Annotated in this window: 45 protein-coding genes; 1 reads left to right on the top strand and 44 read right to left on the bottom strand. The window is 52.8% G+C overall.

The window, feature by feature from the left end; translation table 11 throughout:
- Positions 1-559: 559 nt before the first annotated feature.
- From nadA to glmU, 39 genes are all read right to left on the bottom strand, one after another.
- Positions 560-1,504, bottom strand: coding sequence for a quinolinate synthase NadA (gene nadA, locus EDM54_RS21650; RefSeq protein ID WP_003390269.1), 945 nt, complete (start codon positions 1,502-1,504; stop codon positions 560-562).
- A 96-nt stretch (positions 1,505-1,600) separates the two neighbouring features.
- Positions 1,601-2,464, bottom strand: a complete 864-nt coding sequence (locus tag EDM54_RS21655; protein WP_327926355.1) for an HAD family hydrolase — start codon at positions 2,462-2,464, stop codon at positions 1,601-1,603.
- Between the two features lie 154 nt (positions 2,465-2,618).
- Positions 2,619-3,584, bottom strand: coding sequence for an ABC transporter ATP-binding protein (locus tag EDM54_RS21660; RefSeq protein WP_122958771.1), 966 nt, complete (start codon positions 3,582-3,584; stop codon positions 2,619-2,621).
- On the bottom strand, positions 3,577-4,563 hold the full coding sequence (locus EDM54_RS21665) for an ABC transporter ATP-binding protein (RefSeq protein WP_003390263.1): 987 nt from the start codon (positions 4,561-4,563) through the stop codon (positions 3,577-3,579). The genes EDM54_RS21660 and EDM54_RS21665 overlap by 8 nt, the downstream gene beginning before the upstream one ends.
- A gap of 11 nt (positions 4,564-4,574) precedes the next feature.
- Positions 4,575-5,501: an oligopeptide ABC transporter permease gene (gene opp4C / locus EDM54_RS21670; RefSeq protein WP_024983357.1), complete on the bottom strand. Its 927-nt coding sequence runs from the start codon at positions 5,499-5,501 to the stop codon at positions 4,575-4,577.
- 12 nt (positions 5,502-5,513) lie between these two features.
- Positions 5,514-6,470 carry an ABC transporter permease gene (locus tag EDM54_RS21675; RefSeq protein WP_003390261.1) on the bottom strand — a complete coding sequence of 319 codons (957 nt, stop codon included), beginning with the start codon at positions 6,468-6,470 and terminating at the stop codon, positions 5,514-5,516.
- 54 nt (positions 6,471-6,524) lie between these two features.
- A complete protein-coding gene (locus EDM54_RS21680; RefSeq protein ID WP_024983359.1) occupies positions 6,525-8,258 on the bottom strand; it encodes an ABC transporter substrate-binding protein in 1,734 nt (577 codons plus the stop codon).
- 211 nt (positions 8,259-8,469) lie between these two features.
- Positions 8,470-8,799: a hypothetical protein gene (locus tag EDM54_RS21685; RefSeq protein ID WP_024983360.1), complete on the bottom strand. Its 330-nt coding sequence runs from the start codon at positions 8,797-8,799 to the stop codon at positions 8,470-8,472.
- Positions 8,800-8,880: 81 nt separating this feature from the next.
- Entirely contained in the window at positions 8,881-9,522 is a 642-nt protein-coding gene (locus tag EDM54_RS21690; RefSeq protein WP_141334247.1) for a hypothetical protein, read from the bottom strand.
- Between the two features lie 337 nt (positions 9,523-9,859).
- The gene (ftsH, locus tag EDM54_RS21695; protein WP_122958773.1) at positions 9,860-11,896 is read right to left on the bottom strand and encodes an ATP-dependent zinc metalloprotease FtsH; all 2,037 of its coding nucleotides are present in this window, start codon (positions 11,894-11,896) and stop codon (positions 9,860-9,862) included.
- A 69-nt stretch (positions 11,897-11,965) separates the two neighbouring features.
- On the bottom strand, positions 11,966-12,505 hold the full coding sequence (hpt, locus tag EDM54_RS21700; protein WP_003390258.1) for a hypoxanthine phosphoribosyltransferase: 540 nt from the start codon (positions 12,503-12,505) through the stop codon (positions 11,966-11,968).
- Positions 12,502-13,929 carry a tRNA lysidine(34) synthetase TilS gene (gene tilS, locus EDM54_RS21705; protein WP_024983363.1) on the bottom strand — a complete coding sequence of 476 codons (1,428 nt, stop codon included), beginning with the start codon at positions 13,927-13,929 and terminating at the stop codon, positions 12,502-12,504. Before tilS ends, hpt begins: the two co-directional genes overlap by 4 nt.
- Positions 13,907-14,356: a threonine/serine exporter family protein gene (locus EDM54_RS21710; RefSeq protein ID WP_122958774.1), complete on the bottom strand. Its 450-nt coding sequence runs from the start codon at positions 14,354-14,356 to the stop codon at positions 13,907-13,909. The genes tilS and EDM54_RS21710 overlap by 23 nt, the downstream gene beginning before the upstream one ends.
- Positions 14,357-14,363: 7 nt before the next feature.
- Positions 14,364-15,113: a threonine/serine exporter family protein gene (locus tag EDM54_RS21715; protein WP_003390255.1), complete on the bottom strand. Its 750-nt coding sequence runs from the start codon at positions 15,111-15,113 to the stop codon at positions 14,364-14,366.
- A gap of 15 nt (positions 15,114-15,128) precedes the next feature.
- Positions 15,129-16,061, bottom strand: coding sequence for a serine/threonine protein kinase PrkT (gene prkT, locus EDM54_RS21720; protein WP_122958775.1), 933 nt, complete (start codon positions 16,059-16,061; stop codon positions 15,129-15,131).
- Positions 16,051-16,812, bottom strand: a complete 762-nt coding sequence (locus EDM54_RS21725) for a VWA domain-containing protein (protein WP_024983364.1) — start codon at positions 16,810-16,812, stop codon at positions 16,051-16,053. Before EDM54_RS21725 ends, prkT begins: the two co-directional genes overlap by 11 nt.
- Positions 16,813-16,961: 149 nt before the next feature.
- Entirely contained in the window at positions 16,962-18,686 is a 1,725-nt protein-coding gene (ptsP, locus tag EDM54_RS21730) for a phosphoenolpyruvate--protein phosphotransferase (RefSeq protein WP_024983365.1), read from the bottom strand.
- A 15-nt stretch (positions 18,687-18,701) separates the two neighbouring features.
- Entirely contained in the window at positions 18,702-18,962 is a 261-nt protein-coding gene (locus EDM54_RS21735; protein ID WP_003390251.1) for an HPr family phosphocarrier protein, read from the bottom strand.
- A 21-nt stretch (positions 18,963-18,983) separates the two neighbouring features.
- Positions 18,984-21,002 (bottom strand): PTS fructose transporter subunit IIABC, encoded by a 2,019-nt coding sequence (locus EDM54_RS21740; RefSeq protein ID WP_024983366.1) that lies wholly within the window; start codon positions 21,000-21,002, stop codon positions 18,984-18,986.
- Between the two features lie 15 nt (positions 21,003-21,017).
- On the bottom strand, positions 21,018-21,932 hold the full coding sequence (pfkB, locus tag EDM54_RS21745; RefSeq protein ID WP_003390248.1) for a 1-phosphofructokinase: 915 nt from the start codon (positions 21,930-21,932) through the stop codon (positions 21,018-21,020).
- On the bottom strand, positions 21,929-22,684 hold the full coding sequence (locus EDM54_RS21750) for a DeoR/GlpR family DNA-binding transcription regulator (RefSeq protein ID WP_024983368.1): 756 nt from the start codon (positions 22,682-22,684) through the stop codon (positions 21,929-21,931). The genes pfkB and EDM54_RS21750 overlap by 4 nt, the downstream gene beginning before the upstream one ends.
- Positions 22,685-22,889: 205 nt before the next feature.
- Entirely contained in the window at positions 22,890-25,367 is a 2,478-nt protein-coding gene (spoIIE, locus tag EDM54_RS21755) for a stage II sporulation protein E (RefSeq protein WP_122958776.1), read from the bottom strand.
- A 361-nt stretch (positions 25,368-25,728) separates the two neighbouring features.
- Positions 25,729-26,094, bottom strand: coding sequence for a S1 RNA-binding domain-containing protein (locus tag EDM54_RS21760; protein ID WP_003390245.1), 366 nt, complete (start codon positions 26,092-26,094; stop codon positions 25,729-25,731).
- A 42-nt stretch (positions 26,095-26,136) separates the two neighbouring features.
- Entirely contained in the window at positions 26,137-26,448 is a 312-nt protein-coding gene (locus EDM54_RS21765; protein WP_024983369.1) for an FtsB family cell division protein, read from the bottom strand.
- A 20-nt stretch (positions 26,449-26,468) separates the two neighbouring features.
- Positions 26,469-27,038 (bottom strand): spore cortex biosynthesis protein YabQ, encoded by a 570-nt coding sequence (gene yabQ, locus EDM54_RS21770; protein WP_003390243.1) that lies wholly within the window; start codon positions 27,036-27,038, stop codon positions 26,469-26,471.
- Positions 27,035-27,319, bottom strand: a complete 285-nt coding sequence (gene yabP, locus EDM54_RS21775; RefSeq protein WP_003390242.1) for a sporulation protein YabP — start codon at positions 27,317-27,319, stop codon at positions 27,035-27,037. The genes yabQ and yabP overlap by 4 nt, the downstream gene beginning before the upstream one ends.
- A 222-nt stretch (positions 27,320-27,541) precedes the next feature.
- Positions 27,542-29,605 (bottom strand): copper amine oxidase N-terminal domain-containing protein, encoded by a 2,064-nt coding sequence (locus EDM54_RS21780; protein ID WP_024983370.1) that lies wholly within the window; start codon positions 29,603-29,605, stop codon positions 27,542-27,544.
- Positions 29,606-29,869: 264 nt separating this feature from the next.
- Entirely contained in the window at positions 29,870-30,544 is a 675-nt protein-coding gene (locus EDM54_RS21785) for a tetratricopeptide repeat protein (RefSeq protein WP_003390240.1), read from the bottom strand.
- A 147-nt stretch (positions 30,545-30,691) separates the two neighbouring features.
- Entirely contained in the window at positions 30,692-30,985 is a 294-nt protein-coding gene (locus EDM54_RS21790) for an RNA-binding S4 domain-containing protein (protein ID WP_003390239.1), read from the bottom strand.
- Between the two features lie 2 nt (positions 30,986-30,987).
- Positions 30,988-32,469 (bottom strand): bifunctional methyltransferase/pyrophosphohydrolase YabN, encoded by a 1,482-nt coding sequence (gene yabN, locus EDM54_RS21795; protein ID WP_024983372.1) that lies wholly within the window; start codon positions 32,467-32,469, stop codon positions 30,988-30,990.
- A 31-nt stretch (positions 32,470-32,500) separates the two neighbouring features.
- The gene (locus EDM54_RS21800; RefSeq protein ID WP_039070466.1) at positions 32,501-34,135 is read right to left on the bottom strand and encodes a putative polysaccharide biosynthesis protein; all 1,635 of its coding nucleotides are present in this window, start codon (positions 34,133-34,135) and stop codon (positions 32,501-32,503) included.
- Between the two features lie 188 nt (positions 34,136-34,323).
- On the bottom strand, positions 34,324-34,866 hold the full coding sequence (spoVT, locus tag EDM54_RS21805) for a stage V sporulation protein T (RefSeq protein WP_003390235.1): 543 nt from the start codon (positions 34,864-34,866) through the stop codon (positions 34,324-34,326).
- A gap of 228 nt (positions 34,867-35,094) precedes the next feature.
- The gene (locus EDM54_RS21810) at positions 35,095-36,168 is read right to left on the bottom strand and encodes a peptidylprolyl isomerase (RefSeq protein WP_003390234.1); all 1,074 of its coding nucleotides are present in this window, start codon (positions 36,166-36,168) and stop codon (positions 35,095-35,097) included.
- Positions 36,169-36,202: 34 nt separating this feature from the next.
- Complete coding sequence (gene mfd / locus EDM54_RS21815; protein WP_024983374.1) at positions 36,203-39,751, bottom strand: transcription-repair coupling factor; 3,549 nt, start codon at positions 39,749-39,751, stop codon at positions 36,203-36,205.
- 200 nt (positions 39,752-39,951) lie between these two features.
- Complete coding sequence (locus tag EDM54_RS21820) at positions 39,952-40,182, bottom strand: anti-sigma-F factor Fin (protein ID WP_003390232.1); 231 nt, start codon at positions 40,180-40,182, stop codon at positions 39,952-39,954.
- A gap of 101 nt (positions 40,183-40,283) precedes the next feature.
- The gene (pth, locus tag EDM54_RS21825) at positions 40,284-40,859 is read right to left on the bottom strand and encodes an aminoacyl-tRNA hydrolase (RefSeq protein WP_031933419.1); all 576 of its coding nucleotides are present in this window, start codon (positions 40,857-40,859) and stop codon (positions 40,284-40,286) included.
- A gap of 478 nt (positions 40,860-41,337) precedes the next feature.
- Positions 41,338-41,964 carry a 50S ribosomal protein L25 gene (locus EDM54_RS21835; RefSeq protein WP_122958777.1) on the bottom strand — a complete coding sequence of 209 codons (627 nt, stop codon included), beginning with the start codon at positions 41,962-41,964 and terminating at the stop codon, positions 41,338-41,340.
- A 109-nt stretch (positions 41,965-42,073) separates the two neighbouring features.
- Positions 42,074-43,024: a ribose-phosphate diphosphokinase gene (locus EDM54_RS21840; protein ID WP_003390228.1), complete on the bottom strand. Its 951-nt coding sequence runs from the start codon at positions 43,022-43,024 to the stop codon at positions 42,074-42,076.
- Between the two features lie 23 nt (positions 43,025-43,047).
- Positions 43,048-44,430: a bifunctional UDP-N-acetylglucosamine diphosphorylase/glucosamine-1-phosphate N-acetyltransferase GlmU gene (gene glmU / locus EDM54_RS21845; RefSeq protein WP_024983378.1), complete on the bottom strand. Its 1,383-nt coding sequence runs from the start codon at positions 44,428-44,430 to the stop codon at positions 43,048-43,050.
- A 197-nt stretch (positions 44,431-44,627) separates the two neighbouring features.
- On the opposite strand from glmU, the gene EDM54_RS21850 reads away from it, so the two are divergent.
- On the top strand, positions 44,628-45,650 hold the full coding sequence (locus EDM54_RS21850) for a CobW family GTP-binding protein (RefSeq protein WP_039070471.1): 1,023 nt from the start codon (positions 44,628-44,630) through the stop codon (positions 45,648-45,650).
- Positions 45,651-45,694: 44 nt separating this feature from the next.
- On the opposite strand, the gene spoVG is transcribed toward EDM54_RS21850, so the two are convergent.
- From spoVG to EDM54_RS21875, 5 genes are all read right to left on the bottom strand, one after another.
- Positions 45,695-45,982, bottom strand: a complete 288-nt coding sequence (gene spoVG, locus EDM54_RS21855) for a septation regulator SpoVG (RefSeq protein WP_003390224.1) — start codon at positions 45,980-45,982, stop codon at positions 45,695-45,697.
- Positions 45,983-46,176: 194 nt separating this feature from the next.
- Positions 46,177-46,560, bottom strand: coding sequence for a RidA family protein (locus tag EDM54_RS21860; protein ID WP_003390223.1), 384 nt, complete (start codon positions 46,558-46,560; stop codon positions 46,177-46,179).
- A gap of 16 nt (positions 46,561-46,576) precedes the next feature.
- Positions 46,577-47,398, bottom strand: a complete 822-nt coding sequence (gene purR / locus EDM54_RS21865; protein ID WP_003390221.1) for a pur operon repressor — start codon at positions 47,396-47,398, stop codon at positions 46,577-46,579.
- A gap of 25 nt (positions 47,399-47,423) precedes the next feature.
- Positions 47,424-48,335 carry a 4-(cytidine 5'-diphospho)-2-C-methyl-D-erythritol kinase gene (gene ispE / locus EDM54_RS21870; protein ID WP_024983380.1) on the bottom strand — a complete coding sequence of 304 codons (912 nt, stop codon included), beginning with the start codon at positions 48,333-48,335 and terminating at the stop codon, positions 47,424-47,426.
- 184 nt (positions 48,336-48,519) lie between these two features.
- The gene (locus tag EDM54_RS21875) at positions 48,520-48,711 is read right to left on the bottom strand and encodes a small, acid-soluble spore protein, alpha/beta type (protein ID WP_003390219.1); all 192 of its coding nucleotides are present in this window, start codon (positions 48,709-48,711) and stop codon (positions 48,520-48,522) included.
- Between the last annotated feature and the right edge of the window lie 284 nt (positions 48,712-48,995).

Raw genomic sequence — 48,995 nt, forward strand, 5'->3', positions numbered from 1 at the left:
TCGGTACTATGAACCCCTCCGACTCCCTCTCTGCCATCCACCACTTCCCTTACGGTTATAGGTTTCCGTTTTACGCTCCTGACGGGGCGTGCAGAGTAGGGTCTCCCCAGTTCCGTTAACTACTTTCTCAACATACCGCTCCCCATACCCCGAGGGATTCATAGGTGCTGTATTCCAAGTTCTCCACACCGTCCTTGGCCTTCGCCCATATGAAACAAGCTCGGCTTCCCTTTGTCCACCTCTCGGTGGTCTTTCTTAACGAGGCTGCAGGATTCACTTTATGTTACGGCCTGCTGATTTGCTCGCACTCTTTCGAGTTACTTTGTCACAGGGCTTCAACCTTAGGATTTCTCCACCAGTTGCCTGTCAGCTACGAGGTGACTTGGCTCCTGCCTCGGTTGGACTTTCACCAACTAGCAATTAACGGCTTGCTGGGCACGCTTCACAATAAAAACCTGCCCCTTTTTGACAAAAGAGGTGCAGGTTTTTGCTTGTATCTCGGGTTTTTACTTGTTTCTCACGTTCTCACCAGATTCCTGAAAAACAGGCCGCTCCAGCATTACGCTGGCGCCACGGCCAGCATGCGCTCCAGGGAAGCACGTGCTTTGTCCGCGATATCCTCCGGCACGTAAATCTCCGGCTTCATGTTCTCCAGCGCTTCCACGCATTTTTTCAGGTTGTTGACCTTCATGTTCGGGCAGACCAGATACTTGGAAGCAAAGATAAACGTCTTGTCCGGGCTGTCCTTCTCCAGCATGTAGCGGGTGCCGTCTTCCGTACCGATGATGAACTCTTTATGGGAGGATTCACGGCAGTATTTGAGAATGCCTGTCGTAGAACCGACGTAATCGGCCAGCGCCACTACTTCCGGACGGCACTCGGGGTGGACGACGACGAGCGCATTTGGATGCTGCGCTTTCAGCGACATGATGTCCTGGACGGAAAGCTGGTCATGCGTATTGCAGTACCCTTCCCAGATGATCATCTTCTTGTCGGTAAACTGGGAAACGTAGTGACCCAGGTTTTTATCCGGGACCCAGATGATCTCGTCGGAATCGATCGACTCGATGACCCGTTTCGCGTTGGAGGACGTACAGCAAATGTATGTTTCCGCTTTCACATCGGCGGACGTGTTGATGTACGCAACCACCTTTGCATTCGGATGCTGCGCCTTCAGCTTGCGCAAGCCTTCCACGTTGACCATGTCGGCCATCGGACAGCCGGCGCGTTCATCCGGGATGATGACGGTCTTTTGGGGATTGAGAATTTTTGCACTTTCCCCCATAAAGTGTACGCCGCAAAACAGGATGACGTCCGCGTCGGTTTCCTTGGCTTTTTGCGCCAAACCGAACGAATCTCCAATATAGTCAGCCACTTCCTGAATCTCCGGCCGCTGATAAAAATGGGCCAGAATGATGGCATTGCGTTCTTTTTTCAATTGCATCAGCCGTTCGCGCAACTCAGCGTTTCGCTGGGCCTTTTTTTCTAACGCCAAGGCTTCCATGAATATTATCCCCCTACGTAGGTGTCATAATTTAGGGCCATTGTAATCCCAACCCACTTGCTTGTCAATGCATATCCGCTGGGGAGACTGCTGTATTTACCCATCCGCCAGCACGCGCTCGCGAATAAAGCGCGCCACTCCGTCCTCGTCGTGATGCGGAGCGATAAAACGGGCCAACTCTTTTATCGCCGGACTGGCGTTTTCCATGACGACAGGAAACCCTACGTTGGACAATGCTTCCCGGTCATTTTCCGCATCGCCAAACGCCATGACTTGTTCGGGCGCAATTCCCCATTTCCGACAAAAATAAGTGAGCCCCTCCCATTTGGAGACGCCTTTCGGGATCACCTCCACATTGTGCTTCCCTGAAGATGTGATGTCAGCCTGATCACTCCAACGCTCAAGCTGTTCCCGGACAGGCACGAGCGCTTCCGGGACGGGGTGCCAGACGAACAGCTTGACGATCTTCGACTCGCCGGTGGCGATCCGCTGCATCATTTCTGCCAAGGGAACGACCCGTGACCACTCGTAAAAGGAAAAGCGGCGCAGCGACACTCCTTCGACCGAAGCATCTTCTTCAATCAATGTTTCTATCCGTTCCCTGTCTTCCTGAACCATCCAGCGATTGCTTTCGGTGTCGTGCAGCTCATAGTAGATTGGTTCCTGCCTTAGTGTATGCACAGCCTGTTGGATCATTTCCAGCGGCAAAGCAGCATGCTGAACCAATGTTCCGTCCGCCTCCAGAACTGTCGCGCCGTTGCTGCATACATATCCGTCAAACGCGAATCCGCCGATCGGCAGCTGCGCGGATGCATAGGTGCGGCCGGTCGACAACACCAGCTTGCAGCCGCTGGCTTGCAGCAGCCTACAGGCTTCCTTCGTTGCCTCTGTCATCTGTGACTGTTCATTCAGCAGGGTCCCATCCATATCAAAAGCTGCCAGACGGAGCCTAGAAAACAAGGCGATCTCCTCCTTTGATGAAAAGAAAAGCGCAGGCGCCACATCCTGCACTTTATTTCCAAATCACTATGAATTCTTCCACCTTCAATGTACCCTATTCGCCCAGGTTATTCAATACGGGGCCAGACATTCCGCCTGCATAATCGAAAGTCCGCTATACGAGATGGCAAGCTACCTGATGATCGCTGTCCGCCAATCGTAAAACGGGTACTTCCTCCTTGCATCGGTCAGTCGCGAGCGGGCATCTCGTATGGAATTTGCAGCCCTTCGGCGGATTCGCCGGACTCGGAATGTCTCCGCGCAGAACGATCCTCTCCCGCTTGAGCCGCGGATCGGGGATAGGCACCGCCGACAACAGCGCCCGCGTATACGGGTGCAAGGGACGGGCAAACAGTTCATCCCGCGGCGCAATTTCCACCAGAGAGCCCAAATACATCACGCCGATGCGGGTGCAGAGGTGCTCCACCACACTCAAATCATGCGAGATGAACAGGTACGTAAGCTCTTTTTTCTCCTGCAGGTCGCTAAACAAATTGATGATTTGCGCCTGTATGGAGACATCCAGCGCAGAAACAGGCTCATCGGCCACAATAAACTCCGGCTGCAGGATAATCGAGCGGGCAATACCGATCCGCTGCCGCTGACCGCCGGAGAATTCATGCGGAAACCGGTCGATGTGATACGGAGCCAACCCGCAGAGAGAGAGCACCTCCTGCACCCTTTCCCGTATCTCCGACTTGTCGGCCAGCCCGTGGTCCATGAGGGCTTCTCCGATCGCATCCCCTACCCGAAGCCGGGGATTGAGCGAGCTGTACGGGTCTTGAAAAATGAACTGCATGCTGGGCCGAAGCCGACGAAGCTCTTGCTTGCTTACTGCATGCAAATCCACTCCCTTGTACTTGACCTCGCCCGCCGTTTTATCGGTAAGGCGCAAAATCGTGCGTCCCGTCGTGCTTTTGCCGCTCCCGGACTCGCCGACCAGACCGAAGGCTTCTCCCTTCCGGATGGCAAAGCTGACGTCATCGACTGCCTTGACGTGACCAATGGTCCTGCCAAAAATGCCCCCGGTAATCGGGTAGTACTTTTTCAACTGCTTGACTTCCACCAATGCCTCACGCAAGCCCGCTCTCCTCCTCGTATAACCAGCACGCCACCCTGTGCCCGTCGTCGATTTGCTTCAATTCCGGCTGCTTCAGTCGGCAAACCGACATGCAGCTCTCGCAGCGGTCATGGAAGTAGCAGGAATCAGCCAGACCAATCAGATTCGGTACTTGGCCCGGGATGGAGTTCAGCCGTTTTTTCCGCTGGCCGATCACCGGCTTTGCTTGCAAAAGCCCGCGGGTATACGGGTGCCGGGGATTGCTGAAAAGCTCCAGGACAGGCCCTTCTTCAATCACCTTGCCCGCGTACATGACGACCACATAGTCGGCCATTTCGGCAACGACGCCCAGATCATGGGTGATGAGCAATATCGCCGTGTTGTACGTTTCCTTGATCTCGCGCAAAAGATCGAGAATTTGCGCCTGAATCGTCACATCCAGAGCTGTCGTCGGTTCATCGGCGATCAGCAGTCTCGGATTGCAGCTGATCGCGATGGCGATCATGATCCGCTGCAGCATGCCTCCGCTTAGCTGATGCGGGTACGCGTTCATGATCTCCTCGGGACGGGGGATGCCTACCAGCGAAATCAGTTCAATCGCTTTCGCCCTGGCTTCCTTTTTGGAGAGAAGAAGATGCTCCCACAGAGGCTCCATGATCTGTTCGCCTATGGTCAAGACCGGATTGAGCGAAGACATCGGCTCCTGGAAAATCATCGCGATGTCATTGCCGCGCAGCTGCTGCTTCTCCAGTGGGCTGAGCTGCAGCAGGTCTACGCCATCGAACCGGATGTCTCCCCCAACCACTTTTCCTTGCGGCTCCGCTACAAGCCCCAGCACGGACATGGCCGTTACGCTTTTACCGCAGCCCGATTCCCCGACGATGCAGACCGTCTCGCCCTCCCGTACGCGAAGACTGATGTCGTTTACCGCTTTGACGACTCCCGACGGGGTGAAAAAATGGGTCTGCAGATGATCGATTGTAAGCAAAGCGTTTGTCATAACCGTCTCTCCTACCTCTTCATTTTCGGATCAAGCGCATCACGGAGGCCGTCACCGAGCAGATTGATCGAAATTACGGTGGCAAATATGGCAAAGCCGGGTGGAATCCAGAGCCACGGCCGTTTCTGAAAATCGATCAGCGTATTCGCGGCATCGATCATATTGCCCCACGTCGGCGTCGGGGGAACGACCCCCAGGCCCAGGTAGCTGAGTACAGACTCGCTCAGAATCGCTCCCCCGACCCGCAGCGTAGCTACCACGATCAGGATCGGGATTGTATTGGGCAACAGGTGAAAAAACAGCTTGCGGTGATCGCGCAGCCCCAGAGACTCGGTGGCCTGCATGAACTCCCGCTCGCGCAGACTCAAAATCTGGCTTCGCACCAGTCTCGCCAGCTCCGGCCAGCCGATCAGGCTGAGCATCAGCATGACGATGTAGATCCGGTAATCTGTGGGCACCTTCCACTCGGACAGGATCGCCCCGATAATAAACAGCAGCGGAAGTCCCGGAATCGTCATCAGAATGTCTGCAAAGCGCATCACGATTTGATCGACAACCCCTCTGTAATAGCCAGCTACTACTCCCAGAACCGAGCCGATAAAGACAGACAGCAGCATGGCGGCCAGTCCCACCGTCAGCGAGATGCGGCCGGCCTGCATCAGCCGGGTCAATATGTCCCGCCCCAGGTTGTCCGTACCCAGCCAATGAGCCATGCTGGGGGGCTTGTTGATCATCACCGTATTGACCTTTCCGGATGCGTAGGGCGAAAAAAACGGCCCGATGAAGCAGAACAAAAACATAATGACCAGAAACACCAGTCCGCACATGGCGACCTTGTTCTTTTTCAGCTTGGCAAACGTATCTCTCCAGAGCGAAGACCGCCGGGCACCGGTCCGCGTGCCTGCCAGTCCCGCTGTCTCCGTGACGATGGATGACAATGTCGACTCCTCCTATTTCAATCTCACTCGCGGATCAGCCACGCCGTACAAAAGGTCGGCAAGCAGATTGCTGACGACGGTCAAAATGGCCAAAAACATCGTAAATCCCATCAACAGCGGGTAGTCGCGCAGGCTGAACGCCTGCATATACAGCTGCCCAACCCCTGGCCAGTTGAAAATCTTCTCCGTGATGATCGCGCCTCCAAACAAGGCCGGAAGCTCAAAGCCAAGCAGGGTGATCGCGGGAAGCAAAGCGTTTCGCAGGGCGTGCTTGTAGACGACTGTTTTTTCCTTCAAGCCTTTGGCCCTTGCTGTGCGAATGAAATCCTGCCGGATGATTTCCAGCATGTTTGTACGAAAATAGCGGGTCAGGGAGCCGACCCCGAGCATTGTGAGCACAAGCACCGGCAAAAACATATGGTCGATAACCTCCCACACGTATGCAAGTCCGGTCGCATTGCTGCCGGTCGTGATCATCCCCCCGGGCGGGAACCAGCCAAGGTCCACCGCAAAAAACTTGATGATCAACAGCCCGGCGAAGAACGAGGGAAACGACATCGCGGCAAATGCCCCGATCGTCACTGCTGAGTCAAAGAATGAGTACTGTCTGGTCGCCGAGATGACCCCGATCACAATCGCGATCAGCCAAGTAAACAAGGTAGAGGCGGACGCAATCAAAAAGGAATTCCAGATGTACTGACTGAGCAGCGAGGTGACCGGCTGCTGATACTGAAGGGAATATCCAAAATCGCCCCGGACGGCATTGCCGAGCCAGACGAAATAGCGCTCCACGACCGGTTTATCCAGACCGTACATCTGTTTTAGCTCCGCTTTTCGCTCGTCAGTCAGCTTCGGATTGTTATCGACAAAATCACCCGGTGTCAGGGCGTACAGGCCAAAAATCAAAACGGATGCCCCAAACAGAGTCAGGACCATGTACAGCAGTCTGCGGATGATATAGGCTTTCATCTTGTGCCTCCCAAGGAATATGCCCAGCCCGGAGGCTGAGCATCTTCGTTCGATCTATTGAATCGGTTCAATCTTCAGATCGGGCAAATTGCCGGAAATGCCGGTATATCCGTTCGGATCAAATCCGGACACTCTCGCGTTGTGGGCGGTCAGCAGCTTCCGATAGGTGAGGAAAATGTACGGCGGATCGTCGCTCAGCTCGTTGTACAGCTCTTTGTAAATTTCTTTCCGCTTTTCAATATCGAGCGTGCTGATCCCCTTTTCCAGCAATTCGTCTACCTTTGGATTGGAGTATCCGTTCGTGCCGGTAAAGCTGCTTGAACGGTTCGACCCAAATTGAATCACGCCGTCGGACGGATCGGTCAGCATCGTCGTGGAGAAGGAGGCGAGGTCATGGTCCCCTTTTGCTGTGCGGGCCAGCAATGCATTGTAGTCCATCAGCTCCGCTTCCAGTTGTACGCCCAGTTCCTTGTAGTTTTCTTTTGCGATCGGGATGAGCACATCGCTCAGCGGTCCTTTGGTCGTCAAGTAGTACAGCTTCAGCTTTTGGCCGTCCTTCTCGCGGATGCCGTCCGCCCCGACCTTCCAGCCTGCTTCATCCAGCAGCGCTTTCGCTTTTTCCAGATCGTAGTGATACGGATTGACCTCCTCTGTATATGCCCAGGAGACAGGCGAGACCGGGACATTGGCTACTTGGCCGTAGCCTTGGTAAGCCGTGTCGACAATTTTTTGCCGATCCAGACCGTATATCAGCGCTTGTCTCACCCGCTTGTCCTTGAAGTACGGCTTGCTGTGGTTGAATTTGATGTAGCTGTAAGCTGTCGACGTGTACACGTTGATGTTTGCGTAGCCCAAGCTCTTCAGCAGCTCCAGATTGTCCTCGTTGGCTGTAAAGGAGTTGTAATCAGTCTCCCCTGTCTGGAAAAACTGCAGGGCATCTCCTTCTGTCGTCTTGTAGATGAAGTGCTCAACCGCCGGCTTGCCAGCGTAGTAGTGTTCGTTGGCCAGATAGCGGACCTCTTGGCCGGTGATGTATTTCTCCAGCTTATACGGGCCTGCTCCAAGCGGCTTTCCGTGCAGCGTCCGCAGATACTCCAGGTTGCCCGGTTTATAGCCTTTGCCATAGTAAGCTTTGGATAGCACCGGTCCGCCGAGGATGAGAAGCGAACGGGCATTCACTTTCTCCGTCGTGATTTGGATCGTTTGCGGGTCGATGACTTTGATCCCCTCGACGGTATCTGCCTTGCCCTCTTTGTAAGCCCGACCGCCTTTGATCTGCGTTTCAAAGATGTCTTCGTCTCCGTCGTACGCCTTGTCGTGGAGAATCGTCAGGGTAAAGGCGACGTCTTCCGCTGTCAGTGGCGAGCCGTCGCTGAATTTGAGGTTTGGCCGCAGGTGGAAGGTGTAGGTTAGCTGATCGTCCGAGATGTCCCATTTTTCCGCCAGACGGGGAATGGGTTTGCCGTTTTTGTCGACGCTCACCAGCGGCGCAAAAATGGCCGCGCTCACGTTTCCGTCGTAGCCGTTTTTGTAAAAGTACGGGTTAAATACTCCGCCCGGCTCCGTAAGCGTAGCCACAACCGTATCCGTCCGCTTTTTTGCCGCTTCCGGCGATTTAGATTTATCCGTCGCAGGAAAGAACGAATCCGGAATGCTCTGGACCGTTCTCGTCTCTTGCGGTGCAGCAGGCGTCTGATTGTCGCTTGCGCTTTCCTGGGTGGAGCAGCCGGAGACGGATACAGCTCCGACCAGGATCAGCAGCAACGCGCTAATCAATCCTTTTTTCATTCGTACATCCTCCTCAAAACGTCATGTTAAAAAAGCAACATCTGGAAATGATTATATACATATAATTCCGATGTGTAAAGTAGGTTTTATGAGGATTAAAAAAGCCGTTTTCATTCCAGGCACAAATAGAAAACGGCTCTTTGGTAAAAACAGTATCATCTTCTTTACACTACACGTATAGACAGCCGGGAAATAGGGACTGGAAGAAGAATCACCTCCCATAATAAAGAATGATCCACGTCACGAATGACGGAAGCCCTGCCAATAAAACATAGAGTGCCCATCGTTGCTCCAGTTTTCTTTCTTTTCTCATTGCCTCGTTGTTATCATCCACTACAAAATCCCTTTTCACATCTGGTGTCGCCAAATTAATCCTGTCTACTCCTAATGTTGATCCCAGCATAAGAAGTGCAAGTACGATCAATCCAAAGCCAGCATAACCTGATAACCTTATCCATACACCAATCAGATCTCCCTGATAAAGAGCGTACCCGAAAAATAACAAGACAAGAACAATCCCGATTGATAAAGATTTAATCAAGTAAGCCCCCCCTTAATAACCCAATTAGAAAACGAACACCAATTTTATGACAATATTGGTGTTCGCTTTACTTTTTCAGAGCTAATTGGTCTTATAATTATCCAGTTTTAACGTCCAAGTTTCAGTTCCCAATTTTAGCGTTGCCTTTGTGTTGACGCCAATTGTACTAGCCCAATCAGAAACTGGCTTCCAGTTTTTGGGGGCATCGTATGAGAAAGAATTTGATGATGGGTATAAAGGTCCACTATCTTGGATCACAGACCCTCCGTGTGTTCCATCATCACGCAAAGCTCCTCCTGAAGCGCCGTATCTCACTTCTCTGCTTGTTATCGACACTTTATTATCACTAATCGTCCAGCCACCAGTTACTTTGGTCAATTTCTTAAATCCATCGCCGTTAGTAGATTTGTACTTATCCCAGTAGTATGTAGAATATGCTTTGACCGAATAACTTGAATCCCAATCTTCATCAGAAGTTGACCCTAAAATGGATATTGATTTATTATCCAGTACTTCTTTAGGAATACCATAGAAGTAATAAGTTACGTAGCTCTCTTTCTGTTCACTTGTAGCAATATTTCTTTCGGTTTTTAAACGTTGTGTCGTATGATAAACTTTCAAATTTTTCTCAACACCCCCATCAGTTTGCAACTTAGCCTCAGCACTTGGAGTACTTTTATAATCTGTGATATTATTTTTCGCCCTTATAAACAATGTACTCAAATCATTAATTTCTTCCGCTTGAAAAGTCACTTCATATGAAGTTTTTGATTCTTTCGCTACAACTCCACTGACCAGAGATGGTTAAGAGGATCGCTGAGATAACACTGCTAATAATCTTTCTCACCCTAATACCTCCTATAAATTGTATTTATATACAATAATAAAATATTGAGATTTATTTGTCAAACTATACTAACTATTCGTTATTTTTACTGGTATTAATTTTGACTGCCTCACTTTTATACGCTAATTCCAAATAAAATACGGTGATCTCTCCTTGGTAGCACCCAGAAGCGATCACCGTATTCAAACTCGACTTGATCAACCTATAATCATTTTATTGTTTCTTCTCGTCCTGTTCGGACCCACTGTTCGGCGTCTCCGCAGTGTTTTCCGCTTTGTTGTCAGTGTTGCCTTCCGTCGTGCTTTCCGCGTTTTCAACGGTTTCCTTTTTGGCTTCCGTCGCTTCGCTGATGGTCGGCTCGTCTTTCTTTGGCTGGATATTCACAACCACGTCTTTGTTTTCGAGTGGATGCGGATCCAGCTTTCCGTGCTCGATCAACTGCTTGATTTGATCAGCGTCAAGCGTCTCGACTTCTAGCAGTGTGGTAGCTACAAGCTCCAGCTGATCACGGTGCTTCGTGAGCAGCTCTTTACACTTGTCGTAGCACTCATTGATAATGCTTTGCATCTCCTGGTCGATTTCGTAAGCGATCTGTTCGGAGTAGTTTCGCTCGTGGCCAATATCGCGGCCCAGGAATACTTGACCCTGATTGCGGCCAAATTGCATTGGCCCCAGTCGGCTCATCCCGTATTCCGTAATCATGCTGCGCGCAATCGCCGTTGCACGCTGGAAGTCGTTGTGAGCGCCGGTACTGATATCGCCCAGCACCAGCTCTTCTGCAACGCGTCCACCCAAGAGACCGGTAATCTTGTCGAGCAAGTCGGTCTTCGTTGCAAAGAAACGGTCTTCTTTCGGCAGCATCACTGTGTATCCACCAGCTTGGCCGCGCGGAATGATGGTTACCTTATGTACCATTTCTGCATTTCTGAGGTAGTATCCGATAATCGTATGGCCCGCTTCGTGGTAAGCCACGAGACGTCTTTCGTCTTCGCTCACTACGCGGGATTTTTTCGCCGGACCGGCGATGACGCGGTCGATGGCTTCATCGACTTCAGCCATGTTGATTTGCTTCTTGTTTTTCCGTGCTGTCAGAAGAGCTGCCTCATTCAGCAGGTTCTCCAGATCGGCACCGGTGAAGCCCGACGTGCCGCGTGCGATGACATCCAGCTTCACGTCTTCGCCAAGCGGTTTGTTGCGGGCATGGACCTTCAGTACAGCTTCGCGGCCCTTGATGTCCGGGCGGTCTACCGTAATTTGACGGTCAAAACGTCCTGGACGCAGCAGCGCAGGGTCCAGAATGTCCGGGCGGTTCGTCGCAGCGACGATGATAATGCCTTCGTTGCCGCCGAAGCCGTCCATTTCAACAAGCAATTGGTTCAGCGTTTGCTCGCGCTCGTCATGGCCGCCGCCAAGACCTGCTCCACGCTGACGACCGACTGCGTCAATCTCGTCGATAAAGATAATGCAAGGCGCGTTTTTCTTTGCGTTTTCAAACAAATCACGCACGCGGGACGCACCCACCCCGACGAACATCTCTACAAAGTCAGAACCGGAGATGCTGAAGAACGGCACACCCGCTTCACCGGCAACAGCACGGGCAAGCAAGGTTTTACCGGTACCAGGAGGACCCACGAGCAGCACGCCTTTTGGAATGCGCGCGCCAACTGCGTCAAACTTGCGCGGGTCTTTGAGGAACTCGACCACTTCCTCCAGCTCCGCCTTTTCTTCGTCTGCTCCTGCAACATCGTTGAATGTAACGCGCTTTTTCTCTTCGTTGTATAGCTTCGCACGGCTCTTCCCGAAGTTCATCACTCGGCTGCCGCCGCCCTGAGCCTGGTTTAACAGGAAGAAGAACAGGATAAAGATGATGATGAAAGGAATGATCGATGTCAGGAACGTCAGCCAGATGCTGTTGCCTTCCTGCGGAGCGACCTCAACCCTTTTCACTTTTTGCTCATCGATCTTCGCGTTAACCAGCTTGATGATATCCGAATCGTAAAGCGGTACATTTGTTACAAACTTGGTTTCCTGTCCCGGATTCGCTGCTTTCAGGATACCGTCTACCCGATACGTTCCTCCCTCAGGACGAAGCGTAAGCTCGGAGACGTTATCGGTTAACAGCTGTACCCGGAATTCCTGATATGTAAGTTTCCCAACCTTATCAGAACCGGAGAGGATAAAATTCACGATCCCGACCGTGACAAGAAAGATTAGTAGGTAGAACCCGGTATTACGAAAAAAGCGATTCATTCCTTACCTCCTCTCACGAACAGACACTTTTCACATTTTACCATATGGAGTCAGTTCTTCACAACAAAGCTAGTTCGTGTAAACTTCCGGTTTTAGTACGCCAATAAATGGCAGGTTTCGATATTTCTCGGCAAAATCCAGACCGTAGCCGACTACGAATTCGTCTGGAATCGTAAATCCGCTGTAATCTGGCGAGATGTCTACTTTGCGGCGATCCGGCTTGTTGAGAAGCGTCACGACCTTTACGGAAGCCGCCTGGCGGTGGCGCAGAAGCTCCATCAGCCTGCTCAGCGTCAAACCGCTGTCCATGATGTCCTCGACAACGAGGACGTGACGGCCTTCGGCGGAAGTGTCGAGGTCCTTCAGGATTTTCACCATCCCGGAAGACTCGGTTCCGCTTCCATAGCTGGATACGGCCATAAAGTCCATTTCGCAGGGAATGTCCATATGGCGAAGCAAATCGGCCATAAATACGACAGCGCCCTTCAAAACGCAGATGACCAACGGGTTTTTGTCCCGGTATTCTTCGCTCAAGATAGAGCCCAGCTCTTTAACCTTGCTGGCAATTTGTTCTTCGGTGAGCAAAATCTCCTTGATGTCTTGGTTCACGTTAATACCTCCCGCCACTCTTCTCCAAACTCCACTTCCACATACAATACCCGCTTGGTCCGTTCACTTACAGGCGCAATGGCGGATCGGCGGATGCCCGGAACCCAGATCACCTGGTCGCCCGCAGTCAGGATCGGCAGTCTGTCCCGCCACTTCTGCGGCACCTTGGCGTCGATCAGCAGTTCCTTCAGCTTTTTGCTCCCCGCTGTTCCCCATAGAGGCATGCGGTCACCTTGCTTTCGATTGCGAACGCATAAAGGCCCAGGAAGGCGATCGGCATCAAAAGCCGCCGCGTGATCGGGAACTCGTGCCCAATCGATGGGGCCATCACGATAAAACGTATGTACCGCTGCTCCACTTTCCGTAATCAGTGTTGTTCCCGGAACAGCAAGCTGGTAGCAGAAAATCTGACGATATAATTTCTGGCCATTCGTCTGAAAGCGAACCTGCCGATATGCCCTGGCCACTGTCACGGCACCGGGCAAATCCAGTTCAGCAGACGGACGATTTCCCTCTATCATGCGCAAAACGGCCTCCACATGTTGCGAAGACCATTCGATTTGGCTTGAGAGATAACTTAATATTAGAGTAATCATTCTCCTTTGTAAAGCAACGTCACAACTTTGAAACTTGTCGGCGTCGATCGTCACGTCGCCTTTTTTCTGCTTGATCACAACCGCTTTTAACTGATCGCGACTCTGCTTTTGCAGGTAAGCTTCATCCTCCTGAACGGCCTTTGACAGGGAAAGGATGTGCTCGCGGTAGCGCTCGTTTACCTGCTCCAACAGCGGCATTACTTCCAGCCGGATCAGGTTGCGGGCGTACTTGCGCGAGCGGTTGCTGCTGTCCTCTCGCGGGAATAGCGCGTTTTCCTCACAGTAGCGCTCCAGCTCCGCTCTGCTCACATGCAGAAGCGGCCGGATCAGCTCGACCTGGCCCTCCACCAGCCAGCGCCTGGCTGGCATCCCGGTCAGACCGGAGAGGCGCGTTCCCCTCAACAGCCGAAACAAGACCGTCTCCACCTGGTCGTCGGCATGATGCGCCACGGCTACTTTGGCAGCGCCTGTACGAAGCGCGACCTGCTTGTAGAGATCATAGCGCACAGCGCGGCTCGCTTCCTGAGCCCCCATGCCGGTCTCCTTCATGACATCTGGAATGCTCCGTTCAAACAAGTGAAAAGAAACCCCGAGGGATTGGCACAGCTCTCCGGCATAGTCCGCGTCCCTGCCCGCTTCCTCCCCGCGGAAACCGTGATTCAGGTGTACAGCGTGCAATTTCCAGCCGTACTGATAGTGTGAATTGAGAGCCCACAAGATATGCAAAAGGGCAGTCGAGTCATTTCCGCCAGAGATGCCGACCACGACTGTCTCGCCCGGCTCCAGGAGCCTGCTGCGCTCGATGTTATTGCGCACGCTTTCTAGCATGGCGCGCTCCCCTCCAGATGGCAAATAAAGAAATTCCCAGGATCAGACCGGACGCGATCGCTCCTGCCACCATCGCAGTCTGCATGGCCAGCATGATTCCTTCCATATATTGTCCATTTACGAAGGCAAGCATCGCTTTGTAAGCAAGAGATCCCGGCACCAGAGGGATGATGCCGGCAACACTGAAGTTGGTGGAGGGGACCCTCAGCCAGACGGACAAAACTTGACTTAATATGGAAACGGTTGTCGCTGCCGCAAACGTGCATAAAATAACCTCAGCCCCAAAATATGGGAGAATGGAGAAAACAAGCCATCCGGTCAAACCGGCGAAGCCGCATGCCAGCAAGGTGCGCACCGGAACATTAAACAGCAATCCCCACGCCATCGAAGACAACAGACTGAGGCCCAATCCTTTCAACAATACCATTCGTCTCTCACCTCACGAACCACAGGGTAATAGCCGTCGCTACCGCAACGGAAAGTGCTGTCAAAAGCGCTTCTGCCCCGCGTGAGACTCCCGCGACGAGATCTCCGGCCATCAGATCCCTGAGCGAGTTGGTGATGGCGATCCCCGGGAAGAGAGGAAGCATGGCACCGATGATCAGGATGCTGAGGTGCAGCTCCGTAAAAAAGGTAGCGCACAGGAGCGCAAACAATCCGCCCAGCAAAGCTGATACAAATTCAGTAAAAAATTTGATCCGTAGAAACTTTTCAAAAAATTGCAGACTGAGGTTGACCGTCAGTCCCGCCAATGCGGAGGGCAGCAGATCATACCAAGTACCGCCCGCAAGCATGGCAAAAGAGCCGCTGGCAACGCCAGCCGCCGTATGCAGCATCCATTTGGGGTAAACCGGTTTTCCCTGATCGATTTGCTGAAACAGGTTGTAGGCTTCATAGATGGTAATATCTCCCGAAACAAACCGGCGCGAGACGTCGTTGGCCAAGGTGACCTTGCTCAAATTGATCGTCCGGCTGGGTGTGCGGATCATGCGTGTATGATCTTGTCCATTCGCACGAAATGACAAGATGATGCTGGTCGGGGTCGCGGAGCTGTTAACCGAATCCATGCCGGCCGCCTTGGCAATCCACGACATCGTCTCTTCCGTACGATACGTTTCCCCGCCGTTCTTCAACATAATTTCGCCTGCCAACAAGCAGGTATCCATAACAAGATCTGGGGACACCTATTGTCACACCCCTTACATCATCCATGCATAATACAATGTTCCGGCCAATAGCAGCATGGATGCGACAAACAACCCGCCTATCCAGATGCCTGATGAACCGGACCCTGACGCCTTTTTTTGCTGAACTGCAGTCGTACGGCCTTGCACGATCGCCAGCATATCGCTTTTCATTTCTTCCGCTCCCGCGTACTGTCCGTGGAAAGCCTTGATGAGCGGAACCCGAAATGGGTAAAGGCTGTCGTTGTTCCGTATTATATCACAGAGCAGACTGGTTTGACGCGGCTCCGTTCGAGAACTCTTCCAAACTTCCGGGCTGCTTGCCAGACGGACGGTCATCACGGCCAGCGAGAAGAGATCATAGGCCGGCTCTGCGCGTCTGTCACCCGCATGCCAGGCAGCCCGGTCATACTCCTCCGTAAATTGCCTGACCGCACAGCCATGTTTCGTAACCCCTCCAAAATCGATCAGCCTCACTTGACTGTCTGCACGGGTTACAATCACGTTTTCCGGCTTCAAGTCGCCGAAAACCCATCCTCTTTGATGGAGGACGACCAGTCTGGCCAAAAGCTGGATGATCAAAACCGGCACCCAATCCGTTCCCGTGCGCTGGACGAACTGATCCAGCTGCTCGCCATCGAGGTATTCCATCGCGTAAAAGGTGCATGACCGCCCGTCAATATAGAGGTCATCCACGTCGCAGAGGAGCGGAGCGACGGTTACCCGCGCATCCCGCCCCTGCTGAACGCTTTTTAGCGCATGAACTTCCATGAGAATATCCATGCCTTCCGCTCCGATTTTCACGGCTCGCCGAACCCCGTCCTGGGACACCAGATAGACCGCCCCGTTGGCACCACGCCCCAGCTCCCGCAGGACATGGTACGTTTTCTGATTCCATTTGCCGCGAAATTGGGGAGGCAGCTTGGGAATGGCGCGATTAAAAGACATGGTCTCTCAAACTGCCTTGGTCACCGTCTTCGAGCTCATTATGCCCGTAGCGATCGCGCAAGCCGGTTGGGAGCTTGACATGCTCAAACAGTGCAATCGCTTCGATAATCGCCGGTCCAGTCGGTGTAATCCCGCTCATCGTCAGTCCGGAAGTCAACTGATGAGCCTGATCCACCTCCTCAGTCCACGGGATGCGGACATCGAGGTGATTTTGTTTCCCAGGAAATGAACAAACAGCCATCCGGCTTTGTCCGCTTCTCGAACGAAGGCTGATGCTGAAGTCGTGGATGGCTTGCTGGACAGCAGCCAGCTTCGGCTTCATGCTTCCGGAGGAATCGACCAGCATCACTACATCGAGACGACTGCGTTCGCCCAGCTCGTCCACCATCCCGGCGACCTGGACTCTTTTCTCGGGAACCAATCCCTCCATGGCGGAATCGCCCAAAATCTCTTTCAATTCCTTGCTTACTACCTGGTGGATCGTCCGCGTCATAGCCTTGCGTGTCAACATCTGTACGGTTTGGGCCAACTGCTGGGGGTACACGATGTCAAACAGACCGCCGCCCGCTTCTGCTATTTCGCGAATTTCCTTCTCTCCCTGCTCGCCCATATCGCCTTTTTCAACCACGCCGATGACGTTTACCGTGATCCCCTGCTCCCTCGCCAGGGTCGCAGCCGCAACCGGACTAATGCCGGAGTTGGAGCAGCCGTCCGTCACCACCAAAATTTGTCGTAAGGTTGCTTCTTTCACTAGTCATCTCCCCATTCTGTCTTGCCTGTATTGGTAACCAGTATCGACAGTGCAAAGGGGAAACATACCAGAAGGATTGCCGCAGGCTTGTCAGAAGCCCGCTGCAACCCTTCTTTTATCCATCATTTTATCTATCGTTCACTTCATCGTCACAGCTTGCTGATCACATGCTCCTGGATATACGCCCGGATATCCTCTCCGCTCTCCAGTGCCAGCGCTTGCTCGGCGACGGCTACCATCTCAGATGCGTCCAATTGCTTCAGAAGATGGCGGGTGCGCAGAATGGAGGTCGCGCTCATGCTGAACTCGTCCAGACCCAGGCCCAGCAGGATCGGTACCGCAAGCTCTTCTCCGGCCATTTCACCGCACATGCCTACCCATTTCCCTTCTTGATGAGCCGCTTTGATCACCTGGCGGATCAGTCTCAGGACAGCGGGATGAAAAGGATCGTACAAGTAGGAGACCTGCTCGTTCATCCGGTCGGCGGCCATCGTATACTGGATCAGATCGTTCGTGCCGATACTGAAGAAGTCGACCTCCTTGGCCAACTGGTCGGCGATCATGGCAGCCGCCGGAACCTCAATCATGATTCCCACTTCGAGATTCTCGTTAAACGGAATGTGGTTATTGCGCAAATCCGTTTTCACTTCGTCCAGCAACTGGTTTGCCCTGCGCAGTTCTCGCAGCGTCGCGATCATGGGGTACATGATTTTAATGCCCCCGTACGCACTCGCTCTGAGCAAGGCACGCAGCTGTGTCTTGAACAGCTCGGGACGATCCAGACAAAGGCGGATGGCCCGATAGCCGAGAAACGGATTCAGCTCCTTTGGCATCTCCAAATAGGAAAGCTCCTTGTCCCCGCCAATATCCAGCGTCCTGATCACCACAGGCTTTTCTCCCATCGCCTGCGCAGCAGCTTTGTAAGCCTCAAACTGCTCCTCTTCTGTCGGAAACTGTGCTTTTCCCATGTACAAAAACTCGGTGCGGAACAACCCGATCGCCTCGGCTCCGTTTTGAAGCGCTTGCACGGCGTCCTGCGGATTGCCGATATTGGCAGCCAGTTCTACCCGCTTGCCGTCTTTCGTTATCGTCGCTTCCTTGACCAGACGGGCCCACATCTCTTTTTGCTCAGCGTAGGCCTTTTGCTTTTCCTCATACGTACGGATGACTGTCTCATCCGGCTGGATAAACACTTTTCCCTCCAGCCCGTCGACGATCACCGTATCCCCGGTCTGAACCTGCTCCGTGATCGCAGACAGCCCGACTACGGCCGGGATTTCCATCGTGCGAGCCATAATTGCCGAGTGAGACGTACGGCCTCCGATATTGGTCAAAAAGCCTTTCACCTTGTCGCGGTCAAGCTGTGCCGTATCGGATGGGGTCAGATCATGCACGACGAGAACGATCGGGCCGTCCAGGCTTGTATCCAACTGTTCAGAGATGCCTAGCAGCTTTCTCAGTACACGCTGGCTTACATCGCGAAGATCGGCTGCCCGCTCCCGCATGTACTCGTTATCCATGCTTTCGAATAACACGACAAAGCTGTCGCGAACGTCTTCCACAGCGGCTTCCGCATTCAGCCCCTCGCTCGCAATTTTCGCCTCAATTGCACTGATGAAGTCGGGGTCCTGCAAAAACATCTGGTGGGCTTCAAAAATGGCCGCTTCTTTCTCCCCGATGTCCTTGCGCGTCTTTTCCTTGATCAGCTCTAATTCTTGATGAGCCTCCTGTATGCTCCGTTGAAACCGTTCCACTTCTGCAGCTCTCTGTTCTTCACCGATGGTCCGGCGTTCATAGCGGATTTCTTCGCTGCCTTTGACCACCGCACGTCCGATGACGATTCCCGGAGCTGCCGCAATGCCCTGGATAACCATGTGATCGCCCCTTACTTATTCATGGACCGCTTCGAGCAGGCCTCCCAATTCCTCCATGGCTTGCTGCTCCCCTTCGCCATTGATTTCGAGCGTAATCTCGTCGCCTTTTGCCGCACCAAGCGTCATCAGACCCATAATGCTTTTTCCGTTTACCTTTTTCGTCCCTTTGATCACATTGATCTCGCAGGCGTAGGCTGTCGCCTTTTGGACGAACAGGGACGCAGGACGGGCATGCAGCCCGGTCGGATTTTTAATAGTAAAAGTTTGAGTCAACATCGTGATTCACTCCTTGTCCAGTTATTTGACTGCTTCTTTTTTCAAAAGATTGATCATCAGTGCCGTTACAATCGTACCGACCACAATCGACACTACGTACATTCCGGCATTGCCGATAACGGGGAGAACGAATATGCCCCCATGCGGTGCCGGCAGCGTGCACCCGAAGAACATCGACAGACCGCCAGCCACAGCCGAACCGGCCATCGTCGACGGAATGACGCGCGTCGGATCAGCCGCGGCAAACGGGATCGCTCCTTCGGTAATGAAGGATGCCCCCAAAACGTATGCGGTTTTCCCTGCTTGTCGTTCTTCGGCAGTAAATTTCTTCTTAAACAGCGTGGTTGCCAACGCCAATCCAAGTGGCGGTGTCATCCCTGCTGCCATGATCGCCGCATGCGGACCGAAGTTTCCTTCGGCAATCATGGCGATCCCGAACGTAAACGCCGCTTTGTTAAACGGCCCGCCCATATCGAAGGCCATCATCGCTCCGAGGATAACCCCGAGGATAACCGCATTTCCCTGGTTCATGTTCTTCAGCCAGTCGCTAAGACCCGTATTGATTGCCGCCAAAGGCTCGGAGATGACGTAGACCATGACCAGACCCGTCAGCAGTATCCCGAGCAGCGGATAAATCAGCATCGGCTTTAGCCCTTCCAAGGACTGAGGAAGTCCTGCAAACAGCTTTTTCAATCCGAGCACGATATACCCGGCAAGAAAACCGGCGATCAGTCCGCCCAAAAATCCGGCGCCGCTGGCAGCCGCCAGCATCCCGCCTACCATACCCGGCGCAAAGCCCGGACGGTCGGCGATGCTCTTGGCGATAAATCCGGCCAGGACGGGAATCATCAGTGCAAACGCCGTCCCGCTGCCGATGTCCATCAAAGCCTTGGCGAATGGATGGAAGGTAGGATCGTTCGGGTCAGACGCCTTGATTCCAAACATGAAGCTCAGCGCGATAATGATCCCGCCACCCACGACAAATGGCAGCATGTTGGACACGCCATTCATCAGGTGCTTGTAAAATGCGAATTGCTTTGCTCCCTTTTCTTCAGTGGATTCGGCGGATTCGCCATTCTGACCGCTGTTGCCCTCGAAGGTCCTTCCTTCTTGTTTGACTGCCCGATTCAACAGGGCTTCCGGTTGCCGGATCCCTTCGGCTACCGGCACTTCAATCACCACTTTGCCTTTGAACCGTTCCATCTCGACTTGCTTGTCGGCCGCGACGATAACGGCAGCGGCGTCCCGAATATCCTCCGGTGTGAGCTTGTTTTTAACTCCACCCGAGCCATTCGTCTCGACTTTGATGGGTATCCCCAATTCTCCGGCCTTTTTCTTCAGGGCATCGGCAGCCATATACGTATGCGCGATTCCGGTCGGACACGCTGTCACTGCGACCACCTTTGGCCGTGCCGGGAGCGAATCCCCGGTTTCGCCAGCGGGGATAGCATCTGGCGAAGCCCCCGCTTCGGCGCTGTGCACCGCAGCGTTTTCTGCTCCGGCTTGCCCTGTTGTCTGGCTGCCCGTTGATTCGTCCGCTGTTGTTCCGTCTGACCCCTGCGCGCTGTTGATCTCCCGCTCCTTGACGGCGATGATCTCCAGCACCTCTTCCTTTGAACCGGCCGCCATCAGCCGCTTGCGGAGGTCTTCATCCATCAGCATCTGGGAGAGCAGAGCCAGCGTTTCCAGGTGGGCCTGGTTGGCATTCTCCGTTGCCGCAATCATGAAAAACAGATGGGCTTTGGTTCCATCAAATGACTGAAAGTCGATTCCCTGTTTGGAAAAGCCAAACGCGATGCTGGGCGTCTTCACAGCCGCTGTCTTTGCATGCGGTATGGCAATGCCTTCGCCGATACCTGTCGAGCTGAGCGCTTCTCGGGCGAGAATAGCTTCTTTCATCCCGTCCCTGCTGTTCAATCGCCCCGCCTCATCCAGCTTGGCGATCAACTCGTCCAGGACTTCTTCTTTTGTTGAAGCCGCAAGCGATAGGATAATGGTATCTTCTTTGAGCAAATCCCCAATGCGAATCTGATCAGACATATGTGACCCCCCTTATCATTCCACTCTGCTGATGGTTATCTTCGGAGAAAACGCTTTGATTTTCTCGTGTGTGCAAAATCCTTCCGACAAGGCTGTGGCGCTCCCCGCCGCCACGGCGAAGCGGAATGCGTCTTCCAGCTCCATGCCCTTTTCGTATGCGTACAAAAAGCCGGCTACCACAGAATCTCCGGCACCGATGGAATTAACCGGGTCCTGCTTCGGGATACGGGCCGCAAAAGCCGCCTTGCTGTTGACAAAGACAGCGCCCTGTTCCGCCATCGAGACGATGACGTTCCGGGCTCCCGCCTCAAGCGCCTTTTTTCCGTAAAAAATGGCGTCAGCCGGCGACAAAATGTTCACCCCGAACAATTCGCCCAGCTCGTGATGATTTGGCTTGATCAAAAATGGCCGCTCCGCCAAGCCGTCTGCCAGCGCTTTTCCGCTCGCGTCCAGAAAAATGCGGACACCCTTTGGTACCAGACGCTTCATGATGGCTTGATAGATGTCATTCGGAACCCCGCGTGGCACGCTGCCGGCCAGAACCAGGCAGTCTTCATCCGTCAGTTGGTCAAGCCGGCCGTGCAGCTTGGCCAGCGCTTCTGCAGGAATTTCCGGCGGAACTCCGCTAATATCGGTCTCGACATGGGCCTTGATTTTGATGTTTAGCCGAGATTCCTGTTCGATTTTGATCAACTCGTGCCGGATACCGTCCCGCTCCAGTTGATCAGCGATAAACGCTCCTGCGAAGCCTCCTACAAACCCCAGGGCCGTACTGTCCATTTCCAGATTGCGAAGCACCTTGGACACGTTGATGCCCTTGCCTCCCGCAACCTTCCTGTCCTTTTGTGCCTTGTGAATCTGTCCCTCTTCCCAAGAGTCAATCCAGACGTGATAGTCGATCGAAGGATTCAAGGTCACTGTATAAATCATGCTTTCACCACTTTTAGTTGTGTCAGTTTTGCGTATTCCCGCTGTTCCTCATCGGGCAAACCGTCATCAGTAATGACGGTGACGCGATCCATGTCCCCGACTTTGGCAAAAGTCACGCGGGAAAACTTGTTTGAATCGCACAGAACAAAGCACTCGTCCGCGTAGTGAAGCGCCAACTGCTTGACATACGCTTCATCCGGGTCGGGAGTGGTCAGTCCGTGCTTTTTATCGATCCCGTTCATGCCTAGAAAGCATTTGTCGAAACGGTATTGGCTGATCGTATTGACGGCATCTCGGCCCACCAGCGACAATGTAGCCGCTTTCATTTCACCGCCGAGCAAAATGGTCTTGATCTTCCGCTGGCTCAGTTGCAGCGCGATGTCGATTCCGTTTGTCACCACGATAATATTTTCATGAGGAATAAAAGCGAGCATCTGGTAAGTCGTTGTTCCCGCATCAATAAAAATAGAATCGCCTTCCTCGATCAGGCTTGCGGCATATTTGGCGATGGCCACCTTTTCTTTCTCGTGCTTTACCGCTTTTTCTTGAATGGAGGGTTCTTCGATCTTGCTTTGCAGCAAAGCCGCGCCTCCATGGACGCGCTTCAACAGGCGCTGTTCCTCCAGGTCGCTGAGATCCCGCCTCACCGTAGACTCCGATGCGCCGGTCATCTCCACCAGCTCAAGAATGCGGACAACACCCTTTTCCTTGAGTGCCTTCAAAATCATTTCATGACGTTCCGGGGTTAGCATGACAACCTCCTTTCCTCCGTAGCAGAAAAGAAAAAGCATGATGCTGTTACATCTCGATTATAATCCAAAAAACGATCATAAACAATCACAATTAATCATTACCAATCAGAAAACACAACGAAATCTGTCATGTTCTTTCAAAACAAACCACAAAAAAGGCAGCTTGCTCGAATCAGCAGCTACCTTATCTATTCCCTAGAACTCCTTAACTCACAATTCTCGGCCGCTCCAGCTTGGGCATCCCGTGTACCTGGATCGACGACCATTGCGGGACAAATCTGTCAATTCTCGCCACCAGCACAGTCATATCGTCGACGATCTGGCCGGAGTGCTGCCGGATCACGCGCTCCAGCAGCAGATCGGCTACTTCCTGGGGATCATTCGTCTGAAATTCGGAAAGGATCCGCTTCATCCAGGCCTGGCGATTTTCGATATGCCGTGGTGCCTCATAGATTCCGTCTGACATCATGATCAAAAGGTCGCCCGGCTTCAAGGTGCGGGAGACGACATCGACCTCGATATCCTCCAGAATGCCGACCGGCAGGTTGTTGGCCGTTATCGTGATGACATCTGATCCGCGCTTGACGAAGCTCGGTGTCGATCCAATCTTTATGAATCGGGTATGAGCCGTTTGCAGGTCAATCAAAGCCAGGTCTACCGTTGCAAACATTTCATCCGTGGAGCGAAGCGCCAAAACGGAGTTGACAGTCTTGATCGACAGCTTTTCATCGATGCCCGAACGAAGCAGTTGTTGCAGCATGTCCAGAGCGGACTGACTCTCCAGAAACGCCCGCTCGCCATTGCCCATTCCGTCGCTGATCGCAAGCGCCATCTTGCCATTCCCCAAGTCCATCGTCCGAAAGCTGTCTCCGGATAGAAGCTTCCCGTCTTTTGCGGCTCCCGCGATGCCGATGTCGACCTCGAACGTTTTTGCCGAAGCGAGGCACATCGTGCAGCTACCGTCCTTCTGCGCCTCACAGTGCCGCTCTTTCACCACGATGTTCTCGCCTAAAATTTCCGTCAGCATCGGCGCGACGATCTTGGCGCACTCGTCCCTTCCATAGCAGGTAGGCTGGCTGATCTCAATGTCAACCTTCCCTTCCTCCAAATTGTGGATCTCCACCCGCCGCACAGACAATCCCAATCCCTCCAGCGCCTGGGACACCTGTTTTTCCTGCAGGCTCAGCTCCATCCCTTCGCGCTGAATCTCACGGGCAAAATCGCTCATGACCCGCGATACTCCGGACAGTTGATCCGCCACCAGCTTGCGGCTTTCCTTCACTTGCTTTTTCAAAAGCTCAAACGCCAGCTGACGATCGTACTCCTGCTCCATGACGGTCATCACTTTTTCCGTTTTGACGCACTTTCTCTCCCAATCGCGCGGAGGGATGACATGGGCGAGCGAGCCGGTCTCCTGCAGCTTGTCGATCATCCAGCGCATGCCTTGATAGATCGCCTCCGGATCCTTTTCCCAGCACTGCTCGCGCTTCCAGCATTTTTGGCAAGTAAACTCGGTCACCCGGCTCAAAAATGCATCGGCTTCTTCATCGCGTTCTTCCGTATCGGCGGCCGTCTGGGCAAAGCTGCGGGACAACTGGGTAAACAGCTCGGAGAACTGCTGGATCTTGCCAGCCGTCACATCGCGGACACGCCGCATGTACTCTTGATGGGATTGCAGATTTTCTGTTGTCCCCGGAATAAAGCGCGAGACGTTTTTCCATACGCTGGCCGGAGTCAGCAAGAACAAGATGATTGCAAGGCCGGTCTCAACCAGTGACAAATAGAGGGTTTCTTCCGCCCCGCCGTAAATGGCCAGGATGGCTGTACCGATCAATAATCCCGCAGATACGCCAACCTTGCCGCCTTCTTTCAACAGGCCCGCGAGCAGACCGGAAAAGGCGAGCAGATTGATTTGCATTAAAGCGCCTACATTTGCCAGGCTGAGGATCAGGCCTGTTACCACCCCGACCGCGGCCCCGATCGTTCCTCCCCCGGCAAAAGCAAACAAGAGAAGCAAATACCGCGACAGGACGTGCTCCATGGAGAGGCCTTCAACTGTCCAGTTTACCGTGCCCGTCATCAATGAGGCGAGCAGGATCACCAGTGAGACGACCTCTTCGCTTTTCAGGGGCTCATACGGTTTTGCCAAATGGATGATGGACAAGGATTGGATAAAAATCAAGGTGAGGACAAAGCTCAGCACCGACTCTACCGCCACCATAACCAGCTTGTAGGTCGTTACCTGGTTGGTGATGGCGTCAAACAACAGGTGGCTGGCAAAAACCGTGATCAGGACAAACAGAGGAGTCCTGGAGAAGTCTTTGCGCCGCAGCCGCTCGCTCCATTTGCAAACAGCCAGTGCCAGCGCCACGCTCATGACGGCCTGCAAGCCCATCGGAACGGTATGGGTAAAGGCCCCGAAAACGAGAGCAACCCCACATGCGAGGATGCTATCCTTGCGTAGGTAGTACATGACCATAAAATACGGAACGATAAAGGGAGTCAATTCCTCCAGGATCAAAGCTCGTCCCAGTAAAAAACCCATCAGGAAGGGCAGCAGCTTCCATTTCTCGGCTGTTTCTGCAATGCGTTCTCCCCATGTTCCCGTTGCGGCATTCCATTGCTCCGAAACCCGCCTCGACCACATGTTGCCTGTACTGGTTACGTTTTTATTTATCATCATCTTGCTACACCACCCCGTTAACGTATTCAATGGTTCCCATTATACGGAGGCAGTGCTGTAAAATTTGTCAAAAAACCAAGGCGTATTCCTAAAATCGTGCGACAAAATCATTGACGCAATTGGCCCCATTAAACTTGGCTTCGACAAGCTTTTTGCCGAAGCCATGGGATGAATTGCTTTGGATAAAAAAAAAGAACCGACGTTTTGGCGGTCTACGTCGGCTGACAGGTGATTCGCGCTTAGCGAAACGGGCTTGTCATTATAGATTCGTCATCGTTTTGAAATGCCCTTCCTCATTCTCTCGTCATTTTGCGCATTTTTGTAAATAAGAAAACTCGCAATACTCAGACATTATTGCAGGTCAACGGCCCCGCCCTCTCTTGTCCCTTTTCTTCCTGAGAGCTGTCTGACGGTCTTCACTTTCCTTGATAAACCTGTTGAGCTTGTCTTCAAATCCTTCTGCCCGATCACGCATATGTCGGGGAGACCTTTCTTTATCCTGCGCTTTTTTTATCGAAAGACCGATTTTTCCGTCACGGATATTCAGCACCTTGACGGTGACCTTGTCTCCAAGCTTGAGATGATCGTTAATGTCTTTTACGTAAGTGGACGCGATTTCACTGATGTGAACAAGCCCCGTTTCTCCACCGGGCAATTCTACGAAAGCACCGAATTTTGTGATGCCTGTCACTTTCCCTTCCAGTTTGCTCCCTACTTCGACTCCCATGGACGTGAAAGGCCTCCCTTTGGTGAAGATATCCCTGAACGTCTACTCCGGAATCACGTATATACTTTCGCCCGGCTTTGTATAAAAGAATTGCTTTCGTGCCAGCTCTGCGATGTAGTCCTGGTCGTATAGGCGGCTTGCCTTGTACGTCAGTTCCGCTTGCTCAGCCTGAACGGCGTTCATTTCCTGCTTGAGAGCTTCGAGTTCAGCTTTCTTTCCGGCCAGATCCTCGCTTTGCACATAAAGCGTATAGCCGGCCCAAACAAACAGGCAGAGGACGAAGAAGAGAACAAGGCGGATTCTCCGCTTTTGTCCCTTTCGATTATTCACTTGAGGGGGGGATACGGTTCGCATGTTTGCCACCTCGATTGCTGTTACTTCTGCTTCTTCCCGAATAACCATTTCTTCCAATGACTCCGAAACCCTGCCCATTTCCCGAATATATTTTTCCCCAATTGCTGACCCCATCTGGCAAAAGGAGACGTAAGCGTGCGAATGATCTTCCATCCATAGCCGAAAATGGTCGTCACAATTGTCAGCAGAAAAGTGACCAGCATGAAAACCAATTTATACAAAAGCAATACAGGGCGGACGATTAACGTATTGATTATTGCTACTATGGTTCGATATAACCACCGTATGAATTTTATCACGGCGTGAAGAAATTGCACATACTTCTTACTGCCTATGACAAAATACACCCATGCTCCGAGAAGCATGCCGATGAAGATGGGCAATCTGACAATCCCGTCATTTACCCGGACGAGGACCCAAAAGACGACACCCATGCTGCCTACCCAGAACAAAATGTCGAGAAAGAAGGTCACCCAAGCCGGAAGCCTGCCCTTTCCTGTGAATACGTGATACGTATCATACCCCATCCCCATTAAAGCCCCACAAACCGACATGGCCAGAACCGTTTGCAACTGAACCGCGATACTCACTTGAATAACTTCCCGAAGAATCCTCTCGACCGGTCTGTAGCCTGCCCTTGCTCCAGATAAGCCATTTCGTGTACCAAGCCCTCAATCGCCACTTCACCGGTCTCCAGGCTCAGGTTCTTCATATGCAGGTTCTGTCCACGTATGGTTAAAAAGCCGCCTTCCGTTTCCAAAAGAAACTCTTCACTATCAAAGCTCTCGACGTTCTTCACACCGGAAATCGCCAAACTTCGGCGATTGATCATTACGACTTCGTGACGTGGCCGCTTCACGTGGTCGTTCATCGTTTTCGCCCTCCTCACGGTACCTCGTTCTTGTACCATAAATATGGAGGGGGATGTCCTTTTAGAACAACAAGCCTTCACGATTGTCGAGCTTCTTTCCCGGGACAAGAAAAAAAGAGGGGTATCCTCCGGGCCTCTGCCGAAGGATACTCCCCTTCCAGATGATTGTATTGCTGCATGAAGAGCCGGTTGCATCGATGCGGCCCTGTCATGTTGGAGGTTTTATTTAAATACTGCGTAGCTGCCGTTGTTGTAGGAAATCTTGTACTGCAACTGATCCAGCACAAAACGGAGCGGAACGACTGGCACGTTGTTTCTCGCTTGCACCGCTACCGGCAAGGTAACGGCTTTTCCATTGACCGTCGCAACGTTGGAGCCTACCTTGAATTGAATCGTTTTGCCATTGCCCACGATCTTGGCGGTGGCATTGGTATACGTGGTCGAGACACCCAGACCGTCACGGAAGAACGGCGCCGGCATCAAGGTGTGGCCATTTACTGCAAATGGCGCTGCCGGCAGGGCAATTTTCTTGCCGTTTTTCATGAATGAACCGACGCTCGCCTGGAAGGTCACGGAATTCGGCGGTACGACATTTACCGGGCGGGCAAACAGCAGACCCGGCTCTTCGGAAGAATACACGCCAATGCTGTAGACTCCTCCTGCAGCCGGTGTGGCTATTCCGGCCGTCTCCAGCAGATTGATGTTCACGCCAGATCTCGCAGGGATGTCCTGCGACGGAACGATGATCAGGTTTTGCCCGCGAACGCCGACAAACGCTGCCGCTACGCCGTTAACCGTTACCGTCTGTGGAGCGATGTACGCCGGCACACGGAAACCGACCGGCAAGACGATCTCGACAAAATCCCTGTTCCTGACCAGCGGAACGCCGAGCGATCGGATCGCCACCTGCATGCCAGTGACCGCTTGCGGAGTCGTTTTGCTCAAGGTCAGCGTAGCTGTGCTGTTGTCGACTGGCACCGGCGTTACCGGATTCGTCGGATTTGTAGGATTTGTCGGATTGGTGATCGGAGCCCCGGAGATTTCAAAGCTTTCCGAGTAGTATTTTCTTCCGTCAACAGTCACGACAATCTCATAAGAGCCCGGCGTATTCGGGTTGCGCAGGAAAGCATCGTAGCCAAACTCGATATTCAGCTTGCTGCTGCTGCCAAAACCGCTTGGCGTACGGAACGATACCCGGCTGCCGTTGACGCCGAGCGACATGACCTCTGAGCCGTTTACTTTCACGTTCAGGTTGGACAAGACCGGCGGGACCATCTCTGCTCGAGGGAAGTCGACCGTAACGAGCGTATTGGCATACACCTTTTCGTTCAGGCTGACGTCAAAGCTGTAGCCGGTGCGCGCTCCTACTCCCTTGTCCGAAAGCTTAACATCAAACGCTTTCTTCTTGCCGCCCTTTACTTCAAAGGTTTTGGACTCATAATCCCTGTCGTTGTAAGAAACCTTGTACGTGTACTTGCTGCCTGCGGAGGACGGGTTTCTGATTTCAGCCGAAGAGGAAAACTCCAGCTTGATATAGTCGTCACCGTCTGCCCCTTTCGGAATCTCGATTCTGATCGAGTCGCTGTCAGTAATCCGTACGTCATCCGCCTTCGATCCGTTTACCTTCACATCGGAGTTGTCGATCTTTTTGGGCAGCATGTCCTTGTCGGGAAAATCGACGTAGATGTATTTGCCCTTTTTCAATTTGTCCGACTTGGACAGGCTGAATTTACCCAGCGTGATCGAAGTGGTTGCGCCTTCCTCGTAGTTGCCCTGGCTTACGTCAAAATCCTTGGAGCTGCCCTTGGAGGAAGAGCTTTTGCCGATCGTGATGTCTTCGTCGTCGTAGCTTTCCCGGTTTGTTTTGACCTTGATCGCATAATCGCCTTTTTTCGACGGGTTGACGACCCTGTCGATGTAGAGAATAAGCCCGGTGTCCGCTTTTATTTTTTCATCGACCGTTATTTTTATTTCTCTGGAACCTACGTCGACCTTATCGATGTCGACCTTGCTCTTGTCGTCATCCTTTAGGGTGACGTCGGATTCCCTCACTTTTTTCAGCGAGTACCCCGAAGGAAATGAAACGGTAATCGTGTCTCCTCTTTTCAAATCCTTCTCGATTTCAAATTCAATTGTATATTCGGTTTCTTCATCCGTATCTGTATTGTCGGCGGATACATCGTCCACGGACAGTGCATAAGCCGCCATCGGGCTCATGGCTAACGGTGCTGTCAATACCGTGGCTGCCATCAGCGCAGCCAGACCTTTTTTTGCGCTTTTGTGCATCACAAACGCCTCCTTTTCCATGCAACTCTCTCCATCATAGGAAAAGGCTAGGGAAAAATCGTTACAAACAGGTAACGATTTGTTAACCGGCGTCTCCTGTTCGCTTCCCGCAAGGTGCGGCATGGTTCGGTAAAAAAGCAGTATGCCCGATATGCCCATTGCCAGGCAGCGACATGGCCTCAGCACCAAAGTAAAGAAAAAAGACTGCACACTTTCGCAGTCTTTTCGTGATCCTGGCATTTGTGGGATCAGCTCTCGTTTCTGCTAGCCCATGCCCTTTAACCATGAGAGCAATGCCCAGCGCCTTTCTGTCCGTCTCTTGTACTTGGGCAACCCCCGGTATACGTCTACGGCTTCCCTGTATGCCTGCTTTGCCTTTTCCTTTTGCTTCAGGTCTTCGTAGAGCTTGCCGAGCTTGTAATACACCTCAGCCGATGACTTGTGCATGCCAGCCAGCTCTTCCAGATAGGAGAGCGCTTTTTCCGGCCGGTTCTCCTTGGCAAAAGCCTCCCCCAAACGCAAATACGGCTCGCCGTATTTTACCCGCGGATTCAGCTTTAGAGCTTGCAGCAGAGTCTCTTCCCCTTCCGCGATCCGTCCTGTTTTCAACAAGCACGCACCCCGCTCGCTGATGTACTCCGCCGACTCCTGCATCACTTGTGATATTTGATCCAGATAGTCCAGCGCCTCTTTGTACTCCCCTTTTTCCATCAAAAGGCGAGCTGCCTCCATCTTGGCAGATGAGTCATGCGGGTTCAGCTGGAGCGTCCGCTTGAGAGCTGCCAGGCGCCGATTCCGCCGAAACGGCTTGGTGACATCCGGAAAAAGCCGGACAAAGCGCATATCCAGTACATAGAGAACGATCAGGATGATCAGAATTGCCACGAACGGGTTTCCCGTTATCCACCACAGCAAAGAAAACAGCATCACTTTTCCCACGGTCTCATTCCTTTGCGTCTCAGATACTCTTTCTATCTACTAAACTATACGAAGTTTGCAAATAGGTTGTCAAATCATGGCAAAAAAGAGGACGACCTTCAGCCAGGTGTCCTCTTTTCCGATTCAAGAGAGCCGGGCTTTGGCCCGCTATCCCTTCAAATATTCGTTTTCTTCTTTTTCGTCACGCGGCACCGGTACTTCGCCGATTACGGAGTAGAGCGTAGCCGCCTCTTCCTTCCGCGGATTTTCCTTGATGTCTTCCACCTTTACCACCACGATCTTCTGTCCGAAGCGGATAGCCAGCTTGTCGCCGATTTTTACCGAGCTGGATGCCTTGGCCGGGCGGTCATTGATCTCCACACGCCCCTGGTCGCACACGTCTTTAGCCAGTGTCCGCCGTTTGATCAATCTCGATACCTTGAGGTATTTGTCCAGTCTCATTTCTATTTCTCCCCTCGTCCCATGCGTTTTGCTTCCTCCCACCACTTATCCATCTCTTCGAGGCTGGTGTCGTCGAAGCTGCGTCCCGCTTCTTGCAGCTTTTTCTCGATGTAGGCAAAACGGCTGGTAAATTTCCGGTTGGTCAGGGCCAGCGCTTCTTCCGGATCAAGCCCGAGGAAACGGGCCAGATTGACGACCGCAAACAACAGATCGCCCAGTTCACCGGCGCGCTCTTCTTCCGGCGCTGTCCGCAGCTCCTGATATTCCTCTTCGATCTTTTTGTACACATCGGCGACATCGTCCCAATCAAAGCCGACCTGAGCTGCTTTCTTCTGCAGCTTGTAGGCGTACATCAGAGCAGGCAAATCACGGGGGATGCCGGCCAGCTTGGACTGTCGGTCCGGATCGATCCCTTTTGCCGCTTTTTCCTGTGCCTTGATTTCCTGCCAGTTGGCCAACGCCTCTCCGGCATCATCGGCGCTCTTGTCGCCAAAGACATGCGGATGGCGGCGAATCAGCTTCTGGTTTAGGCCGGCCACGACGTCATCTACCGTGAAATACCCCTCTTCGGCAGCCATCTGCGAATGGAGCATGATTTGCATCAAAAGGTCGCCCAGCTCCTCGCACATGGCGTCCGGGTCTTCATCGTCAATCGTTTCCAAGACCTCGTAAGTCTCCTCGATCAAATTCTTGCGGATACTTTGGTGGGTCTGCTCCCGATCCCAGGGGCAGCCCTCTGGACTGCGCAGCGTGGCGACAATGTCCTTGAGGAAAGAGAATTGCCGGTACAATACGGCTTCATCCTTGGCCTGCGGTACGTAGACCAGCGTCAAATTGCCGAAGTGATCGAGCCGGTCGAGCTCGTACAGCGGCACCGTATCGATCCGCTCCATGTCTTTGACGCCTACAGCCGTCGCTACCGTCACCGGATACTCGTCCGGCAGCACCTCCATCAGCGTAAGCTTGACCTCGGAGGCAACCAGCTTATCGTACACCTGTGCAATGATCGTATGTAGGCCGGGGTGCACCTGACCGGCTTGCAGAGCCGTACCATCCAGCAGGGCGAATCCCTCGATCGGATCGATGCGCAGCCGGGCGAACAGCGGGTCCAGAAAGCTCTGTCCGCCCCCAACCTCGATTTGAACGCCGCGGCCAGGCCCCTCTTGCAGCAGCAGTTGAACCGTACGCTCCGCGACCAGCGGATGCCCGGGAACCGCATACACGACCTCTTTTTCCTCGACCGCTTTGGCCAGCAGTGTTTCGGCAATCTCTGCATATACCCGGTCAAAGCTGCCGTGCCGCTCGTATATATCGTCAAATGCGGTGTACGCAACCTCTCCCGCCAGCTCCGCTAAAACAGGGTGCTCACTGGTCCGTACATACAAGTGGCCGGCTTCTTTAAGCGTGCGATACAGGCCGTACGGCAGCTGGTCGAGATCGCCTGCGCCGAGGCCAACAACGGTAATCGTACCTTTTGGATTCATCAAGGCGCGTAGCCTCCTTCTTTCAAGTGAACTATTTGCGCAAAAGCTTGAGACGAACGAGCAAAGAGGCGATGCGCTCACCCTTTGGCAAGAAGCGGATGTCGGCCTGCGTCAGACCGCCTGTTTTGAGCAAAGCGACGAGATAGACTGCACCGCCCGCCGCTACGGCAACCAGGCCGACAATTGTATGGAGTATCCGATTGGATCCGACAACGCCCTCCAGCAGGAACAGCATTCCCCACTCCACGACTAGCACGACAACGGCCATCGCCAAGACCGATAAAAACGGTCTCCACGCGATCCGCTTAAGTCCGATCCGGGCTCCGGTATATTTCCGCACAGCCAGCACATTCAGTCCCATCGCAACGAAATACGCCAGCACGGTCGCGGCAGCGGCTCCGGAGATGCCCCAAAGCGGCACCAGAGCCAGGTTGAGGACCAGCTTGACCATCACGCCGATAAACAGGTTGCGGGCCGGTCTCATGACTCGCCCGAGCCCTTGCAGGATGCCCGCGCTGGCAATGCTCAAGGTAGCAAACAGGATCGTAAAGGATTGAATCGCCAGGGCCTGGGTGCCTTTATCGTCACCGTACAGCATGACGTTGATCGGTTCGGCCAGCAGTGCCAGACCGAAGGACGCCGGCAGACCGAGCAAAAAAGTCAGGCGGATGGCGACTTCCGACCTTCCCGCAATGACCCGCTGCTGCCGCTGGGCGACAGCTTCACTGATCGCCGGGACAAGCGCGAGCGACAGCGAGGTGGCAAAAAACGTTCCGAATTGAATCAGCGGCTGGCTGCGGTCGAATGCCCCTTTTAAAAGCTTGGCCCCATCTTCATGCATGCCGCTCCACTGCAGCATATTGACGACGGTCAGCGAATCGACCAGGGGAACCAGCGGAAGCACCAATGCCCCCAGGCAAATCGGCAAAGCGTAATAGAGCAAGCTCCGAATCACCTGACGGTTGGACCAGCCTGATCGGCTGGCCTGATCCTCACCGGCCACGGATAACGGTCCCGTCTGCTTGTCCTTTTTCCAGTACCACAGCAGAACGAGAACGGCTGTAACCGCTCCGGGAAACGCCGCAAATACAGCGCCTGTTCCGGCCAGATACGCGTCCTGGTATGCATTCATCGCCCAGAATGCCGCGATCAGGATAAAGATGACCCGGACCAGCTGCTCCATCACTTGGGACACGCCGGTTGGCATCATGTTTTGATGTCCTTGAAAATAACCGCGCAAAATAGCTACCATCGGTACGAGCGGAAGCGACCAGGCTACGGCCCGCAGCGGTTGTGTCAAATGCTCATCACCCATGAACCGCGCGATCAGACCCGCTCCCCCGTATAGCAACGCAAAGAAAAACAGACCGAGAATCACCAGTGTGATACTGGCTACGCGAAACGCCTTGCGCGCTCCCGCCGCATCACCGACAGCGATGCGCTCGGAGACTATTTTGGAAATGGCAATCGGAAAGCCCGCAGTAGCTAAAATCAACAAGGTCGTATATAACGGGTACACCTGCATATACACATACAAGCCGATGTCCCCGGCAATGTTTTGGTACGGAATCCGGTACACCGCACCCAGCAGCTTGGAGACGAGACCAGCCGCTCCCAAAATCGCGGCGCCTTTCACAAATTGTACGGATGCCTTTTCTTGAGCCATGTGTGTGAACGTTCCCCTCTCCAAACACAAACTGCGTACATTATACCACAACCATCTCTCCACAAAAAAATCGCCATGCACCCGGGCCCTTTGCGGGATCAGGCCTGTATGAACCCTCATTCTCGGTGCTGAAAACACCCGCACGCGCATAGAAAAAACAGCCCCGCATCGAGGCTGTTTGGGTCAGGCTATTGCTCCATTTGCTTGGCCAGGAAACCTGCTGCGGTTTCTGCCATTTTTGTTTCCAGATCGCCCATTTTCGTCGTCTCGCTTTTGGTGAGGAGAATGACCGACCCGATCGGGTCGCCGCCAGCTACGATCGGGGAAACCACGAAGGAACCGTAGTTCTCGCTGTAATCGCGACAGATTTCGTAAGTACCCGCGTTTTTCTCCAGGCGCGTTTTTCTTTCCTCCAGGCATTTCTCCACAATGCTGCCGATTGCTTTCTCCATGTACTCCTTCTTGGATGCACCCGATACAGCAATGACGCTGTCGCGATCGGAAATCAGCACGGTATGGTTCAAGCTCTCATACAGAGAGTCCGCATATTCCTTGGCGAAATCACCCAGCTCGCCGATCGGGGAGTACTTTTTCAGGATGACTTCCCCGTCGCGATCCACGAAAATCTCAAGCGGATCACCTTCACGAATGCGCAGTGTACGGCGAATTTCCTTTGGTATCACGACCCGACCGAGGTCGTCAATTCGACGAACAATACCAGTTGCTTTCATGTCATGTTGCCTCGCTTTCCTGAGAAGTGGGTTGTGACTAAGTTGGTGGTTAGCTGTATTTTTTCCTCAGATTCTCATTTTAACTACGGACCATCGGCTGCAACATTTTCCAGCTTGTTTCTGTACTCTCCCCCGGGCGGTAGCGAGTGACTATAGTATTCACCCGGACTTCAAATATATGCGAGAAAACGAAAAAACAGGGAACCCTGGGGTCCCCTGTTTTGCCGATTAAGACGCTGGTTTTGGCTGTGGAATATTGTACTTCGTAATCAGCTTGTCCAGCTCTTCTTTGTTAAATTTGTCGTACTCCTGCTCCAGCATTTTATTCTGCAGCTCAGGCTTCATTTCCTCGAATGTTCTTTCCTTGCGGCTTTCCACTTTCATGATGTGGTAGCCGTAAGAAGTCTTGACCGGGTCACTGATCTGGTTGAGCGGCAGCTTCAGTGCCGCTTCTTTGAACTCCGGCACCCACTGGCTTACATCGGCGTTTTCGTACAGACCGCCGGTTTCCTGGCTGCCTGGGTCGTCCGTGTTTTCCTTCGCCAGCTTCGCAAAGTCCTCACCCTTTTTCAGGCGGGCCAAGAGGTCGTTGGCCACTTTCAAGGCTTCCTCTTGGTTGTTGTTGTGCTTTTCAAAGGAAACCAGAATGTGACGGACGGAGGCAACGGTAATGGATTCTTTGTCCAAGCCTTCGTATTCCTTCTTCAGCTTGGCGTCATCAATGCCTTTTCTCAGCACGGCCATGGAATTGTTAATCAATGCCATTTGCTTGACGACTGTGTCCTTGTCGATTGCTTCTTTTTCCATCAGCTTGGCAAACTTGGACTCGTCTTTGCCGAGCAATCCCAAGTACTGTCCTTTGAGATTTTCAAAGGTCTTTTCCGCAAGCTCTTGAGACTCTTTTTCCATCGCCGCATCTGCCCGGGAAGCGAGAATCTTCGTAGCCGTATACTCACGGGCAAAGATTTTCAGCGACTCCTGATCGGCGCTTTCGATCATAGCCCCTTGCATCGGGTTCAAGAAATTGATCACACGCAGGAACGTCTCGAATTCTTGCGCAGTCAACTCTCCACCCTGATACTCCACAATAGCGGTTTTGGGATCAACCGAATATGGCAGCGTCAGTTTTTTAAACTGGTCGAGCACATCATCAGACTGGGATGCCTGTTCACCGTTGTTCGCAGGTTGCTGTGTTTGATCAGCCGGCTTCGCTGCGGAATCCTTTTCCGCTGCTGAGCCACACCCGGTCAACAGAGATACAGCTAGTACCGCTGATGACAATAAAGCAACAGATCGTTTCATTTTGGTTCTCCCTTCTCAAGGAAGCCCGTCACCATCAGGAAACGGGTCTTTCCGTATTGGTGTCTTTACGCACCAAATGAAATTGTCGGAGCAGCTTTTCGACGAGCTGTATGCCCTCGTCTTCTCGTAACCCCTTTACTTTAACAGTTATGGTGATCTGTTGTCCACCCGACAAGCCTACCCGTCTGCTCCAATTGCTGGCAAGAGCGAACAACGCACCGCCGTCGATGTTGTTGTTCTGGCTTGGGTGAAAGACCAGTTTGATCTCGTCCGGATTTTTCTGGCTGATCTCGGTAATCCGATGCTCCAGGGCATATACCCGCAGCCGGGAGATGGTGAGCAGGTTCTCAACCGGCTTGGTTAACGGTCCAAAACGGTCCAACAGTTCTTCCGCCAAATCATCCACATCCTCCAGTGACGATACGGCGACAAATTTTTTGTACATCTCGATTTTTTGCCGGCTGTCGGTAATGTACATGGACGGGAGATAGGCATCGATTTGCAGGTTGATCTCCACCGGAGAAGCCGCTTCCTGCTTCACTTCCCCTTTCAGCTCATCGATTGCGTCTTTCAGCATCTGACTGTACAGGTCAAACCCGACAGAGTTGATAAAGCCATGCTGCTCGGCCCCGAGCAGATTCCCCGCACCGCGAATGGACAGGTCGCGCATGGCAATTTTGAAACCGGAGCCCAATTCGGTAAATTCCTTGATGGCCTGCAGACGCTTTTCCGCCACCTCTGTCAGCACCTTATCCCGCTGGTAGGTGAAGTACGCGTAGGCGATCCGGTTGGAACGTCCGACACGTCCGCGAAGCTGGTACAACTGGGACAGACCCATCTTGTCCGCATTGTGAATAATCAGCGTGTTCACATTGGGGATGTCCACCCCTGTTTCAATAATCGTCGTACTTACCAGCACATCGTAGTTGCCTTCCAAAAAGTCGAGGATAACCGTTTCCAGCTCGCTTTCGTTCATCTGTCCGTGAGCTACCGCGATACGCGCATCGGGAACCAGCATGGAAATTTGCTCGGCCATCTGCTCGATCCCCTGTACCTGATTGTAGAGGAAAAATACTTGTCCGCCCCGGGCCATTTCCCGCTCGATCGCTTCCCGAACAAGCGCCGGGCTGTACTCCATGACATAGGTCTGTACCGGAAAGCGATTTTCCGGAGGTGTTTCGATGACAGACAAGTCGCGCACACCGAGCATCGACATGTGCAAAGTCCGCGGGATCGGTGTGGCCGTCAATGTCAGAACATCGACATTGGTCTTCATCTGCTTCAGCTTTTCTTTGTGGCTGACCCCAAAACGCTGTTCCTCGTCGACGATCAGCATGCCCAGCTCGCGGAACTGAATGTCCTTGGACAAGAGGCGATGCGTCCCGATGACGACATCGACCGTACCTTCCTTCAGCCCTTTCATCGTCGCGTTTTGTTCCTTGCGGGAACGGAACCGGCTCAATACCTCCACCCGTATCGGGTAGTCGGCAAAGCGTTCGCGGAAGGTTTCGTAATGCTGCTGAGCGAGGATCGTTGTAGGAACCAGCACGGCGACCTGCTTGCCGTCCATGACTGCCTTGAAGGCTGCACGAATGGCCACCTCTGTCTTTCCGTAGCCGACGTCTCCACAGACCAGACGATCCATCGGACGCCTTTTCTCCATGTCGGACTTGACCTCGGCAATGGCCCGAAGCTGGTCAGGCGTCTCCTGGTACGGAAACATTGCTTCAAACTCGCGTTGTTCCGCAGTATCGCGGGAAAAGGCATGGCCGACCGCTGCTTCGCGCGCGGCATACAGCTTGATCAAATCCTCGGCGATGTCTTTTACGGATGACTGTACCTTTGTTTTGACGCGCTTCCATTCGCTGCCGCCCAGGCTGTAAATCTTCGGCTGGCTTTCCTCGCTGGCGACGTATTTTTGAACATGGTCAATCTGCTCGATCGGAACAAACAGACTGTCGCCGCCCGCGTATTGAATATGAAGGTAATCTTTATGAATTCCGAGTATTTCTTTCGTTTCTATCCCTAAATACTTTCCGATCCCGTGATTGACATGAACGACGTAGTCTCCCGGTTTCAGCTCCAGGTAGTTTTTGATCCGCTCCGCGTTGGTGATCGCCTTTTGCACCTTGCGCGCTTTCCGCTGCTTGGCAGTAAAAACCTCGCCCTCCGTGATGACGACCAGCTTGTTTAACGGAAGCTCAAAGCCCGTTTGCAGATTCCCCAAAATAATGGTCGGCCTGCCCGGCGGAACGGCTTCCACCTCATCCGTCAGCAGATCGGCTTCCATCTCGTAATCGTGCAGCACACGCTCCAGTCGCTTTGCCCGCTCCAGATCGGCAGCCACGAACACGATCTGGTCCTGCGACTTTTTCCAACGGGTCAGCTCTGTTTTCAGAACATTCATTTGCCCATGGAAATTTTGCATGGTGCGGCAGGTCAGGTTGACGATGTTTTGCGGCTGGGTCTTGGGGGATTGACGCAGAAACAGCGACAGATACACAATTTGGCGCTTCTTGGAGGCGACGGTCTCGTCATACGAACGGGACAAGGTCAAATTCGCCATGAACTCCCCTTCGGCAATTCGGCCAGTCAGCCACTCTCCTTCTTCCTTTTGCAGTTGTGCAGCTGTATCCAGCACACGCGACGGTTCGTCCACGATCAACAGCGTGTCGGACGGCATGTAGGAAAGCAGCGTATCGTTCGCCGGATAAATAACGGAGATGTACGAGTACAGATGGGCAAAGCGCTGTCCCTGCTTCAGGCGCTCAACGTCTCCGCCGATGTATTCCACCACTTTTTCTTTTGCAGCCCCATCCTTCAGCTTGGCGACAGTCTCTCCCAGCTTCTGCTCCAGGCGGACAGCCGATTCCTGCAGCAGTGCTGTGGAGGCGATCATTTCTTTCGCCGGGCCGATGGTATAGGATTGGATCGATTCCAGCGAGCGCTGTGTAGCCATATCAAAGGTACGGATCGAATCGATGTCCACATCAAACAGCTCGATTCTCACCGGCCATTCCGAATCGATCGGGTACAGGTCGATAATTCCGCCGCGCACGCTTAACTCGCCTTTTCTCTCCACCATGTCCACTCGCTCATATCCGAGCTCGATGCATCGGAGCAAAAAGGCGTCAATGTCCAATTCTTCTCCTACGTTCAGTTCGATTTGCGCTTCCTTCCAGACATGAGGCGGAACAGCAAGACGGCGCAAACCGGCAAACGGCGCAACCAAAAAACCCGTAAAGCCTTTGGCCAAACGGTTGCATACATGAATGCGCTGTGCCAGGATATCGGGACTCGCGATCGCCAGCTCCGATCCGATCAACTCGTTTCCAGGGTAGAGCAAGACGTCATCTGGAGGAACGAGCTCGATCAAATCCTCGTACACCTTTTGCGCCTGAAACATGTTATGGGTAATGACGCAGACGGGACGGTCGCTCATTTGCTTCAAGGCGACCATTAGCGCTTGTCGCGCAGAGCCAGCCAGTCCGGAAACGAGCTGCTCGTGCAGCCCTCTTTCCAGACCAGCGACGATTGTCCCGACATTGGCGTCCTGTTTCATCGGGTTAATGATGACTTGCATTCACTAGTCCCCTCTCAGGTTTTTCTGTGTCGAAAATCTGGTTTCGCCAAAATCGGCAGTGCATTGGATTTTCCTTTTGCGGGCGGTCGGCGAGGCAGATCAGATGCTGACCATGCCGCCACCAGTCGACCATGCGAAAAGAAGCCTTAGCTCATCAAGCCAAGGCCTTGTATTTGCAAGCCTTCGAAAGCGTTTCCCCTTTATTGAAGCGGGTTGCCAACAAGTGAGAGCTCCGGGTTTAATTGCAGCGCGTCGCGGCAATACCCGCACGTGATGCTCACAACCGTGTCTCCCCCTAGTTCTTTGGATATTATAAGAGCACGCTCTTCTGCGGTCAAGGAGTTCAACCCCAGTTGTTCTTCCGTCACTCTGGTTTCGTCAAATTCCGCAATCCTCGCTCCACAGCAGCGGCACTCGTAACGAATGCTCATTCACGCATACCCCCCAGTCATTCCTAGGCTTAGTATGACCGGGGGAGTGGAAAAACATACTAACGTGTCAACTCTTGTAGAACAGGCGAGAAAAGCCTTGCCTACCCTTGTTTTTTGGAGACGTTGTACTGGTTCATCACTTTTACAAACGGCTCTTTTGTCCACATCGCCGCTGCCGCAGCAGCCAGCTCTGCAGCTTCATCGATCAAGGGGCGCTCTGCCGTAGAAAACGGATGAAGGACATAATCGCTGACGCTCCGTCCCGGCTCCGGGCGACCGATGCCGATTTTGATTCGTTTAAACTCTTGTGTACCCATATGCAAAATCAACGATTTGATTCCGTTGTGGCCGCCGGCGCTGCCTTTTTCCCGCAAGCGGAGTTGTCCGGGCGGCAGGTCCAGATCGTCGTAAATAACGACGACATCTTCCGGAGTGAGCTTGTAAAATTTCAAGATTTCCGCGATGGATTCGCCGGAGAGATTCATGTACGTCTGCGGCTTTACCAGGAGCACCTTTTCCCCTTCGATCCGTCCCTCGCCGATGAGTGCGCGGAACTTGTTTTGCACGACGGGAATGCCCCATTTGTCATTAATCTTATCTATGGCGATGAAACCGGCATTATGTCTTGTATCTTCATATTTTTTGCCGGGGTTGCCCAGTCCGACGATCACTTTCACGCTTGTTCCCTCCTCGTTCTTCTCTTCATTGTACTAAAACATAGGGCGGAACAAAAGGAACGGGGGTGCCTTTTCATTTGCGCTTTGGCCGGGACTTTGGGGGGAGGAGATGAAAAAGGGAGAAAAATGCTCGGGTTCGGTGGGACACTTGCATGGGGTCGGCCTGTCCGGCTTTCTTTCCCAAGCGGAACCGCGTCCAAAAGCAGCCTGTTCGGGGATGTTTCTCAGAGTTGGACGCGAAAAACGGTTCCGCTTGGAAAAGAAAGCCTGGGAGGTGTCCCAAAGACCCTCGCTTTTTTCTCCCTTTTTCATCTCTACGGCTATTCCTTTTACCGGAGCTTTATTAGCAAATTCAAAGGAGAAATAGAAGGATAGGAAAAGAAAACAAACCTTCAATCCCACTGCACAAGCGGGTCGAAGGCTTGTTTTCTTTGTTCATTGTTCATTGTTCACCGTTCATTTTTCATTATTCGTTGTTCTATACTTTCTTCGCTTCCTCGGTCTGGGCCTTGGCATCCTCAGAGACCGCTTCGGCAGCCTGCTCGGCGTCGATCGATTCATCTGATTTTGCTTTCACAGGCAGGACACTGATGACGACTTCCATCTCGTCCAATGCCAGATCGACTGTCGGGGGAATATCCAGGTCTTTTACGAGGACGACATCTCCGATTTGCAGGCCGTCGACATTGACTGTGAACGATTCGGGGATGTCGCCGGGGAGGCAGGATACCTCCACGCTGTGGCGTACCAGGGTAGCGACGCCCAGCTCGGGATCTCCCGTCATCAGAATCGGTACGCTCGTATGCACCTTTTCATTCATATTGATTTGCTTGAAGTCGGCGTGCAGGATGTTTCCCATCACAGGATGGCGCTGCAGCTCGTAAACCATCACGGTATGCTTGTTTCCGTTTATGACCAGTGTAAACGGTTTGTTTGTCGTTTGCTGGCGAAGGGCTTGGTCGAGGACACGTCCTTCTACCTGAATCGACAGGTTGGGGGTTTCCGAACCGTAGATCACCGCAGGAATCCATCCCTTTCGCCGCAATTCATTGTTCGTCTTCGCGGTCTCTCCCTTGCGACGGATCATCGCCTGAATTGCTTCCACAAAAAAACCTCCTCTGGCAGCTAGATTAGAAGTTTCTTCCTTCTAGCTTGTCCAGTGGAGGTCTTTTCCATCCCCATGCAGTGTTCAACGCCTAGATCACGTCAGGCTTCTAGTCAAACAACTTGCTTACGGAAAGTTCTTCGTGAACCCGGATAATCGCTTCCCCAATGATAGGCGCAACCGACAGGACCTTGATTTTGTCAATCATTCGATCCTGGGTCAACGGAATCGAATTGGTTACGACCAGCTCGCTGATTTTGGAGTTGGCAATGCGTTCGATAGCCGGGCCGGACAAGACCGGATGCGTGCAGCATGCGTAAACATCTTTTGCACCCGCCTCGATCAAGGCACTTGCCGCCAGTGTAATCGTACCGGCCGTATCGATGATGTCATCGATGATGATCGCCGTTTTGCCTTCAATGTTACCGACAATGTTCATAACTTCCGCGACGTTTGGTTCCGGGCGGCGCTTGTCAATAATCGCGATCGGAGCCTCCAGACGCTCTGCGAGTCTGCGGGCGCGCGTGACACCGCCGTGGTCAGGGGAGACGACAACAATGTCCTTCAGCCCCTTCTCGGAAAAATACTTGCCCAAAATGGGTACACCCAGCAAATGATCAACCGGAATATCAAAGAATCCCTGGATCTGGGTCGCGTGCAAATCCATCGTGATGACGCGGTGAGCACCGGCTGTTTCGATCAGATTGGCTACCAGCTTGGCAGTAATCGGATCGCGGGCGCGCGCTTTGCGATCTTGGCGAGCGTAGCCGTAGTAAGGAATAACCACGTTGATGCTCTTTGCCGAAGCGCGTTTCAAGGCATCCACCATAACCAAAAGCTCCATCAGGTGCTCGTTTACAGGAGCAGATGTCGGCTGAATGACGAATACATCACAACCCCGAACACTTTCGTTCAATTTGATTTGACACTCGCCATCACTGAAGCGAATCGCCTCCGAATTGCCCAGAGGAACGCCAATATGCTCGGCAATCTCTCTTGCCAGCTCCCGATTTGCATTACACGTAAAGACCTTCAGTTTGGGGTCGCGGTAATTAGCCATTATCTTTCAAGAACCTCCCGTTGTTATTCCTTTTTGCTTTTTCGCGGCAGTTTGTTCGCGTATCCTGGTTTGTTCACCTGACGCTCGCGGGCAATCGCCAGGGCGTCGTCCGGCACATCCTGATTGATCGTCGAGCCCGCTGCTACGTATGCGTTTTTGCCCACGGTCACCGGCGCCACAAGATTGGTATTGCATCCGATAAAGGAACCGTCCTGCACGACAGTCTTGTGTTTGACAGCACCGTCATAGTTTACCGTGATCGTGCCGCAGCCAATGTTGACACCTTCGCCAATTTCCGCGTCGCCTACATAGCTGAGATGGGGGATTTTCGTTCCTTTGCCGATTTTTGCGTTTTTCAATTCGACAAAATCGCCGATTTTCGTCTGGGGACCAATTTCTGTTCCCGGCCGTACATAAGCAAACGGGCCGACTGTAGCCTGCTCATCCACTTTTGCGTCTACCAGCACCGAGTATGAAATGGTAACCCCGTCAGCCACTTTGGTATTGCTCAGGTCAGCTTGCGGGCCAATGACGCAATCGCTGCCGATGGTTGTCCCTCTGCGAAGATACGTACCAGGCTGGAGAATCGTATCGGAACCGATTGTCACATCCGCCTCGATGTACGTGGACAGAGGATCAATGATAGAAACGCCGTTTTTCATGTGCCGAACAGCGATTCGCTTGCGCATGTATGCTTCCGCTTCCGAAAGCTGTGCCCGGTCGTTGACGCCCATTGTCTCATCGGGGTCTGCGGCTTCGAAGGCAACAACCTTCTCGCCGGCTTGGCGCAGAATACCAATGCAATCTGTCACATAGTATTCTCCTTGCACGTTATCATTTTTCACCTGGGCCAGCGCATTCCATAATTTTTGGTTGTCAAAACAGTATATTCCCGTATTAATCTCTTTGATTGCCCGAACCTCGTCAGACGCATCCTTGTGTTCAACGATTTCCATCACTTCTCCGGAATCGTTGCGGACAATACGCCCGTAACCGGTTGGATCCGGAAGGACAGCGGTCAATACCGTTGCGGCTGCCTTCTGGTCTTCATGGAAATGCAAAAGAGCGGTCAACGTTTCCTCTGACAACAGAGGTACGTCTCCGTACAAAATAAACGTAGTTCCTTCTTTCGCCTGTAAAAACGACGCTGCTTGCTGCACAGCATGTGCCGTTCCCAACTGTTCTTTTTGCAATGCGTATGCGACACGCTCGCCTAAAGTGGCCTGAACGGTGTCGGCACCGTGACCAACGACGACAACGACATCCTCCACCCTCATGGAAGCCAGTGTATCCACTACATGCTGGACCATCGGCTTTCCGCAAACAGGGTGCAGAACCTTGTACAGCTTCGATTTCATCCGTGTTCCTTGGCCTGCCGCCAATACCACGGCATGGATCTTAGACATGTCAACCCTCCAGCGTAGAAGTTCCACAATGACTATATCTTAAATCATATAAGGATTTCAAGATAATAGGCGCAGTATTCTATTTTCGTAACAAATCAACGACTCGCTTTTGCCACGTTTGACGCCTGTTTGCACCTATCTTATGATGGAAAGGGAAAAGATGACAAATGAACGCAAGGCAAAGGAGGATGGATGCGATGAGTGCCGGCGTGTACATCTTGACGGGCTATCTTGGCAGCGGAAAAACGACGCTGCTGCAAAAGCTGCTAGCCTATCTGCGCAAGCAAGACGGACAGGTCGTCGTGCTGATGAACGAAATGGGCGAAGAAGATATCGACGGGGAACAACTGCAAGGCTACGGCTTTCCCGTAAAAAAGCTGCTGGACGGCTGCATCTGCTGCTCCATTCAAGGCGAGCTGACAGAAGGGCTGCAGGAAATTCTCTCCACGATCAACCCCGACCATATCCTGATCGAAACTACCGGGGTCGCTGATCCCGTAGATGTCGTCGATGCCCTGACGCACCCCGAGCTTTACGACAGGATGGAGCTGAAGGGCATTGTCAGCGTCGTGGACGCTTCCCGCTTCCGGGACCTGAACTCCCGCTTCCAATCGAAAAGCTCGCTCGTAAAAACAGTCCGCAATCAGGTGAAATACGCCGACTTGCTTCTATTAAATAAAAGCGATCTGGTCGCACCGGACGCTCTGGAAAAGGTAAAAGCGAAGTTGGTCGAGCTAAACCCATACGCTCCCATTCACGTCACCATACAGGGCGATATGGACCTGGATCAATTGCTGCAGGTAAAGAGAATCGCCGAGAAGGTCGCTTCCGAACGGGCCGACGACCGGACGAGAGGTCCTTTTGTGCAAAAAAGCATAGGCAAAATGTCTGCAATTGAAAAGGTCAAGCAATCGCTAGGACTTTCTGCTTCCGAACCTTCTTTGTACAACAGCATCGAAACATTTTCCTACCATTTTACCTATCCTGTAGATCCAGAAAAATTTGAAGATTTTCTCTGGGACCTGCCGAAAAATGTGTACCGGGCAAAAGGCTACGTGCTGTTTAAAGGGCGGGATGAGCTGATCTCGTTTCAGCATACCGATAATCAGGTCCATTTGTTCCCCTTTGAAAATTTTGGCCCCAAAATGGTAGCGGTCTTTATCGGCGAAGGATTGGACAAGGAAAAAATCATCCGGGATCTAGAAGCTTGTTATGAATAAAACAAGGCACCCTGTCATAGGACGGGGTGCCTGTTTTTCATTAGTTACGCGCCTGCTTCGATGGTGCTCTCTTCTTCCTGACCTACACGCTCGTACTCACTCAGTACAGCAGCTTGGATCTTTTCGCGTGTCGCCGAGGAAATCGGATGAGCGATATCGCGGAATTCCCCGTCTGGGGTACGCTTGCTCGGCATAGCTACGAACATGCCATTGTTTCCGTCAATTACACGGATATCATGAACCACGAATTCATGGTCGATGGTAATAGATGCAATGGCTTTCATGCGACCATCCGTATTCACGCGGCGAAGTCTGACGTCTGTTACTTCCATCAAGTTCACTCCCTTTATCTATAAAAAGCGTTTAGGAGTATTTCCACGCACTGGGTAAATATTCCTGCTACGTTTACCGAAATTTTGCAAAAAAAACTATAATTTTATCCAGCATACTCCAATTACTAGCAAAAAACAAGCCCGACACGCGAGTTGTGTCGGGCTGTCGTAGCTATTTTTGTCTTGTCTGTCCGTTATTCTCCCAGGTACGCAATCACTTCGATTTCCACCTGTACGTCGCGCGGGAGCCTTGCGACTTCTACTGTAGAGCGGGCTGGCTTGTGATCCCCAAAATATTCGCCATACACTTCATTCAGGCGTCCGAATTCGTTCATATCTTTGATGAACACCGTTGCCTTCACTACATCGGAAAGCGTCAATCCCGCCTCAGCCAAAACGCCTTTGATGTTGGCAAAAACCTGGTGAGTCTGCTCCACGATGTCGCCTTCCACCAAGGTACCGTCCGGACGAAGCGGAATCTGGCCGGAAGCAAACAGGAAGGAACCTGCCTTTACCGCCTGGCTGTACGGCCCGATCGCTGCCGGAGCCTGATTTGTCGAAACAAAAGAGATTGCCATGCCCTTCTACTCCTCTCTATTTTTGAAAATAACTGCCCAATTCCAGTTCGATCTGCTTGCCTTTGATGTCTACTTCCTGAAGCTTTGCCAGAGAGACGTATTCATCTACGAGTCTCTCGGATACGTCTGCCGTTTCCACAAGGACACCGCAGCCGACCACTGTAGCCCGGAACTCCTGCAAAAGATCGATCATGCCGCGAACCGTTCCTCCCGCCTTCATAAAGTCGTCCACGATCAAAACGCGGGACTGCTCAGGCAAGGCGCGGCGAGCCAGCGACATGGTTTGTATCCGCTTGCTGGAACCGGATACATAATTGATGCTCACAACCGAACCCTCGGTCACCTTGTTGTCTCTCCGGACGATGACAACCGGTACATTCAAATAGACGGCCGTCGCATACGCGAGTGGAATCCCCTTGGTCTCGACGGTCATGACCAGCTCGACGTTCTTGTCCGCAAAAGCGGAAGCGAACAGCTTGCCGATTTTCGACATGGTCGCGGGGTCGCCCAATATATCTGACATGTACAAGTATCCGCCGGGCAAGAGACGTTCCGGATTGCCCAAGTGGCCGATTAAATTGTTCATGAAGGCAAGCGCATCGTCCGTCTTGACCTTGGGAATGTACTTGACTCCGCCGGCCGCTCCCGCCACTGTTGTCAATACGCCTACACCCTGGCTTTCAAACGCTTCTTTAATGATCGACAGGTCCTCACTGATAGACGATTTCGCAGCCCCGTACTGCTCGGCGAACACGGTAAGCGGAATCAGCTTGTGGGGCTCGGCAAGCAAGTGCTGCGTCATATCGACAAGACGGGCACTTCTGCGCAATTTCTTCATGTTTCTTCCTCCAAAAAACCGAATATTATGGTGCTAATGTATCATTTCCATACGTGTTTGTGCAAGCATTTCCCCTTTCAGGGACACCTAACATACGGGCCACAAACACATCTTTTACAAATCCACGCAAGGCATTGTAGATGCGATGCACTTTTGCTTCCTTTTGGACAAGGGCGAAAACGGTAGGGCCGCTGCCCGACATCAAGACTCCGTCCGCTCCCGAAGCCTCCATCAGGTCCTTGATCTGCCGTACCTGCGGGTGCATATTCAACGTCACTTCTTCCAGCACATTGCCCAGGGTGCGGCACATCAGGGAGAAATTCTGCTCCTGTATCGCACGCAGCATGTTTTCCGTGGAGGGATGGCGCTCAATCCCCTTCACGCGCAAATTGCCGTACACATCTGCCGTGGAAACGCCGATCGGCGGCTTCGCCAGGATGACCCAGCACGGGGGAGGCGGCGCCAGATGGGTAATCTGCTCTCCGCGTCCACGGGCCACTGCCGTCCCGCCATAGACGCAAAACGGTACGTCTGAGCCGATCTCCGCTCCCACCTCTGCAAGCTCGTCCAGGCTAAGCCCCAAATTCCAAAGAAGGTTTAGCCCTCTGAGCGTTGCCGCAGCATCGCTGCTTCCTCCTGCCAGCCCGGCAGCGACGGGAATTTGTTTATCTATGTACAAATGCACCCCATAGGGCACCTGATAGCGTTCCTTCAGCAACAGCGCCGCCTTGTAAGCGTGGTTGCGAATGTCATCCGGTACAAAGCTTGCCGAACAATCAAGTGAAATGCGCCCGTCATCGCGCAAGGTCAGATCAACCCGGTCCGCCAAGTCTACTGTCGTCATCACCATTTCCACTTCGTGATAGCCGTCAGGGCGTTTGGCCAGTACATCAAGAGTAAGATTAATTTTGGCGGGCGCTTTGACCGAGATACGCACGTTGTTCACCTCTGCCTACGATCTGTTTTCCTAGTCTCTTATTGTAGCACAGGGGTATTCTGCCTTGCCAGTAGAGGGGAAAATAACCATACTATTCGCACCAAATACAGTCCGGCAGAAAATAGTCTTTATCGGGCCAAGAGTTTGGCACAAAAGAAAAGCCGGGTCTCCCCGGCCTTCCCTGTCAACGAGTGTCTGTGGTATTTTGCTTCGCTAGCGCTTCTTCGGCAATCTGAATGGCGCGTTTCACCAGATTTCCGGCGTCACGCGTAGTGATGCCGCCCCATCCCTCGGTTTTCACTGTATCGTAAAACCCCAGTTCCTTGGCCAGCTCCAGCTTGAACTCATCAGACATAATGCCTCGTCTGCGACCCATAACACCCTCCCTTTCTCGTTGACAGGCTTAGTATGTACTGCGGAGAAATCGAGTAGGAGGGGGCGACTAACCCCCGTCCTCTCACACCACCGTACGTACCGTTCGGTATACGGCGGTTCACCAAGCTTGACGAATTTGAGAATATCGTTGCACTAAGCTTTTCAGCCCTTGTTGTTGCCAGTAGGCAATGCCGAGGGCTTTGTGTATATGCGGAGATTTTGTGGTACGCCATGCACCCTTGCGGGTATTTGCAATTTCAATGGCTTTTACGTGAGATATGCCAC

It is taken from the genome of Brevibacillus borstelensis, from assembly GCF_003710865.1.
GTDB lineage: Bacteria > Bacillota > Bacilli > Brevibacillales > Brevibacillaceae > Brevibacillus > Brevibacillus borstelensis.

What these genes read in the sequence shown, in the direction of transcription:
- nadA (WP_003390269.1), bottom strand. Translation starts at nt 1,504, where the DNA reads ATGGAAGCCTTGGCGTTAGAAAAAAAGGCCCAGCGAAACGCTGAGTTG.
- EDM54_RS21665 (WP_003390263.1), bottom strand. Translation starts at nt 4,563, where the DNA reads ATGACAAACGCTTTGCTTACAATCGATCATCTGCAGACCCATTTTTTC.
- EDM54_RS21675 (WP_003390261.1), bottom strand. Translation starts at nt 6,470, where the DNA reads ATGAAAGCCTATATCATCCGCAGACTGCTGTACATGGTCCTGACTCTG.
- EDM54_RS21680 (WP_024983359.1), bottom strand. Translation starts at nt 8,258, where the DNA reads ATGAAAAAAGGATTGATTAGCGCGTTGCTGCTGATCCTGGTCGGAGCT.
- ftsH (WP_122958773.1), bottom strand. Translation starts at nt 11,896, where the DNA reads ATGAATCGCTTTTTTCGTAATACCGGGTTCTACCTACTAATCTTTCTT.
- tilS (WP_024983363.1), bottom strand. Translation starts at nt 13,929, where the DNA reads ATGCTAGAAAGCGTGCGCAATAACATCGAGCGCAGCAGGCTCCTGGAG.
- EDM54_RS21710 (WP_122958774.1), bottom strand. Translation starts at nt 14,356, where the DNA reads ATGGTATTGTTGAAAGGATTGGGCCTCAGTCTGTTGTCTTCGATGGCG.
- prkT (WP_122958775.1), bottom strand. Translation starts at nt 16,061, where the DNA reads ATGTCTTTTAATCGCGCCATTCCCAAGCTGCCTCCCCAATTTCGCGGC.
- ptsP (WP_024983365.1), bottom strand. Translation starts at nt 18,686, where the DNA reads ATGGTTATCCAGGGCATTGCGGCAGCTCCGGGAATCGTCATCGGACGT.
- EDM54_RS21735 (WP_003390251.1), bottom strand. Translation starts at nt 18,962, where the DNA reads ATGTTGACTCAAACTTTTACTATTAAAAATCCGACCGGGCTGCATGCC.
- EDM54_RS21740 (WP_024983366.1), bottom strand. Translation starts at nt 21,002, where the DNA reads ATGTCTGATCAGATTCGCATTGGGGATTTGCTCAAAGAAGATACCATT.
- pfkB (WP_003390248.1), bottom strand. Translation starts at nt 21,932, where the DNA reads ATGATTTATACAGTGACCTTGAATCCTTCGATCGACTATCACGTCTGG.
- EDM54_RS21750 (WP_024983368.1), bottom strand. Translation starts at nt 22,684, where the DNA reads ATGCTAACCCCGGAACGTCATGAAATGATTTTGAAGGCACTCAAGGAA.
- spoIIE (WP_122958776.1), bottom strand. Translation starts at nt 25,367, where the DNA reads ATGATGATAAATAAAAACGTAACCAGTACAGGCAACATGTGGTCGAGG.
- EDM54_RS21760 (WP_003390245.1), bottom strand. Translation starts at nt 26,094, where the DNA reads ATGGGAGTCGAAGTAGGGAGCAAACTGGAAGGGAAAGTGACAGGCATC.
- EDM54_RS21765 (WP_024983369.1), bottom strand. Translation starts at nt 26,448, where the DNA reads ATGCGAACCGTATCCCCCCCTCAAGTGAATAATCGAAAGGGACAAAAG.
- yabP (WP_003390242.1), bottom strand. Translation starts at nt 27,319, where the DNA reads ATGAACGACCACGTGAAGCGGCCACGTCACGAAGTCGTAATGATCAAT.
- EDM54_RS21780 (WP_024983370.1), bottom strand. Translation starts at nt 29,605, where the DNA reads ATGCACAAAAGCGCAAAAAAAGGTCTGGCTGCGCTGATGGCAGCCACG.
- EDM54_RS21790 (WP_003390239.1), bottom strand. Translation starts at nt 30,985, where the DNA reads ATGAGACTGGACAAATACCTCAAGGTATCGAGATTGATCAAACGGCGG.
- yabN (WP_024983372.1), bottom strand. Translation starts at nt 32,469, where the DNA reads ATGAATCCAAAAGGTACGATTACCGTTGTTGGCCTCGGCGCAGGCGAT.
- EDM54_RS21800 (WP_039070466.1), bottom strand. Translation starts at nt 34,135, where the DNA reads ATGGCTCAAGAAAAGGCATCCGTACAATTTGTGAAAGGCGCCGCGATT.
- spoVT (WP_003390235.1), bottom strand. Translation starts at nt 34,866, where the DNA reads ATGAAAGCAACTGGTATTGTTCGTCGAATTGACGACCTCGGTCGGGTC.
- EDM54_RS21810 (WP_003390234.1), bottom strand. Translation starts at nt 36,168, where the DNA reads ATGAAACGATCTGTTGCTTTATTGTCATCAGCGGTACTAGCTGTATCT.
- mfd (WP_024983374.1), bottom strand. Translation starts at nt 39,751, where the DNA reads ATGCAAGTCATCATTAACCCGATGAAACAGGACGCCAATGTCGGGACA.
- EDM54_RS21820 (WP_003390232.1), bottom strand. Translation starts at nt 40,182, where the DNA reads ATGAGCATTCGTTACGAGTGCCGCTGCTGTGGAGCGAGGATTGCGGAA.
- EDM54_RS21840 (WP_003390228.1), bottom strand. Translation starts at nt 43,024, where the DNA reads ATGGCTAATTACCGCGACCCCAAACTGAAGGTCTTTACGTGTAATGCA.
- glmU (WP_024983378.1), bottom strand. Translation starts at nt 44,430, where the DNA reads ATGTCTAAGATCCATGCCGTGGTATTGGCGGCAGGCCAAGGAACACGG.
- EDM54_RS21850 (WP_039070471.1), top strand. Translation starts at nt 44,628, where the DNA reads ATGAGTGCCGGCGTGTACATCTTGACGGGCTATCTTGGCAGCGGAAAA.
- spoVG (WP_003390224.1), bottom strand. Translation starts at nt 45,982, where the DNA reads ATGGAAGTAACAGACGTCAGACTTCGCCGCGTGAATACGGATGGTCGC.
- EDM54_RS21860 (WP_003390223.1), bottom strand. Translation starts at nt 46,560, where the DNA reads ATGGCAATCTCTTTTGTTTCGACAAATCAGGCTCCGGCAGCGATCGGG.
- purR (WP_003390221.1), bottom strand. Translation starts at nt 47,398, where the DNA reads ATGAAGAAATTGCGCAGAAGTGCCCGTCTTGTCGATATGACGCAGCAC.
- EDM54_RS21875 (WP_003390219.1), bottom strand. Translation starts at nt 48,711, where the DNA reads ATGGGTCGCAGACGAGGCATTATGTCTGATGAGTTCAAGCTGGAGCTG.